At 66.3% G+C, this 55,829-nt stretch carries 55 protein-coding genes and 3 riboswitches (2 of these 58 cut by a window edge); of the genes, 40 read left to right on the forward strand and 15 right to left on the reverse strand.

Annotated features, from left to right (window positions below):
• From chvE to ACNJYB_RS13525, 20 genes are all read left to right on the forward strand, one after another.
• Positions 1-145: the 3' end of a multiple monosaccharide ABC transporter substrate-binding protein gene (gene chvE / locus ACNJYB_RS13430; protein WP_439374394.1), read on the forward strand. 929 nt of this gene lie to the left of the window's left edge; only the last 145 of its 1,074 coding nucleotides appear in the window; its start codon lies off the left edge, out of view; its stop codon occupies positions 143-145.
• 245 nt (positions 146-390) lie between these two features.
• Entirely contained in the window at positions 391-1,962 is a 1,572-nt protein-coding gene (gene mmsA, locus ACNJYB_RS13435) for a multiple monosaccharide ABC transporter ATP-binding protein (protein WP_439374395.1), read from the forward strand.
• Positions 1,959-3,149 carry a multiple monosaccharide ABC transporter permease gene (mmsB, locus tag ACNJYB_RS13440; protein WP_439374396.1) on the forward strand — a complete coding sequence of 397 codons (1,191 nt, stop codon included), beginning with the start codon at positions 1,959-1,961 and terminating at the stop codon, positions 3,147-3,149. Before mmsA ends, mmsB begins: the two co-directional genes overlap by 4 nt.
• A gap of 131 nt (positions 3,150-3,280) precedes the next feature.
• A complete protein-coding gene (locus tag ACNJYB_RS13445) occupies positions 3,281-3,943 on the forward strand; it encodes an HAD family hydrolase (RefSeq protein WP_439374397.1) in 663 nt (220 codons plus the stop codon).
• Between the two features lie 6 nt (positions 3,944-3,949).
• A complete protein-coding gene (locus ACNJYB_RS13450; RefSeq protein ID WP_439374398.1) occupies positions 3,950-4,900 on the forward strand; it encodes a sugar-binding transcriptional regulator in 951 nt (316 codons plus the stop codon).
• Positions 4,901-5,249: 349 nt separating this feature from the next.
• On the forward strand, positions 5,250-6,563 hold the full coding sequence (locus tag ACNJYB_RS13455) for an ABC transporter substrate-binding protein (RefSeq protein WP_439374399.1): 1,314 nt from the start codon (positions 5,250-5,252) through the stop codon (positions 6,561-6,563).
• A gap of 92 nt (positions 6,564-6,655) precedes the next feature.
• Positions 6,656-7,528: a carbohydrate ABC transporter permease gene (locus tag ACNJYB_RS13460; protein WP_439374400.1), complete on the forward strand. Its 873-nt coding sequence runs from the start codon at positions 6,656-6,658 to the stop codon at positions 7,526-7,528.
• A gap of 3 nt (positions 7,529-7,531) precedes the next feature.
• Positions 7,532-8,362 carry a carbohydrate ABC transporter permease gene (locus ACNJYB_RS13465; protein WP_439374401.1) on the forward strand — a complete coding sequence of 277 codons (831 nt, stop codon included), beginning with the start codon at positions 7,532-7,534 and terminating at the stop codon, positions 8,360-8,362.
• A gap of 11 nt (positions 8,363-8,373) precedes the next feature.
• A complete protein-coding gene (locus ACNJYB_RS13470) occupies positions 8,374-9,381 on the forward strand; it encodes an ABC transporter ATP-binding protein (RefSeq protein ID WP_439374402.1) in 1,008 nt (335 codons plus the stop codon).
• Positions 9,382-9,422: 41 nt separating this feature from the next.
• Positions 9,423-10,196 (forward strand): SDR family NAD(P)-dependent oxidoreductase, encoded by a 774-nt coding sequence (locus ACNJYB_RS13475; protein ID WP_439374403.1) that lies wholly within the window; start codon positions 9,423-9,425, stop codon positions 10,194-10,196.
• A gap of 40 nt (positions 10,197-10,236) precedes the next feature.
• Positions 10,237-11,883, forward strand: a complete 1,647-nt coding sequence (locus tag ACNJYB_RS13480) for an FGGY-family carbohydrate kinase (RefSeq protein WP_439374404.1) — start codon at positions 10,237-10,239, stop codon at positions 11,881-11,883.
• A 5-nt stretch (positions 11,884-11,888) separates the two neighbouring features.
• Positions 11,889-12,824: a carbohydrate kinase family protein gene (locus tag ACNJYB_RS13485; RefSeq protein ID WP_439374405.1), complete on the forward strand. Its 936-nt coding sequence runs from the start codon at positions 11,889-11,891 to the stop codon at positions 12,822-12,824.
• Positions 12,825-12,933: 109 nt separating this feature from the next.
• Positions 12,934-14,355, forward strand: a complete 1,422-nt coding sequence (locus ACNJYB_RS13490; protein ID WP_439374406.1) for an amidase — start codon at positions 12,934-12,936, stop codon at positions 14,353-14,355.
• 84 nt (positions 14,356-14,439) lie between these two features.
• The gene (locus ACNJYB_RS13495; RefSeq protein WP_439374407.1) at positions 14,440-15,390 is read left to right on the forward strand and encodes an ABC transporter permease; all 951 of its coding nucleotides are present in this window, start codon (positions 14,440-14,442) and stop codon (positions 15,388-15,390) included.
• The gene (locus ACNJYB_RS13500) at positions 15,387-16,280 is read left to right on the forward strand and encodes an ABC transporter permease (RefSeq protein WP_439374408.1); all 894 of its coding nucleotides are present in this window, start codon (positions 15,387-15,389) and stop codon (positions 16,278-16,280) included. Before ACNJYB_RS13495 ends, ACNJYB_RS13500 begins: the two co-directional genes overlap by 4 nt.
• Before the next feature lie 2 nt (positions 16,281-16,282).
• Positions 16,283-17,296: an ABC transporter ATP-binding protein gene (locus ACNJYB_RS13505; RefSeq protein WP_439374409.1), complete on the forward strand. Its 1,014-nt coding sequence runs from the start codon at positions 16,283-16,285 to the stop codon at positions 17,294-17,296.
• Positions 17,293-18,297 carry an ABC transporter ATP-binding protein gene (locus tag ACNJYB_RS13510; protein WP_439374410.1) on the forward strand — a complete coding sequence of 335 codons (1,005 nt, stop codon included), beginning with the start codon at positions 17,293-17,295 and terminating at the stop codon, positions 18,295-18,297. Before ACNJYB_RS13505 ends, ACNJYB_RS13510 begins: the two co-directional genes overlap by 4 nt.
• A 56-nt stretch (positions 18,298-18,353) precedes the next feature.
• On the forward strand, positions 18,354-19,847 hold the full coding sequence (locus ACNJYB_RS13515) for an ABC transporter substrate-binding protein (protein WP_439374411.1): 1,494 nt from the start codon (positions 18,354-18,356) through the stop codon (positions 19,845-19,847).
• A gap of 398 nt (positions 19,848-20,245) precedes the next feature.
• Positions 20,246-20,482, forward strand: coding sequence for a hypothetical protein (locus tag ACNJYB_RS13520; protein WP_439374412.1), 237 nt, complete (start codon positions 20,246-20,248; stop codon positions 20,480-20,482).
• Positions 20,483-20,517: 35 nt separating this feature from the next.
• Positions 20,518-20,748 (forward strand): hypothetical protein, encoded by a 231-nt coding sequence (locus ACNJYB_RS13525; RefSeq protein ID WP_439374413.1) that lies wholly within the window; start codon positions 20,518-20,520, stop codon positions 20,746-20,748.
• A 363-nt stretch (positions 20,749-21,111) separates the two neighbouring features.
• Here ACNJYB_RS13525 and ACNJYB_RS13530 read toward each other — a convergent pair whose 3' ends face one another.
• Complete coding sequence (locus ACNJYB_RS13530; RefSeq protein WP_439375544.1) at positions 21,112-21,546, reverse strand: hypothetical protein; 435 nt, start codon at positions 21,544-21,546, stop codon at positions 21,112-21,114.
• 333 nt (positions 21,547-21,879) lie between these two features.
• Between ACNJYB_RS13530 and ACNJYB_RS13535 the strand changes: the two genes are divergently transcribed.
• Entirely contained in the window at positions 21,880-22,110 is a 231-nt protein-coding gene (locus ACNJYB_RS13535; RefSeq protein ID WP_439374414.1) for a hypothetical protein, read from the forward strand.
• 789 nt (positions 22,111-22,899) lie between these two features.
• Here ACNJYB_RS13535 and ACNJYB_RS13540 read toward each other — a convergent pair.
• The 3 genes from ACNJYB_RS13540 to ACNJYB_RS13550 all read right to left on the reverse strand — a co-directional run bounded on the left by ACNJYB_RS13540 (position 22,900) and on the right by ACNJYB_RS13550 (position 24,894).
• On the reverse strand, positions 22,900-23,223 hold the full coding sequence (locus ACNJYB_RS13540; protein WP_439374415.1) for a hypothetical protein: 324 nt from the start codon (positions 23,221-23,223) through the stop codon (positions 22,900-22,902).
• 109 nt (positions 23,224-23,332) lie between these two features.
• A complete protein-coding gene (locus ACNJYB_RS13545; protein WP_439374416.1) occupies positions 23,333-23,959 on the reverse strand; it encodes an alpha/beta hydrolase in 627 nt (208 codons plus the stop codon).
• Positions 23,956-24,894, reverse strand: a complete 939-nt coding sequence (locus tag ACNJYB_RS13550) for a ring-cleaving dioxygenase (protein WP_439374417.1) — start codon at positions 24,892-24,894, stop codon at positions 23,956-23,958. The genes ACNJYB_RS13545 and ACNJYB_RS13550 overlap by 4 nt, the downstream gene beginning before the upstream one ends.
• 129 nt (positions 24,895-25,023) lie before the next feature.
• On the opposite strand from ACNJYB_RS13550, the gene ACNJYB_RS13555 reads away from it, so the two are divergent.
• The gene (locus ACNJYB_RS13555) at positions 25,024-25,932 is read left to right on the forward strand and encodes a LysR substrate-binding domain-containing protein (RefSeq protein WP_439374418.1); all 909 of its coding nucleotides are present in this window, start codon (positions 25,024-25,026) and stop codon (positions 25,930-25,932) included.
• 54 nt (positions 25,933-25,986) lie between these two features.
• Here ACNJYB_RS13555 and ACNJYB_RS13560 read toward each other — a convergent pair whose 3' ends face one another.
• The 7 genes from ACNJYB_RS13560 to cobU form a co-directional block, all read right to left on the reverse strand.
• Positions 25,987-26,847 carry a L,D-transpeptidase family protein gene (locus tag ACNJYB_RS13560; protein WP_439374419.1) on the reverse strand — a complete coding sequence of 287 codons (861 nt, stop codon included), beginning with the start codon at positions 26,845-26,847 and terminating at the stop codon, positions 25,987-25,989.
• A gap of 85 nt (positions 26,848-26,932) precedes the next feature.
• Complete coding sequence (locus ACNJYB_RS13565; protein WP_439374420.1) at positions 26,933-29,638, reverse strand: ATP-binding protein; 2,706 nt, start codon at positions 29,636-29,638, stop codon at positions 26,933-26,935.
• Positions 29,635-30,675 (reverse strand): ABC transporter substrate-binding protein, encoded by a 1,041-nt coding sequence (locus ACNJYB_RS13570; RefSeq protein WP_439374421.1) that lies wholly within the window; start codon positions 30,673-30,675, stop codon positions 29,635-29,637. Before ACNJYB_RS13570 ends, ACNJYB_RS13565 begins: the two co-directional genes overlap by 4 nt.
• Positions 30,668-30,850 carry a hypothetical protein gene (locus tag ACNJYB_RS13575; protein WP_439374422.1) on the reverse strand — a complete coding sequence of 61 codons (183 nt, stop codon included), beginning with the start codon at positions 30,848-30,850 and terminating at the stop codon, positions 30,668-30,670. The genes ACNJYB_RS13570 and ACNJYB_RS13575 overlap by 8 nt, the downstream gene beginning before the upstream one ends.
• Before the next feature lie 171 nt (positions 30,851-31,021).
• Positions 31,022-31,654 carry a 5,6-dimethylbenzimidazole synthase gene (gene bluB, locus ACNJYB_RS13580; protein WP_439374423.1) on the reverse strand — a complete coding sequence of 211 codons (633 nt, stop codon included), beginning with the start codon at positions 31,652-31,654 and terminating at the stop codon, positions 31,022-31,024.
• Positions 31,655-31,658: 4 nt separating this feature from the next.
• A complete protein-coding gene (gene cobS / locus ACNJYB_RS13585) occupies positions 31,659-32,441 on the reverse strand; it encodes an adenosylcobinamide-GDP ribazoletransferase (RefSeq protein WP_439374424.1) in 783 nt (260 codons plus the stop codon).
• The gene (gene cobU / locus ACNJYB_RS13590) at positions 32,438-32,941 is read right to left on the reverse strand and encodes a bifunctional adenosylcobinamide kinase/adenosylcobinamide-phosphate guanylyltransferase (protein WP_439374425.1); all 504 of its coding nucleotides are present in this window, start codon (positions 32,939-32,941) and stop codon (positions 32,438-32,440) included. The genes cobS and cobU overlap by 4 nt, the downstream gene beginning before the upstream one ends.
• A 121-nt stretch (positions 32,942-33,062) precedes the next feature.
• On the opposite strand from cobU, the gene cbiB reads away from it, so the two are divergent.
• Together cbiB and cobD are read left to right on the forward strand one after the other, a co-directional pair.
• Complete coding sequence (gene cbiB / locus ACNJYB_RS13595; RefSeq protein ID WP_439374426.1) at positions 33,063-34,004, forward strand: adenosylcobinamide-phosphate synthase CbiB; 942 nt, start codon at positions 33,063-33,065, stop codon at positions 34,002-34,004.
• 11 nt (positions 34,005-34,015) lie between these two features.
• Positions 34,016-34,981, forward strand: coding sequence for a threonine-phosphate decarboxylase CobD (gene cobD, locus ACNJYB_RS13600; protein ID WP_439374427.1), 966 nt, complete (start codon positions 34,016-34,018; stop codon positions 34,979-34,981).
• On the opposite strand, the gene ACNJYB_RS13605 is transcribed toward cobD, so the two are convergent.
• Positions 34,970-36,418, reverse strand: a complete 1,449-nt coding sequence (locus tag ACNJYB_RS13605) for a cobyric acid synthase (protein WP_439374428.1) — start codon at positions 36,416-36,418, stop codon at positions 34,970-34,972. The genes cobD and ACNJYB_RS13605 overlap by 12 nt on opposite strands.
• Positions 36,419-36,423: 5 nt before the next feature.
• On the reverse strand, positions 36,424-37,059 hold the full coding sequence (cobO, locus tag ACNJYB_RS13610; RefSeq protein WP_439374429.1) for a cob(I)yrinic acid a,c-diamide adenosyltransferase: 636 nt from the start codon (positions 37,057-37,059) through the stop codon (positions 36,424-36,426).
• A gap of 40 nt (positions 37,060-37,099) precedes the next feature.
• Positions 37,100-37,320: riboswitch (cobalamin riboswitch) on the forward strand.
• 96 nt (positions 37,321-37,416) lie between these two features.
• On the opposite strand from cobO, the gene ACNJYB_RS13615 reads away from it, so the two are divergent.
• The 7 genes from ACNJYB_RS13615 to cobJ are packed head-to-tail and all read left to right on the forward strand — an operon-like array spanning position 37,417 to position 45,324.
• The gene (locus ACNJYB_RS13615; protein ID WP_439374430.1) at positions 37,417-37,791 is read left to right on the forward strand and encodes a DUF1636 family protein; all 375 of its coding nucleotides are present in this window, start codon (positions 37,417-37,419) and stop codon (positions 37,789-37,791) included.
• Positions 37,788-38,822 carry a cobalamin biosynthesis protein CobW gene (gene cobW, locus ACNJYB_RS13620; RefSeq protein ID WP_439374431.1) on the forward strand — a complete coding sequence of 345 codons (1,035 nt, stop codon included), beginning with the start codon at positions 37,788-37,790 and terminating at the stop codon, positions 38,820-38,822. The genes ACNJYB_RS13615 and cobW overlap by 4 nt, the downstream gene beginning before the upstream one ends.
• Positions 38,822-42,070, forward strand: coding sequence for a cobaltochelatase subunit CobN (cobN, locus tag ACNJYB_RS13625; RefSeq protein WP_439374432.1), 3,249 nt, complete (start codon positions 38,822-38,824; stop codon positions 42,068-42,070). Before cobW ends, cobN begins: the two co-directional genes overlap by 1 nt.
• On the forward strand, positions 42,067-43,230 hold the full coding sequence (gene cobG / locus ACNJYB_RS13630; RefSeq protein ID WP_439374433.1) for a precorrin-3B synthase: 1,164 nt from the start codon (positions 42,067-42,069) through the stop codon (positions 43,228-43,230). Before cobN ends, cobG begins: the two co-directional genes overlap by 4 nt.
• Entirely contained in the window at positions 43,230-43,859 is a 630-nt protein-coding gene (locus ACNJYB_RS13635) for a precorrin-8X methylmutase (protein WP_439374434.1), read from the forward strand. The genes cobG and ACNJYB_RS13635 overlap by 1 nt, the downstream gene beginning before the upstream one ends.
• A gap of 2 nt (positions 43,860-43,861) precedes the next feature.
• Positions 43,862-44,593, forward strand: a complete 732-nt coding sequence (locus ACNJYB_RS13640; RefSeq protein ID WP_439374435.1) for a precorrin-2 C(20)-methyltransferase — start codon at positions 43,862-43,864, stop codon at positions 44,591-44,593.
• Positions 44,590-45,324 carry a precorrin-3B C(17)-methyltransferase gene (gene cobJ / locus ACNJYB_RS13645; protein ID WP_439374436.1) on the forward strand — a complete coding sequence of 245 codons (735 nt, stop codon included), beginning with the start codon at positions 44,590-44,592 and terminating at the stop codon, positions 45,322-45,324. Before ACNJYB_RS13640 ends, cobJ begins: the two co-directional genes overlap by 4 nt.
• On the opposite strand, the gene ACNJYB_RS13650 is transcribed toward cobJ, so the two are convergent.
• Positions 45,300-46,046 carry a cobalt-precorrin-6A reductase gene (locus ACNJYB_RS13650; RefSeq protein ID WP_439374437.1) on the reverse strand — a complete coding sequence of 249 codons (747 nt, stop codon included), beginning with the start codon at positions 46,044-46,046 and terminating at the stop codon, positions 45,300-45,302. The two genes, cobJ and ACNJYB_RS13650, sit on opposite strands and share 25 nt — an antisense overlap.
• A gap of 10 nt (positions 46,047-46,056) precedes the next feature.
• Here ACNJYB_RS13650 and cbiE point away from each other — a divergent pair, with 10 nt between their 5' ends.
• The 8 genes from cbiE (at position 46,057) to cobT (ending at position 53,252) form a co-directional block, all read left to right on the forward strand.
• Complete coding sequence (gene cbiE / locus ACNJYB_RS13655; protein ID WP_439375545.1) at positions 46,057-47,238, forward strand: precorrin-6y C5,15-methyltransferase (decarboxylating) subunit CbiE; 1,182 nt, start codon at positions 46,057-46,059, stop codon at positions 47,236-47,238.
• On the forward strand, positions 47,235-47,603 hold the full coding sequence (locus ACNJYB_RS13660; RefSeq protein WP_439374438.1) for a cobalamin biosynthesis protein: 369 nt from the start codon (positions 47,235-47,237) through the stop codon (positions 47,601-47,603). The genes cbiE and ACNJYB_RS13660 overlap by 4 nt, the downstream gene beginning before the upstream one ends.
• Entirely contained in the window at positions 47,600-48,382 is a 783-nt protein-coding gene (cobM, locus tag ACNJYB_RS13665; RefSeq protein WP_439374439.1) for a precorrin-4 C(11)-methyltransferase, read from the forward strand. Before ACNJYB_RS13660 ends, cobM begins: the two co-directional genes overlap by 4 nt.
• The gene (locus ACNJYB_RS13670; RefSeq protein ID WP_439374440.1) at positions 48,382-49,692 is read left to right on the forward strand and encodes a cobyrinate a,c-diamide synthase; all 1,311 of its coding nucleotides are present in this window, start codon (positions 48,382-48,384) and stop codon (positions 49,690-49,692) included. The genes cobM and ACNJYB_RS13670 overlap by 1 nt, the downstream gene beginning before the upstream one ends.
• Positions 49,689-50,420, forward strand: coding sequence for a uroporphyrinogen-III C-methyltransferase (cobA, locus tag ACNJYB_RS13675; RefSeq protein WP_439374441.1), 732 nt, complete (start codon positions 49,689-49,691; stop codon positions 50,418-50,420). Before ACNJYB_RS13670 ends, cobA begins: the two co-directional genes overlap by 4 nt.
• Positions 50,421-50,465: 45 nt before the next feature.
• A riboswitch (cobalamin riboswitch) is annotated at positions 50,466-50,685 on the forward strand.
• Positions 50,686-50,722: 37 nt separating this feature from the next.
• The gene (locus tag ACNJYB_RS13680) at positions 50,723-51,400 is read left to right on the forward strand and encodes an energy-coupling factor ABC transporter permease (RefSeq protein ID WP_439374442.1); all 678 of its coding nucleotides are present in this window, start codon (positions 50,723-50,725) and stop codon (positions 51,398-51,400) included.
• 39 nt (positions 51,401-51,439) lie between these two features.
• Positions 51,440-52,189 carry a precorrin-6A synthase (deacetylating) gene (cobF, locus tag ACNJYB_RS13685; RefSeq protein WP_439374443.1) on the forward strand — a complete coding sequence of 250 codons (750 nt, stop codon included), beginning with the start codon at positions 51,440-51,442 and terminating at the stop codon, positions 52,187-52,189.
• 10 nt (positions 52,190-52,199) lie between these two features.
• Positions 52,200-53,252, forward strand: a complete 1,053-nt coding sequence (gene cobT / locus ACNJYB_RS13690) for a nicotinate-nucleotide--dimethylbenzimidazole phosphoribosyltransferase (RefSeq protein ID WP_439374444.1) — start codon at positions 52,200-52,202, stop codon at positions 53,250-53,252.
• On the opposite strand, the gene ACNJYB_RS13695 is transcribed toward cobT, so the two are convergent.
• Complete coding sequence (locus tag ACNJYB_RS13695; RefSeq protein ID WP_439374445.1) at positions 53,245-53,817, reverse strand: histidine phosphatase family protein; 573 nt, start codon at positions 53,815-53,817, stop codon at positions 53,245-53,247. The two genes, cobT and ACNJYB_RS13695, sit on opposite strands and share 8 nt — an antisense overlap.
• A gap of 72 nt (positions 53,818-53,889) precedes the next feature.
• Positions 53,890-54,091, forward strand: a riboswitch (cobalamin riboswitch).
• Positions 54,092-54,206: 115 nt separating this feature from the next.
• Between ACNJYB_RS13695 and ACNJYB_RS13700 the strand changes: the two genes are divergently transcribed.
• Positions 54,207-55,829, forward strand: the 5' portion of a protein-coding gene (locus ACNJYB_RS13700; RefSeq protein ID WP_439374446.1) for a TonB-dependent receptor domain-containing protein. The gene runs 732 nt beyond the window's last position; only the first 1,623 of its 2,355 coding nucleotides appear in the window; its start codon is at positions 54,207-54,209; its stop codon lies off the right edge, out of view.

Here is a 55,829-nt window from a genome sequence, read left to right on the forward strand (position 1 = left end):
GGTGACGGTCAACGACACCAAGACCTACGAGAACGGCGTCAAGACCGTGCCGTCCTATCTGCTCAAGCCGGTGGTCGTCTACAAGGACAATTGGGAGAAGGTGCTGGTCGACAGCGGGTACTACAAGAAGTCGCAGTTCCAGTAAGCTTCTTTCTTCTCCCTCTCCCCGTTCTTACGGGGAGAGGGTCGGGGTGAGGGGCTCTCTTCACGCGGACAGTGGTTGCTATGCACTCCGTCATTGCGAGCGCAGCGAAGCAATCCAGTCTGCCGCCGCGGAAATAGTCTGGATTGCTTCGCTGCGCTCGCAATGACGATCTGGATGCAGCGATATCGCTCAATCTCTCCCCGCAGGCGGGGAGAGGCGAAGTAAAGCAGGGGACACCCAAGCCAATGACCGCCATGCTGGAGATGCGGGACGTCAGCAAGAGCTTTGCCGGTGTGCAGGCGCTGCGCGACGTCAATTTCTCGGTTCGCGCCGGGCAGATCCACGCCCTCGTCGGCGAGAACGGCGCCGGCAAGTCCACCCTGATGAAGGTGCTCAGCGGGGTCTATCCGCATGGCACCTACGAGGGCACCATCGTCTTCGAGGGCGAGGAGCGCCGCTTCCGCGACATCAACGATTCCGAGGCGCTCGGCATCATCATCATTCATCAGGAGCTGGCGCTGATCCCGCTGATGTCGATCGCCGAAAACATCTTCCTGTCGCATCCGCCGTCGAAGCTCGGCGTCATCGATCGCGACGAGGTGTACCGGCGCACGCGCGAGCTGCTGGCACAGGTCGGCCTGAGGGAATCGCCGGATACCCTGATCACCGATCTCGGCGTCGGCAAGCAGCAGCTCGTCGAGATCGCCAAGGCGCTCTCCAAGCGGGTGCGGATGCTGATCCTGGACGAGCCGACTGCGAGCCTCAACGAGGCCGACAGCGCCGCGCTGCTCGAACGACTGATGGCGTTCCGCGAGCAGGGCATCGGCTCGATCCTGATCTCGCACAAGCTCAACGAGGTTGCCAAGGTCGCCGACCACATCACCGTGCTGCGCGACGGCCGCACGGTCGACAGCATCGACTGCCATGCCGAGCCGATCCAGGAAGACCGCATCATCCGCAGCATGGTCAACCGCGACATGGCGCACCGTTTCCCCGAGCGCAGCGTGAGGATCGGCGAGCCCGTGCTCGACGTCGCGAACTGGTCGGTCTATCATCCGGTCCACCCCGAGCGGCAGGTGATCAAGAACGTCAATTTCGGCGTCAGGCGCGGCGAGGTCGTCGGCATTGCCGGCCTGATGGGAGCGGGGCGCACCGAATTCGCCATGAGCCTGTTCGGCCGCTCCTGGGGCACCAATATCAGCGGCAGCATCAAGCTCGAAGGCCGCGAGATCGCGCTGCCGAGCGTCGCCGCCGCGATCGATGCCGGGCTTGCCTATGTCACCGAGGATCGCAAGCAGCTCGGCCTGATCCTCGCCGACGACGTCCGCAAGAACATCACGCTCGCGAGCCTCGACCAGGTCGCGGCCGGGCGGGTGATCGACGACATCGCCGAGCTGAAGGTCGCCAGCGACTACCGCAACCGCATGCGCATCCGCTGCTCCGACGTCTACCAGGAGACTGGCCAGCTCTCCGGCGGCAACCAGCAGAAGGTGGTTCTGTCGAAATGGCTGATGACCGACCCCAAGGTCCTGATCCTGGACGAGCCGACGAGGGGCATCGACGTCGGTGCCAAATACGAGATTTACTGTATCATCAACGAGCTCGCGGAGGCTGGCCGCGGCGTCGTGGTGATCTCCTCGGAGATGCCCGAGCTGCTCGGCATCTGCGACCGCATCTGCGTCATGAACGACGGCGCCTTCGTCGGCGAGTTCAAGGGCGCGGAAGCAACGCAGGAAAAGATCATGCGCGCCATCATGCGCAACGAACGAAGCAACAGCGTGCCTGAGGCCGCGGAAATGGGAGGATCGCAGCCATGACCGACAAGACGGTGTCGCTGCCCGAGGAGCGCCGGCACGGCAGCTTCATCAAGAACAATTTGCGCAATTACGGCATGCTGATCTCCCTGATCGCGATCATGCTGTTCTTCCAGGTCGTGACCGGCGGCACGCTGCTGCAGCCGCTCAACCTCACCAACCTGGTGCTGCAGAACAGCTACATCGTGATCATGGCGCTGGGCATGCTGCTGGTGATCGTCACCGGCCATATCGACCTTTCGGTCGGCTCGGTCGCGGGCTTCATCGGCGCGGTGGCCGCGCTTCTCATGGTGACCTACAAGGTCGACTACACGCTCGCCTTCGTCGCCTGTCTCGCGCTCGGTGCCGCCATCGGCGCCGCGCAGGGCTATTGGGTGGCCTATTTCAAGATCCCGTCCTTCATCGTCACGCTGGCGGGCATGCTGGTGTTCAAGGGTCTTGCGCTCGCGGTGCTGCAGGGCCAGTCGCTCGGCCCGTTTCCGCCGACGTTTCAGAAGCTGTCGTCCGGCTTCATTCCGGAACTGCTGCCCGAGGCCGGCACGCTGCATCCGACATCCATGCTGATCGGCGCCGTGCTCGCGCTCGGCCTCGTCTATGCCGGCGCCAAGGGGAGGTCGCGCGAGCAGTCGCACGGCATCGAGGTCGAGCCCTACGCGTTCTTCCTCGGCAAGAGCATTCTGCTGGCCTGCGCGGTGCTCTATTTCACCTATCTGATCGCCTCGCATCGCGGCCTGCCCAACGTGCTGGTGATCATGACCGCGCTGATCGCGCTCTATGGCTTCGTCACCCGCCGCACCGTGATCGGCCGGCAGATCTACGCGGTCGGCGGCAACGCCAAGGCGGCGAGCCTGTCGGGCATCAAGACGGAGCGGCTGACCTTCCTCACCTTCGTCAACATGGGCGTGCTGGCCGCGCTTGCCGGACTCGTCTTCGCCGCGCGGCTGAACACCGCGACCCCGAAGGCGGGACTCGGCTTCGAGCTCGACGTCATCGCCGCCTGCTTCATCGGGGGCGCCTCGGCCTACGGCGGCGTCGGGCGCGTCGGCGGCGCCGTGGTCGGCGCCATGATCATGGGCGTGATGAACAACGGCATGTCCATCCTCGGCATCGGCATCGACTATCAGCAGGTCATCAAGGGCCTGGTGCTGCTGGGGGCGGTGTGCATCGACGTGTATAACCAGCGGCGGTAGCGGCACCGGCGGTGCCGTAGGGGGCGACGCGCAACGCGCCGCGCCCACCCGGGAGTCGCGGCAGCTTGTCCTTCAACCCCGGAGCAGACTGAGCTATTGCCCAGGTGTTGGGTATATGATCGAATGCCCGGATGGACCAGCGCCGGCCAGAGCCTGATCTGATCATCTTCGACTGCGACGGCGTGCTCGTCGACAGCGAGCTCCTGAGCTGCCGCTGCCTGTCCGAGGTGCTCGCCGAATTCGGTCTCGTGCTCAGCGAGGAACAGGCGCTCGAGCTGTTTCTCGGACGCAGCACCAAGGCGATCGAGCAGTACTACCGCGATCTCGGTCGGGTCGTGCCGGACAGCTTCCTGCCCCGATTGAAGTCCCGCGTGCTGGAGACGTTTGCCGCCTCGCTCGAGCCGATCCCGGGGGTGGAGGCGGTGATCTCGGGGCTCGCCGTACCGTTCTGCGTGGCGTCATCCAGCGACATCGACCGCGTCTCGCTCTCTCTCGACGTTACCGGCCTTCGGGCGCATTTCGGCGATCGGCTCTACACCGCGCAGATGGTCAGGCACGGCAAGCCGGCGCCGGATCTCTTTATCCACGCCGCCGAAAAGATGCGTGTCGATCCGTCGCGCACGCTGGTGATCGAGGACAGCGTCAGCGGCGTGCAGGCCGCCAAGGCGGCAGGCATGACAGTCTGGGGATTTGTCGGCGGCGGCCATTATCGCAGCCGCGACCGCCGGACTATATTGTCCGCCGCCGGAGCCGATCGGGTCTTCGCCCGCATGAGCGATTTCTGGGAGGTGTGAGCTCGCATGGCCGCCGAGAACGACAAGTCGAGACTCGACGACGCCGCGCGTGCCGGCTGGCTCTACTTCATTGCCGGTCACACCCAGGACGAGATCGCAAAGATGCTCCAGGTCTCGCGCGCCTCGGCGCAGCGGCTGGTCTCGCTGTGCCTCGCTGAGCGGCTCATCACCTTCCGGCTCGAACATCCCATCGCCGCCTGCATGGAGCTGGCCGCGCGCCTGAAGGACCGGTTCGACCTCGTCCACTGCGAGGTGGTGCCGGCCGATCCTGCTGCGCCGCAGGCGACTGCGGGCATTGCCGAGCGCTGCGCCAATCTGCTCGACTCCACGCTGCGCTCGGAGACGCCCGTCATCGTTGCGCTCGGCACGGGGAGGGCGGTGCGTGCCGCGGTCGAGCGCGTCACGCCGATCGAGCGGCCCAACCACCAGATCGTCTCGCTGGTCGGCAACATCTCCGCCGACGGCTCGGCGAGCTTCTACGACACCGTCGGCCGGCTCGCCGATCGCACCGGCGCGCGGCACTATCCAATGCCGCTGCCCTTCCTGATGTCGTCGGAGGACGAGCGCAACAGGATGGTGCGCATCGAGCCGATCGCCAAGGTCAAGGCGGTCGCCGCCAGGGCCGACTTGCGCCTCGTCGGCATCGGCCAGATGGACCAGAAGGCGCAGGTGCACATCGACGGTTTCGTCACCCGCGACGAGTTGTTCGAGATGATGCGCCTGGGAGCCATCGGCGAGATCACCGGCTGGGCCTATGACGCGAAGGGCCGCCTGCTCAAGGCCGGCACCAACAAGCGCCTCACGAGCATCCCGCCGGAAGTGCCGGCAAAGACTACGACCATCGGCGCTGCGGTTGGCGCAGCCAAGGTGGCGGCGATCTCTGCGGCGCTGAGCGGCGGCCTGATCAACGGCCTGATCACGGACGAGACGACGGCAAGGGCGATCCTGGAGCGGTAGAGACGGAGCAGCGCAGCAGCGGGACTCCGCTCCCTCTCTGCGGGAGAGGGCCGGGGAGAGGGTCTCTCCGCTGGCAAGACTCCCCAAGAGGAAAAAGCCTTCACCCGGATCGCATCTGTCGATGCGATCCGACCTCTCCCGCAAGCGGGAGAGGTGGAGCAAGCCGCGGGGCTCGTTCCGAACAACTGCCATCGCGTCCGCACCCGCGCGACCTTCCATTCTTCCCGCACCGCAGCACTCATAAGTTGCTGGAATGCCAGCGCGCCTGCTTGACAAGCAAGGTTCCTACGGTGAACATACGCCCAATGCGTGGGCATATGCTCAAAAGCGCGAATCAAGGGAGGTCACCGTGAAACATGTCCTGGGCGCCGTTTGCGGCGCGTCCGTTCTGCTGCTGGCCGTCCCCGCGATGGCCGAAACGACCCTGACGATCGCCACCGTCAACAATGGCGACATGATCCGCATGCAGGGGCTGACGGGTGAATTCACCAAGAAATATCCTGACATCGCCGTGAAATGGGTGACGCTGGAGGAGAATGTGCTGCGCCAGCGCGTCACCACCGACATCGCCACCAAGGGCGGCCAGTTCGACGTCCTCACTATCGGCACCTATGAGGTGCCGATCTGGGCCAAGAAGGGCTGGCTGGTGCCGCTTGCCAATCTCGGCGCCGACTACGACGTCGCCGACCTCTTGCCGAAGATCAAGGACGCCGTCTCCGTCGACGGAAAGCTCTACGCCGCGCCGTTCTACGGTGAGAGCTCGATGGTGATGTATCGCACCGACCTGTTCGAGAAAGCCGGCCTGAAGATGCCGGAGAAGCCCACCTGGGACTTCGTGATCGACGCCGCCAAGAAGCTGACCGACAAGAACGCCGGCACTTACGGCATTTGCCTGCGCGGCAAGGCCGGCTGGGGCGAGAACATGGCCTTTCTCTCGGCGATGGCCAATTCCTACGGCGCGCGCTGGTTCGACGAGAAGTGGGAGCCGCAGTTCAACACGCCGGAATGGAAGACGACGCTCACCACCTATGTGAACCTGATGAAGGAAGCCGGCCCGCCCGGGGCGAGCTCCAACGGCTTCAACGAGAACCTGGCGCTGTTCAACGCCGGCAAATGCGCGATGTGGATCGACGCCACGGTCGCGGCGTCCTTCGTCACCAACCCGAAGGACTCCAAGGTCGCCGACAAGGTCGGCTTCGCGCTCGCGCCCAACACCGGCCTCGGCAAGAACGCAAACTGGCTGTGGGCCTGGAATCTCGCAATCCCGGCCGGTTCCAAAAAGACGGAAGCGGCCGAGAAATTCATCGCCTGGGCGACGAGCAAGGACTACACCAAGCTGGTGGCGTCGAAGGAAGGCTGGGCCAACGTGCCGCCGGGCACGCGCACCTCGCTCTACCAGAACGATGAGTACCTGAAGGTCGCGCCGTTCGCCAAGCTGACGCTGGCGTCGATCGACGCCGCCGATCCCAACAAGCCGACGGTGAAGCCGGTGCCTTACGTCGGTGTGCAATACGCCGCAATCCCCGAATTCCAGGGCATCGGCACCCAGGTGGGCCAGCAATTCTCGGCGGCGCTGGCGGGATCGACCAGCGTCGAGGCGGCGCTCTCGGCCGCCCAATCCACAACCGAGCGCGAGATGAAGCGCGCCGGCTACATCAAGTGAACCCGAGCTCTCCCTCCTGAGCTCAAACTTGCGGCCATCCACCCATTCCCGGATGGATGGCCGCCTTCTTCTTCCCGGCAGAGGAGAAGCCAGTGGCAACCCGGCAGACGCAATTCCTTGCACGGTCGCTCCTGACCCCGGCCGTCGGGCTGCTGTTCATCTGGATGATCGTCCCGCTGGCGCTGACGATCTACTTTTCGACGCTGCATTACAGCCTGCTCGATCCCGGCTCGGAAGAATTCATCGGGCTGGAAAACTTCCGCTACTTCCTCACCGATCCCGCCTTTCTCGCCTCGCTCCAGAACACGCTGGTGCTGGTCGCCTCGGTGCTGGCGCTGACCATCCTGCTCGGCATTCCCCTGGCGCTGCTGCTCGACCAGCCCGTGATCGGTCGCAATGTCGTGCGACTGATGGTGATCGCCCCGTTCTTCGTCATGCCGACGGTGAGCGCGCTGGTCTGGAAGAACCTCTTGATGCACCCGGTGTCCGGCCTGTTCGCCTGGCTCGCCAAGCTGGTCGGGCTGACGCCGGTGGACTGGTTCAACGATGTGCCGCTGCTTTCGGTGATCCTGATCGTCGCCTGGCAGTGGCTGCCGTTCGCGACGCTGATCCTGCTGACCGCCCTGCAATCGCTCGACGAGGAGCAGAAGGAGGCCGCCGAGATGGACGGCGCCAGCGCGATCTCGACCTTCATCTACATCACGCTGCCGCATCTGGCGCGCCCGATCACCGTGGTGATCCTGATCGAGACCATCTTCCTGCTCACCGTGTTCGCCGAGATCTTCGTCACCACCGGCGGCGGGCCGGGCCTGCAGACCACCAACATCGCCTTCCTGATCTATGCGCAGGCGCTGATCCAGTTCGACGTCGGCAGTGCCTCCGCGGGCGGTCTCGTCGCGGTGGTGATTGCCAACATCGTCGCCTTCTTCCTCGTCCGCATCGTTGGCCGCAACCTGGAGGCTTGAAGCATGGCGCGGATGGCGACGAGACAGCGGGTGGTGATCTCGACGATCGGGGCGTGGTTGTTCGGCTTCCTGATCTTCTTCCCGATCCTTTGGATGGTGCTGGCGAGCTTCAAGACCGAGCTGGAAGCATTTGCCATCCCGCCGTCCTTCCTGTTCTTCCAATGGACCACCGAGAACTATGCCACGGTGCAGGAGCGCAGCGACTATTTCCACCACGCAATGAACTCGATCATCATCGCCGGCGGCTCGACGCTGATCGCGCTGCTGATTGCGATCCCGGCGGCCTGGTCGATGGCGTTCTCGCCGACCAAGCGCACCAAGGACATCCTGCTCTGGATGCTCTCGACCAAGATGATGCCGCCGGTCGGCGTCCTGGTGCCGATCTACCTGATCTACAAGACGTTCGGCTTGCTCGATTCCCGCGTGGGCCTCGTCTTCATCCTGTGCCTCGGGAACTTGCCGATCGTGATCTGGATGCTCTTCACCTATTTCAAGGAGATCCCGCGCGACATCCTGGAGGCCGCGCGCATGGACGGCGCCACCATCGGCCGCGAGCTCGTCTATGTGCTGACGCCGATGGCGATCCCGGGGCTCGCCTCGACTCTGCTGCTCAATTTGATCCTCGCCTGGAACGAGGCGTTCTGGACGCTGAACCTGACCACCTCGAACGCCGCGCCGCTGACCACGTTCATCGCGTCCTATTCGAGCCCGGAAGGGCTGTTCTGGGCCAAACTGTCGGCGGCGTCCACGCTGGCGATCGCGCCCATTCTCGTCCTCGGTTGGTTCAGCCAGAAGCAGCTCGTGCGCGGGCTCACCTTTGGCGCGGTGAAATGAGAGGGGCTGCCATGGGTCAGATCACACTTCAGGGCGTGCAGAAATCCTTCGGCCCGGTGCACATCATCAAGGGCGCCGACCTCGACATCGCCGACGGCTCCTTCGTGGTGTTCGTCGGTCCCTCCGGCTGTGGCAAGACCACGCTATTGCGCCTGATCGCGGGGCTGGAGGACGTCAGCGGCGGCAAGATCCTGATCGACGGCAAGAACGTCGTCGATACGCCCCCGGCCAAGCGTGGGCTGTCCATGGTGTTCCAGTCCTACGCGCTCTATCCGCATATGAGCGTGCGCGGCAATATCGGCTTCGGCCTGAAGATGGCCGGCCTGCCGAAGGATGAGATCAACCGCAAGGTCGAGGCCGCCGCCGCGACGCTGAACCTCACGCCCTATCTCGATCGCAAGCCGCGCGAGCTCTCCGGCGGCCAGCGCCAGCGCGTCGCGATCGGCCGCGCGATCGTCCGCGAGCCCAAGGCGTTCCTGTTCGACGAGCCGCTGTCCAACCTCGACGCCGCCCTGCGTGTGCAGATGCGCATCGAGGTGACGCGGCTGCAGAAGCAGCTCGGCACCACCGCGATCTACGTCACCCACGATCAGGTCGAGGCCATGACCATGGCCGACAAGATCGTCGTGCTCAATGGCGGCAAGATCGAGCAATACGGCTCGCCGCTGGAGCTCTACGAGCGGCCCGCCAATCTGTTCGTTGCCGGCTTCATCGGCTCGCCCAAGATGAATTTCGTCACCGGTGAGTCCGCCTTGCGACACGGAGCCGCTACGATCGGCGTGCGTCCCGAGCATCTGAAGATCGAGCGCGACGGCGCCGGCGGCTGGCAGGGCACGATTTCGGTCGCCGAGCATCTCGGCAGCGACACCTTCCTGTATGTCGATGCGGGTCCGCTCGGCATGCTGACCGCGCGCTACATCGGCGAATTGAGCCTTCACGCCGGCGACCGTGTTTCGCTGGTGCCGGACCCCCAGCGCATTCACCGCTTCGATGAGGGCGGCAACGCCCTTCGAGGCTAACAAGAAACGGCAAGACAACGGCAAGAAACGGAAAGACCACCATGTACCTGGAAAAATTCAGATTGAACGGCAAGACCGCGTTCATCACCGGGGGCGGGCAGGGCATCGGCCTTGGCTGCGCGGAGGCGCTGGCCGAAGCCGGCGCCCGGGTCATCATCGGCGACCGCGACAGCAAGGTCGCCGACAGCGCCGAAGCCAGCCTGAAGGCAAAGGGTTTTGACGTCGAGACCGCGATCATGGATGTCACCGATACCAAACGCGTGGCGGAGGTCGCGAATGCCCTGGTCGCCCGCCACGGCAAGGTCGACATCCTCGTCAACAATGCCGGCATTGCCCGCAGCGAGACGCCGGCCGAGACCGTCACCGACGAGCACTGGCTCAACGTCATCGACGTCAATCTCAACGGCACCTTCTGGTGCTGTCGCGAGTTCGGCAAGCACATGCTGAACGCCAAGAGCGGCGCCATCGTCAATGTCGGCTCGATGTCGGGCTTCATCGTCAACAAGCCGCAGGAGCAGTGCTTCTACAACGCCTCCAAGGCCGCCGTGCACCATTTGACCAAGTCGCTGGCTGCCGAATGGGGCGCGCGCGGCATCCGCGTCAATGCGGTGGCTCCGACCTATATCGAGACGCCGCTCAACGCCTTCGTGAAGAGCAATCCGAAGATGTACGACGCCTGGATCGGCGGAACCCCGATGGCGCGGATGGGGCAGGTCGAGGAGATCGCCTCCGTCGTGCTGTTCCTCTCCTCCGAGGCCGCGAGCCTGATGACCGGCAGCATCGTGCTGGTGGATGGCGGCTACACTTGCTGGTAGGCTTGTCGTCAAAACTGACGGAAAGCGACCGGGAGCGACAATGCCGCGAGCGTATATCGGCGTCGACGTGGGGACCACGAGCACGCGGGCAGGGGTGTTTGACGAGGCCGGCACCTTGCTCGCGACCGCCCGGCATCCGATCAGGATCTGGCACGAGGCCGGCGACATCGTCGAGCAGTCCTCGGAGGACATCTGGCAGGCCTGCGTCAAATCGGTGCGGGCGGCGATGGCGGAAGCCGCGATTGCGCCCGGCGGCGTCGGCGGCATCGGTTTTGACGCCACCTGTTCCCTTGTGGTGCTTGATTCACAGGGCCAGCCGCTCACCGTCAGCGCCTCCGGCGAGGCGCAGCGCAACGTCATCGTCTGGATGGACCATCGCGCCACGTGCGAGGCGCGGCTGATCAACGAGACCGGGGATCCCGTGCTGCGCTATGTCGGCGGCTCGATCTCGCCGGAGATGGAGATGCCGAAGCTGCTCTGGCTGAAGCGGCATCTGCGTGCAAGCTTTGACGCCGCAGGTCACTTCTTCGATCTGGCCGACTATCTGACCTGGCGCGCGACCGGTTCGCTGCAGCGCTCGACCTGCACCGTCACCTGCAAGTGGAACTATCTCGCGCATGAGGGCGGCGGCTGGAGCGCGCCGTTCTTCGAGCGCATCGGCCTGTCCGACTTCGTCAACGAAAAATACGCCCGCATCGGCACGAAGATCGTTGCGCCCGGCACGCGCCTCGGCGCAGGTCTGACGCCCGCAGCCGCAGCCGAGCTCGGCCTTACGCCGGGCACCCCGGTCGGCGCCTCCCTGATCGACGCCCATGCCGGCGGCATCGGGGCCATCGGCGGCCGCGACGGCTCGGGCGGTGCGAGCGATGTCAGCGACCGTCTCGCCTACATCATGGGAACGTCGGCCTGCATCATGGCGACGACCAAGGAGCCGTGCTTCGTGCCGGGCGTGTGGGGGCCTTATTATTCCGGCATGGTGCCGGAGTTCTGGCTCAATGAAGGCGGCCAGTCGGCCGCGGGCGCGGCGATCGACCACCTGCTCAAGTCGCACCCCGGCCACGGTGATGCGAACGCGGCAGCGCGCAGCGAGGGTCTCGACCTCATCGAGTTGCTCGAGCGCCGCGTGATCGCGCGCGCCGGCGATGCCAGCCGCGCCGCGCGGCTTGCGCGTGACGTCCATGTGCTGCCCGAATTCATCGGCAACCGCTCACCCTATGCCGACCCCGATACGCGCGCGGTGATCGCCGGTCTCGATCTCGACACCGACATCGCCTCGATGGAGCGGCTGTTCGTCGCGGGCCTCTGCGGTCTCGCCTATGGTCTCGCCGAGGTGATCGAGGCCTTTGCCGCGCGTGGCGTCCGTTCCAGCCTCATGATCATGGGCGGCGGCGCCAGCCGCAGCCCGCTGGTGCGGCAGATCATGGCCGACACCACCGGCCTCACCGTCGCACTGCCGCAAACAAAGGAGCCGGTGCTGCTGGGCGCCGCGATGCTCGGTGCCGTGGCCGGCGGCGCCTATTCCTCGATCGGCGAGACCATGGCCAAGATGTCGGCGCTGGGACGCAAGAGCGAGCCGACCGCGTCCGACATGGCCGCATTTCACACGCGCAAGCGCGAGGTCTACAAGCTGCTGCGCGAGGTCGATCGCGGCAGCCGTGCCGCGATGGCCGACATCGCCAGAGGTTGAAAGAGATGTTGTTATCCTGCGGCGATGCGCTGATCGATTTCGTGCCGACCGGAAACACGGAAGGACGCGAGGCGGTGATGCCCGCGGTCGGCGGCTCCTGCCTCAACGTTGCGATCGGCATGGCGCGTCTGGGCGCGCCGACCGGCTTCGTCGGCGGCGTCTCGACCGACCTGTTCGGGCGGATGATCGCGGACCACGCAACGGCCTCGCATGTCGCGCTCGATCTCGCCACCCGCAGCGATCACCAGACCACGCTCGCTTTCGTCCGCATCGTCGCGGGCGAGTCGCATTATGCCTTCTATGACGCCGAGACCGCGACGCGGAACTGGACGTACCGGCGCGGATCCATTGCCTTCGATACGGTCGAGGCCGTCCATGTCGGCTCGACCACGCTCGTCAATGACCAGGGCGCGGCCGAAACCAGGGCGCTAGTCGCGGACGCGCGCGCATCCTCCACAATCTCCTTCGATCCGAACTGCCGCCCCAACCTCGTCAAGGACAAGCCGGCCTATCTCGCGCGCATGGCCGAGTTCGCGAACCAAGCCGATCTCATCAAGATGTCGGACGTCGATTTCGCCTACCTCTTCGGCGACGAGCCCCATCAGCCGCGCGCGAGCGCATTGCTCGGGCAGGGCACGCGCCTCGTCGTCATCACCCGCGGCAACAACGGTGCGATCGCCTGGCACGCAGCCGCGGGGCAGATCGAAGTGCAAGCACCAAAGGTCGAGGTCGCCGATACCATCGGCGCGGGCGACAGCTTTCAGGCCGCCCTGCTGTTCGCCCTGCACAAGCAGGGCCGCCTCGCCCGCGAGCGGCTCAGGGACATCAGCACTGAGGAGCTCCGCCGCGCGCTGTCCTTTGCCGCCAATTGTGCCGGCCTGACCTGCACCCGCCCGGGCGCCGATCCGCCGTGGAGCCACGAGATGACCTGGAGCTGGTAGTTCGGGTCAGGTCTCGCGATGTCCTGACGGACCATGGGCATGCACCGACCCAATGGACAGGTGAGGTGCGCGCTGGCAAGGTCCGCGCATCCTGGTGCGAGCCTTCCGTATGAGCAACGACCTCTGTTTCCTATCCGCAACCGAGCTGCGCGATCTCGTCGCGACAAAGCAAATTTCCCCTGTCGAGATCGTCAGCGCCGTGCTCGCCCGCGCCGAGGCGTTACAGGGCGAGCTGAACTGCTTCATCACGATCTGTGGCGACGAGGCGATGGCGGCCGCGCGCGCGGCCGAGCGCAAGGTGATGGCGGGCAAACAGCTCGGCCTGCTCCACGGCATCCCCGTCACCGTCAAGGACATCGTCAACACCCGGGGCGTCAAGACCACCTTCGGCGCCATTCCCTACAGGGACAACGTGCCGACCGAGGATGCCGTCGCGGTGGCGCGGCTGCGAGCTGAGGGCGCAATCCTGATCGGCAAGACCACGACGCCGGAATTCGGCAGCAAGTGCCTGACGGATTCGCCGCTGTTCGGCCGCACCCGCAATGCATGGGACGCCTTCCGCTCCTCCGGCGGCTCCAGCGGCGGCGCCGCGGTGGCGGTGGCGAGCGGCATCGGGCCGCTGGCGATCGCGACCGACGGCGGCGGCTCGACGCGCATTCCCGCCGCCTGCAACGGCGTGGTCGGCCTGAAGCAGAGCAACGGCGTGATCCCGCACAGCCAGGCGCTGGATGTGTTCGGCAACCAGACCTATGTCACGCCGACCACCCGCACCGTCGCCGACACCGCGCTGATGATGCAGGCGATGGCGGGCGAGGATTCTTGCGATCCCTGGTCGATCGGCTTGCCCGTGCCTGACTTCGTCGGCACCGCCGTCCCGCGCGGCGATTTGCGCGGCCAGAGGATCTTGTACTGTCTCACGCCGCCGGGCCGGCCGGTCTCCGCCGAGGTCGCCGCCAATTTCAGGGCGAGTCTCGACCGGCTGGCCGGGCTAGGGGCCGAGCTCGAGGAATTCTCCGGCGAAGGCTTTGACATCGAGCCGATCTGGCGCGCCATCAACCACACCGTCTGGCGCACGCGCTTTGCAAAGCTCGCGGCCGAGCACGGCGACGAGCTGAGCGAGGCGTTCCTCAAGCAGCTCGCGCTCGCCACCGAGGTCAGCGGCGTCGACTATCAGGAGGCGATGTTCGCGCGCACCGCGCTGTTCCGCCGGGTGCAATCCTTGCTTGCGCATGGACACTTTCTGGCGATGCCGACGCTCACGCGCACCGCGTTGCCGATCAAGCAGGACCTGTTCGGCAGCATCGAGATCGACGGGGCGCATTACGACAGCGTCCGCCCGAACTGGTTCCCCTGGACCATGCCGTTCAACATGACGGGCCATCCCGCCGTCAGCCTGCCCGCAGGCTTTGCCCGCGACGGCCTGCCGATCGGGCTTCAGCTGGTCGGCCGCTTCCGGCATGACGCCGACCTGTTGCGCGTTGGCGCGCTGTTCGACGCCTCCGGTGACCTGCTCTCCCGCTGGCCGGAATGAGGTCGTACGTACCCAGCAAAGCCCTTGCATCGGTCGTCCGGACATGTTGATCGTGCCGCGGATGAGCCCTGAAACCGAGCGCACATGAGCGTCTTTGTCCTTCGACGTCTGTTGACCCTGCTGGCGACGCTGGTCGGCGCATCGCTGATCATTTTCCTGGTGCTGGACGCGCTGCCCGGCAATGCCGCGCAGATGCTGATGGGCGCCGACGCCTCGCCGGACGCGGTGCGCGCGCTCGCCGTCAAGCTCGGGCTCGACCAGCCGCTGCCCGTTCGCTACCTGCAATGGATCAAGGGCCTCCTCATTGCCGATCTCGGCAATTCCTACGTCTATGGCACGCCGGTCGCCGGCCTGATCGCGGAGCGGCTGGTGCTGACCATTCCGCTCGCGATCATGTCGATGGCGATCACGGTGACGCTGGCGCTCTCGGCCGGCGTCTACACCGCCGCCAACCACAACAAGCTCGGCGACGTCGGCGTGATGTCGCTGACGCAGGTGGGCATCGCGCTGCCGAATTTCTGGTTCGCGATCCTGCTGGTGCTCCTGTTCGCGGTGCGGCTGCAATGGCTTTCGGCGGGCGGCTTCGCCGGCTGGGAGGACGGCGTCTGGCCAGGCGTCAAGTCGCTGCTCCTCCCGGCAGTCTCTCTGGCGGTGGTCCAGGCTGCGATCCTCGCCCGCGTCACGCGGTCGGCCGTGCTCGAAGTGCTGCGCGAAGACTTCGTCCGCACCGCCCGCGCGAAAGGGCTCGGCAGGCGCGAGGTGCTGTGGAGCCACGTGCTGCGCAACGCCATGATCCCCGTGATGACGGTGATGGGGCTGCAATTCGCCAATCTGCTCGCCGGCACCATCGTGATCGAGAACGTGTTCTATTTGCCGGGCCTCGGCCGGCTGATCTTCCAGTCGATCGCCAACCGCGACCTGATCGTGGTGCGCAATTGCGTGATGCTGCTCGCGACCATGGTCGTCGTCGTCAATTTCGTGGTCGACGTGCTCTACGCCCTGATCGATCCCCGCATCAAGGTGCACGACCTGTGAGCGCGCCCGTGACCACTTCCATTGACGCACCCGTCGCGAGGCGACGTCTGCCGGCCAGGACCTTCTGGGGCCGCGCGCTGCGCCATCGCAGTTTTGTCCTCGGCGGCACGCTGAGCCTGCTCGTTCTCGTCTCGGCGCTGCTGTCGCTGGTGTGGACGCCGTGGTCGCCCTACGAGATCGACATCGCCTCGAAGCTCCGGCCGCCCTCGGCCGCGCACTGGCTCGGCACCGATTCCTTCGGGCGCGACATCGTCTCGCTGCTGCTCGCCGGGGCGCGCTCCACGATAGCAGTCGGCATCATCGCGGTCAGCATCGGTCTCACCTTCGGCGTCTGCCTCGGCCTGATCGCCTCGGCCAAGCGCGGCTGGACCGAAGAGATCATCATGCGCTTCTCCGACTTCACCTTCGCCTTTCCGGCCGTGCTCTCGGCGATCATGCTGGCCGCGGTCGTCGGCCCCGGCATGGTGACCTCGATCGTCGCCATCGGCATTTTCCAGATCCCGACCTTGACCCGGCTGACGCGCGGCTCGGCCAACGCCATCTGGGCCCGCGAATTCGTGCTGGCCGCGCGCGCTGCGGGGAAGGGCAAATTCCGCATCACCATCGAGCACGTGCTGCCGAATATCCTGTCGATCCTGATCGTGCAGGTGACCATCCAGTTCGCGCTCGCCATTCTGGCGGAGGCCGCGCTGTCCTATCTCGGTCTCGGCACCCAGCCGCCGCAGCCGTCCTGGGGGCGGATGCTGAACGATGCGCAGACGCTGCTGTTCCAGTCGCCGATGCTCGCGGTCTATCCGGGCGCGGCGATCGCGATCGCCGTGCTCGGCCTCAATCTCCTCGGCGACGGACTGCGCGACCTGCTGGATCCCCGCCTGGCGCGGGAGCGATGACGATGGCCGAGCGCTCCGCCATGCCGCTGATCGAGGTCGACAATCTCGGCGTCCGCCTCAATACCAGCCGCGGCCCCGCGCAGGCCGTGCGCGGCGTCAGCTTCTCTCTCAAGCGCGGCGAGACGCTCGGGCTCGTCGGCGAGTCCGGCTGCGGCAAGTCGGTCACCGCGATGTCCCTGATGGGCCTGTTGCCCGACAGCGCACGCGTCACCGGCAGCATCAAGCTCGACGGCAACGAGCTCGCCGGCTTACCGGATGCGGATTACTGCCGCCTGCGCGGCAACCGCATCAGCATGATCTTCCAGGAGCCGATGACCGCGCTCAACCCGATGCACACGATCGGCAACCAGGTCGCCGAGCCGCTGCGGCGTCACAGGAAATATTCGGCGGCGCAGGCGCGTAAAGAAGTGATCGCCTTGCTCGACCGCGTCGGGCTGCCCGACCCGGCGCGGCGCGTCGATGCCTATCCGCACCAGTTCTCCGGCGGCCAGCGCCAGCGCATCACCATCGCCATGGCGCTCGCCTGCGAGCCCGACCTATTGATCGCGGACGAGCCGACCACCGCGCTCGACGTCACCATCCAGGGCCAGATCCTCGACCTCATCGCCGATCTCGTCGAGGAGCGCGGCATGTCGATGATCCTGATCTCGCACGATCTCGGCGTCATCGCCGAGAACGTGCAGCGCATGATGGTGATGTATGGCGGCACCGTGGTCGAGAGCGGCCCGACCGACGAGGTGTTCCGCCGCATGGGCCATCCCTACACGCAAGGCCTGTTCCGCGCCCGGCCGAAGCTCGGCGCGCGCAAGGGGACGCGGCTGAAGACGATCTCGGGCACGGTGCCAGAGCTAGCGGACCTTCCGGCCGGCTGCACCTTCTCCGAGCGGTGTCCGCTGGTGATCGATGCGTGCCGCGCCGCGCTGCCGCCGATGGTGGAGGTCGGTCCCGGGCACGGGGTGCGCTGCATCCGCACGGACGTCTCCATGGCTGCGAATGTCGGAGCGCTGTCCGCATGAGCACCGCGCCTCTTCTCGATGTCAGGGATCTCGAGCAGCGCTACACGCTGCCGCGCGAGAGCCTGTTTCGTCAGCCCGGACAGGTGCGTGCGCTCAACGGCGTCAGCGTGCAGGTGCAGGCCGGCAGGAGCCTCGGCATCGTCGGCGAATCCGGCTCGGGCAAATCCACCTTTGCGCGGGTGGTGATGGCGCTGGAGCGGCCGACGGCAGGGCAGGTCGTCCTGCTCGGCCGCGATCTCAACCGTATCCCGCCCGACGAGCTGCGCCGCGCCCGGCGCGATTTCCAGATGGTGTTCCAGGACCCGTACGGCTCGCTCGATCCGCGCCAGACCATCTCGCGCATCGTGGCCGAGCCGCTGACCGTGCTTGAGGGCGCCGACCGCACCACCTTTCGCGACTGCGTCGCCGCGGTGCTGAAGCAAGTCGGCTTGCGCGAAGCCGACATGGACAAATATCCGCACGAGTTCTCCGGCGGCCAGCGCCAGCGTATCGCCATCGCGCGGGCGCTGATCACCCAGCCGAAGCTGATCGTCGCCGACGAGCCGGTCTCCGCCCTCGACGTCTCCGTGCAGGCCCAGGTGCTCAATCTGATGCAGGACCTCCAGGAGCAGTTCGGCCTCAGCTACATCCTGATCAGCCACGACCTCGCCGTCGTCGACTATCTCTGCGACGAGGTCGCGGTGATGTATCTCGGCCGCATCGTCGAGCAGGGGCGCCCCGAAGATCTGTTCGAGCAATGTGCCCATCCCTATACGCGGGCGCTGCTGGACGCCGTGCCGCGGGCGCGCGCCGGGGGCGGTCGGCGCCGGCGCGGCGCCCAGGCGATCGCTTCGCAATCGGCGGCTGCCAGCGGGTGTCCTTATGTCGCGCGCTGTGCACTCGCCGACCAGCATTGCCGCGAGGCCCTGCCTGAGCTACGCAAGTTGGGCGAGGGCCACCTTGCCGCCTGCCACAAGGCGCAGGCCGTGATGGCGTTGCCGCCAGCCGCCATGGAAGGCTAATGTCCGGAGCAGGATTGGCGTAGGCTTACGAAAACAGCAGGCCGGGGAGTTACGAGATGTTCAGGAAACTATCCATCGTCGCATTTGCCGCCGCGTTCGCCGCGGCGCCGCTGCCGGTGCTGGCGCAGAGCAAGAAGGACAGCGTCGTCATGGCAATGACGCTGGAGCCGCCGGGGCTCGATCCGACCAACGCGGCGGCGGCCGCAATCGCCGAGGTCACGCTCTACAACATCTACGAGACGCTCACCAAGATCAGCGAGGACGGCTCGGTCTCGCCGCTGCTGGCGGAGAGCTGGACCGCCTCGCCCGACCTGAAGACCTACACCTTCAAGCTGCGCAAGGGCGTCAAATTCCACAATGGTGAGCCGTTCGATTCCGCGGCGGTGAAGTTCTCGTTCGAGCGCAACGCGGCGGCGACCAGCACCAACAAGGACAAGAGCCTGTTCCAGGCGTTCGAGAAGGTCGAGACGCCCGATGCCGACACCGTCGTGATCACGGTGAAGTATTCCGAACCCAACCTGCCGTTCCTCCTCGGGCAGGCAAGCGGCTCGATCGTCGAGCCGAAGAGCGCGGCGACCAATGTCACGCAGCCGGTCGGGACCGGGCCTTACCAGCTGGGGGCCTGGGCCAAGGGCTCCTCGATCACGCTGAACAAATGGGCGGACTACCGTAACGCCGCGGCGATCAAGCTGTCGAAGGTGACGATCCGCTTCATCTCCGATCCGGCCGCCCAGGCCGCGGCGCTGCTCTCGAATGACGTGGACGCATTTCCGCGGATCGCGACCCGCGTTGTTGCTCAATTCAAGTCTGATCCGCGCTTCACGGTGCTGATCGGCGGTTCGAAGGCCAAGACCATCGTGGCGATCAACCACCGCAAGAAGCCGCTCGATGACGTCCGTGTTCGCCGCGCCATCCTCGCTGCGATCGACCGCAAGGCCTTGATCGACGGCGCGGTCGAGGGTTACGGCACGCCGATCGGCAGCTTCTACACGCCGGGATCGCTAGGTTACGTCGACACTACCGGCATCAATCCCTACGATCCTGAAAAAGCCAAGAAGCTGCTCACTGAAGCCGGCGTCACCACGCCGCTCGAGCTGTCGCTGAAGCTGCCGCCGCCGCCCTATGCGCGGCAGGGCGGCGAGATCGTCGCGGCCCAGCTCGCCAAGGTCGGCATCGTCGCCAAGATCGAGAATGTCGAATGGGCGCAATGGCTGTCGCAGGTGTTCGCGCCGAACAGCCCGCATAATTTCGATCTCACCATCGTCAGCCATGTCGAGCCGTTCGACCTCGTCAAGATCACCGAGCCGGACTACTATCTCGGCTACAACAACGAGGCGTTCAACACGCTCTACAAGCAGATCGTCTCGACGCCGGACGAGGCCGCCCGCGCCAAGCTGCTCGGCGACGCCCAGCGCATGCTGGCCACCGACGCCGTCTCCGCCTACCTGTTTCAGCCGCAATGGCCGACCGTCACCAACAAGAAGCTGAAGGGCGTCTGGAAGGAAGTCCCGCAGTTCGAGAACGATTTCTCGACCTGGTATTGGGAGTAGGGGCGGCGACAGCGCGGTGCCCAGTGTCCTTTCCCATCGGGGGGAAGGCTATCGCGTATGACTCGTTGCGGCGGCCTGCGCGCACGCCTCGTCCTTCGAGACGGCGCTTACGCGCCTCCTCAGGATGAGGCTAATCAGCGTCAGTGCCCGTTGAGACTGCTGCCGCGCGCTCCGCCCTGATCCTGAGGGCCCGCCAGGGCCGGGCGTCTCGAAGGATGTGTCGTGGACGAGCTATCCGCAACTCTACTTTTCATATGCGATAGCCCCGCGCGCCTGTATCCCAATTCCCACACCTGCGAGCAAAATAGATCCGTTTGTCGCTTTTCGAACAGACGGAAAAGGCCCGTTTCGTTCCAATTCCCCAACGATCGACAACAGTCATCGGTGGGGGAAGTGAAATGGAACGTTCCCTGTTAGTCGACATGCCGCGCGACAAATATGTCGAGCGTTGCAAGCAACGGGCCCTCGATCATCTGGACCGAGGCGATCTCAAGAACGCGGTCGCCTCGCTTGTCGGCAATATGAACGCGCGTCCCGATTGCGAACTGCCGTGCTATCTGGCAGCCCTTGGCGCTTTGCTGCTGACGGCGAACGATGCGTCCGGCTGGAAAACGCTGATTGAAGGATTGAGGTGATGATCCGATAGTGGCGGGCGTAGGGAGGTGTGGGGATGGCTCACTACCGGGCTTACCTTTTGGATCAGCACCATCACGTCATAAGCGTGGCGAAATTGCAGTGTGCCGACGAGCAGGAAGCACGTGAACGTGCTGCGCAGCTGGTTGATGTCAACGACGTCGAGCTATGGCAACTCGATCGCCGTATTGCGGTGTTCGAGGCCCCGGCACGCCGAACCTCGCAGGCGGCGAAAAGGGAGAAGCTGCAGCGCCCCAAGGACAAATGAAGCAGCGTTTCAGGCCCAAATCCCGCGAGGTGAATTCGCAAAGACAACCCCTGGTCTGACGACGCCGCGCCGTCCGCGAATTTTTCCGGCCAGTTGCTTCCGGTTCCTGTCGGGAGCTTGCGTGCTCGATCATCGCTGCGCGCTGGGTTGATCTAGATCAAGCACCAGACAACGAAACGTCAAATGCATGCGCTGGTGCCGTCGCCGTTGGCGCGGGCATCACGCGCGTAAGCCAGCGGATCGATGGCGCCTCACCGTCAGGAGGAAGCTCATGGTTCCGCCTCCTCTCAGCTTTCTCGCCGCCGATTGTTCCCGATAAGAGGCGAACGCTTGGGCCGGCGCCTCGAGCTGTTGTCCCGCGGCTCAGGATCGGCACGAGCGATACATCGCCTGCAGCGGGTTTCCGCGGAGGAATATGGTTCGTGGCGTCAAGCCGCCGCGATGGGCGATCCAGCGTCGCACCGGCGCGGGATACATGAGATACATCATACGCGTCGCGCCGGCGTTCGTGACAGCCCGTCCGCGAGGACCAATATCCCATGCGGCGTGGAACGCCAGTTCGGCCCGCGACGTCACGCAGATCCTTTCGGAAGGCAGGGTCGCCAGGACGATCGTGCAAGCCGACGCGCAGAATCCATCGATGACGACACGCTGGCCTGAAGCGCGCAGCCGCTCATACTTGTCTATGTACTTCCCGATCGATCCGCCTCGATCGTGCGTGATCCGCACGGCGGCATCGCTCGACCGCGATCCGGCGATCACGAGTGCTGCGATGACAAGCCCCGCCCAACGTCTCATCCCGGGCCCCTGCGCGTTGCCTGATCGATCCTCCTGAATCAGGTTTTGGTTGGCTTGATCCAGATCAACCAACGCGAAAATGCGCCGACATCGGCCCGAGGTGGCCGAGCTGGAATGGCGCGCCGTGGCCTCATGGTTGGCGCGTCGAACAGAACTCGCGCCTCCGGCGGCGATTGACGCCACTTCTGGTCGCACCTCCACGCCCGGGAGGCGATTTGTCAGAGAGATTGTCCCAATTGGCTCGCGGCCTCGACTTGGTGCCGTCCAACCCGAATCTAGATTAAATTCGGGTGGGTTGATTTGTCAGCTTTGCGGTCTCGCGGGGAGTAAGCAATGAAGGAAATGCAGACCCAGCTAGAGCTGCTCCGCGCGCAAATCGCCGAATGCGAGCGGCTTCAGAAGACTGCCAAGAACCAGGTCAAGCGCGACACATTCACGAGATTGCTGGCTCGCTACCGGGCGATCGCCCTGGAGTTGGAGCGAGCAATCGCGGGAATGCCGCCGGCTCGCGGTACTTTCCCGGGCCGCAAAGCCAAAGAACCCGTCCGCAAAGACGAGGGGTGACGCCTCCCAGCCGGCGGCCTCTTCCGTGCCTCGTCCAATGCCGCCTGTCAGTGGTGCAGGCGCCTCCGGAATCGTGCGTTCGTCGGGGTAGATCTGAAGGGTTGGCGGAGGTGGAACGACGTGATTGACGCGGAACGCGGACACCGTTTGCTTCGGTCGTTCGCCCGCATGGCAATAAGGAACTGAAGGATGGCCCAGCCCGTTTATTGCATTCAGCCAAGCGGAGGTCGCCGTGCGGACCGTTCTGATAACGACGATTTGCTGGGCCTTGTCGTGCGGATTTGCGACAGCGCAAGTCGAGCCGAAGCAAGACTTGAACACGCCAACCGGGCGCTCGGCGCCGGAAGAAAAAGGTCAACTCCAGCCGCAAGGTTGGACCGGACCTCTTGAAACAAGATCAGGTGGTGCGCAGCCGGAAAGCCCGCAAGGTCAAAGCCCACCAGGGATGCAGGCAGCGCCGGACGGATCAACAAAAACAGTCGTTGAGCCCCCGAAGTGAGCCACTCTTTGGTCGGCACGAACGGCTTCGCTCAGGGCGAGCCGGCTCGTAAGGACCGGCGCGGGTGCCCGATGCATCACGCGTTACGTTCTCCCACAAAAGGGGAGAAAGAAGGGCAGAGGTTTCGGAATAATAGCAATATACCGCCGTTTTGCCCGACGAGTCAAACCGCCTCTTGGGCTGCCCGTGCAAGCCGTTGATCTCGCTGTCCCCGGCTACTGTGCATGGGGTTGTTTTTCCATTTTGATGTTCAACTACGCCGCCGCGGGCAGATGCGAGCGGATCGCCGGTCAGTCGTCGCAGTTTCGCGGCCATCGCCGCGAGCTCACGGCGGACATTGGCGCGTTGGCGGCGGTGGTCGCCTGGACGGAATAGGAGACCGCGATGCCGATCATCTCGCCGGTCTCGCCGCTCTTGAGCGCAAAGCCTTGCGAGCCGACGCCCTCGATGGATTCATCGGCCGCCTCCGACACGCCGGTGCGGCGGATCTCGTCGAGGCGGGCGATCACCTGCTTGAAATTCTGCGGCGAGTTCCGCGGCAGCTTTGGATAGGTCGCGGGCACGCGTGCGCGGATGTCGTCGTCGGAGAGACGCGCCAGCATGGAAGTGGGCAAGCGGAAATTACCGGCAGAGTGGTGCCCGATTGCGCAGGCGCGAGGGAAGGTCGCTCGTGGGGATCGCGATCCGGCGCACCGCGACCAACGGTGCGCCGTTCGCAGAATGTCAGGCTGCTTCGGCGGCGACCCTGCCGATCCAGTCGCGAGCGAGCGTCACGTCGGCCTGCGACAATTGATGGCCGGCCGGCAGGACCTTGTGCGTCACGCTGGCGCCGGCTTGCGACAGCAGCGCGGCGAGCTGCGCCGAGTTCCTCGCTGGCACGATCGGATCAGCCTGCCCGGACAGGAGGAGGACAGGTTTAACATCGAGCTGCGCTTTGGGCGGATTCGACAGCGGTACCATTGCGCGCAGCAGGACCGCGCCTGCAAGCGCGTCCGGCTTCAGCAGCAACAGCGCGGCTGCGATGTTGGCGCCGTTGGAGAAGCCGACCGCGACAGGCGCGGCGATGCCGTAGCGTTGCCGCGCGTCCGCGACGAAGTCGCCGAGCTCGAGCGCGCGCCGGCGCACGTCCTCCTCGTCGAACACGCCTTCCGCGAGGCGGCGGAAGAAGCGCGGCATGCCGTGCTCGAGCACGCGGCCCCGCGGCGAGAGCAGGGCGGAGCCGGGCGAGATCATCTTGCCGAGTCCGAGCAGGTCGTTCTCGTCACCGCCTGTGCCGTGCAGCAGCAGGAGCGGGGGTGAGCCCGCGCTGGCCGCGGGCTCGAAGCGATGGATGAATGAAGTCTCGGTCATGACACGCTTTCTTCCAGGCTCGGCAGCACGTCCTCGATTTGCTTGCGATGCTGCTCGAGGAAGCTTGGCAGCTTCAGGTCACGTCCCAGCGTCGCGACCGGCTCGTCCACGGCGAAGCCAGGGATGTCGGTCGCGATCTCGAACAGCACGCCGCCGGGCTCACGGAAATAGATCGACCGGAAGTAGTTGCGGTCCCTCTGCTCGGTCGGGTGCAGTCCGTGATTGCTCACGAGCTTCTGCGCCATCTTGCCCTGCTCGGTATCGTCAGCCGCGCGGAAGGCGATGTGATGCACCGAGCCGCCGCCCTGGTGCCCGCGCAGAAAGCCCTTGGCCTCATAGATGTCGACGACGCTGCCTTCGACATCGCCGGAGGCCTTGAAGCGGATCACAGAACCTTCGCGTCCGGTCTCCTTGAAGCCGAACACGTCGGTGAGAACCGCCGCCGTCTTCGCGGCACTGTCGAGCAGCAGCGTCACGCCGTGGAAACCGCGGATCGCGTGCTCGGCCGGCACGTCGCCATTGCTCCAGCCGGGCTCGTTCTCGGCGCCGGGGACGCCGACGAGGGCGAGCGCCATGCCGTCAGGATCGGTGAAGGGCAGGACGGATTCGCCAAATCGCTTCTCCAATGCCTGGTACGCGATGCCCTTCTCGGTGAAGCGCTGCGTCCAGTATCCGAGCGAACGCTGCGGCACGCGGAAGGCGGTCTGATGGGTCTCGCCGACGCCGCGGCGTCCGGCGGGAACGCCGGCCCAGGGGAAGAAGGTGAGGATGGTGCCGGGGCGGCCGGTCTCGTCGCCATAATAGAAGTGATACGTGCCGGGATCGTCGAAGTTGACCGTCTTCTTGACGAAGCGCAGGCCGAGATCCCGGGTGTAAAAGCCGAAATTGCGGATGGGGTCGCCGGCGATCGCGGTCACGTGGTGCAGTCCAGACATTGTCGTCCTCCAAAGCTCGGGGAGCGGTCTTGCTCTGGCCGGAAATATTGTTCCGCTTTGGATTGGAGACAATCCATGCAATTATGACGGCTATGTCTACGATTTGGAAACAATCGCCGGAGCCAGGTCTTGGATAAGCTCGCCAGCCTCCGGGCCTTCGTCAAAGTGGTCGAAAGCGGCAGTTTTGCCGAGGCGGGCCGGCAGCTGCGGCTATCGCGCTCGGCGATCAGCAAATACATCGCCGACCTCGAGGAGAGCCTCGGCGTCCAGCTCCTGAACCGGACCACCCGCCATGCCAGCCCGACCGAGAGCGGCCAGCGCTATTTCGAGCGTGCGGTCGTGATCCTCTCGGAGATCGAGGCCGCCGATCAGGTGGTGACGCAGGCCCAATCAGCGCCGCGAGGGCTGCTCCGCGTCAATGCGCCGATGTCGTTCGGCACCATGCGGCTCGGGCCGGTGCTTGCCGATTTCATGACGCGCTATGGCGAGCTTCAGCTCCAGATCGTGCTCAGCGACGATCTGCTCGATCCTGTCCAGGACGGCTTTGACGTGACGTTGCGGATCGCGGAGCTGGAATCCTCCAGCCTGATCGCGCGCAGGATCGTGCCCGTGCCGCGGATGATCTGCGCCTCACCGGATTATCTCGCGCGTCGCGGCACGCCAAGACATCCGCAGGATCTGCGCGAGCATGCTTCGCTGACCTACGGCTTCCTGCTCACGGGCAATCAGTGGAAGCTCACAGGCCGCGACGGCGATCACTGGATCCAGCCGGCGTGGTCGCTCTGCGTCAACAATGCCGAAGTGCTGCGCGACGTCGCGATCAAGGGCAGGGGGCTGGCCCTGCTGCCCGAGTTCATCGCGGCGGACGCTTTAAGGAAAGGCGAGCTGCGGACGGTGCTGGACAATTATTCGGCGCCGCCGCTCGCGCTTTATGCGGTGTATCCGCCGACACGGCATTTGTCCGTGAAGGTGCGCCTGTTTATCGATTTTCTGGTCGAGCGTTTTGGTCGGGAGGATGGAGCCGTGGCCACGCGCTGACTTGAAAGCGGCGGCTTGAACCGCCTTGTCATCAGTTGCAGACCGAGGACCGAGTCACTGGGCCTCGGCGATCTTCGGTCCGGATGACGGCTTCAGCGCGTTCGTTGCGGAGGGCCGGTTCGACGGCGATGCCGGATCCGGCGATCGGGAAGCGGCGTCGGGCGCTCCCTGGGATGGTCGAGGGGCAGCGGTCGCCGGAAGCACGATCACTTTCGCTCCGACTTTCACCCGCTCATAAAGGTCCACGACATCCTCATTGATCAGCCGGATACAACCGGACGAAACCCGCTTCCCGATCGTATCGGGCTTGTTGGTGCCGTGAATTCTATATTCGGTCTCGCCCAGATACATCGCCCGTGCGCCGAGCGGATTGCCGGGGCCGCCTGCCATAAACCGCGGCAGATAGGGCTGACGCGAGACCATCTCCGCAGGCGGATGCCAATCCGGCCATTCTGCCTTACGGGCCACAGTCTGCTCACCGGACCATGTGAAACCCTCGCGGCCAACACCGATGCCGTAGCGCAGTGCTTGCGTGTCGTTCAGAACGAAATAAAGGAATGTGTTCTTGGTATCGATGATCACGGTGCCCGGTGTCTGGCGGCTGGCGTAGTCAACCACCTGCCGAACCAATGCTCCGGGAACGTCAGCGTCGGCTCTTGGCGGCTCGACCAGAGGCGCCGGGGCTGGAATCGGGGCCGGCGCCGGCGCGGATGCATGAACTGGAGGTGCCACGTAGACCGGGGTTGACGACGCCTGGGCTTCGGATGCGGACGGCTTCCGTGCCGGCTGCACGCTCGCCGGGCGCGCCAGCAAACCGTACCCCAATGCGGCGACGGCCACGACGCCAACCGCAACTCTCGCGGCCATTGGCAGTGCGAGCGTCTCCGCCTTTCCACGTTTGGCCCGCTTACTCATGTCTTTCCCCCGGTCACCATGCATGGAAGAGGTACCCAGCAAAACTTTAAGAAACTTCGAAGCGATGTCGCTCAGGCTGGAACCGTCAGCGATGGTTAACGCCGATCTCCGCGCGCCGCCTGGCCGGCGCAAGGAGATCGTCCAGCGCGCTGATCGAGGCCTTCCGAAGTGCGGCGAGCTCGCGCGCGACGCTTTGCCACTCCGGCGGGATCATCGAGGGCGCCGCCAGCTCGACCTCGCGGCAGCGTTCGAACAGGCGGACGAGGCCGAGCGCACTGGCGGCGCTGCCGAGCTGGTGCGTGGAGCGCGCGAGCTGCTTGCGATCGCCGGCAGCGGCGGCGCTGTTGATGTCCTCGATCAGCCTGACGCTAGTCTCCTGCAGCAGATGATGGAGCCTTGCGATCTGTGCCGCGCCCAGCAGCGCTTTCTGGTCGTCGAGGAAATGCCGGTCGATCAATGCGCCCGCGGCGAGTTGCGCGGCGGCCGGCTCGTCCTGAGTGTCTTCGATCGCCTCACGCAGCGCATTGATCAGGATCGGCTTGCTGATGACCTTGGCGATGCCAGCCCCGGCGAGTCGTTCGCGGGCGAGGGTGGAGACGTCGGCGGTCACGCCGATGATGCGTGGCACCTTCGGCAAGCCGAGCTTGCCGATCTTCAAGGCCGCCTCGACACCGTTCACGTCAGGCATGTGCAGGTCCATCAGGATGATATCGAACGCCTGCTCGCGGGCGAGTGCGACCGCGGAGGCGCCATTCCCGGCAAGGGTAGGGCGATGGCCGAGCCGGTTCAGAATGGCTTCGCCGACCTCGCGATTGACAGCATCGTCGTCGACCAGCAGCACGCTGAGCTGCCGTGATGGAGTCGGAAGCGCGCCTTGCGCGATGCCGCTCGCGGCGCGGCCGAGCGGCACGTCAAGCGTGAAGGTGCTGCCGGCGCCCGGCGTGCTCTCCACCGTCAACTCGCCCCGCATCAGGCGCGTGAGGCGGCGCGCGATCGCAAGTCCGAGACCGGTGCCGCCGAACCGCCGTGCAATGCTGTCGTCGGCCTGGACGAAGTCCTCGAAAATCCGCTCATGCATGTCGGGCGCGATGCCGATGCCGGTATCGCGAACGGTGATGTGCAGCAGGACGTGATCATCGAGCTGTTCGGCGGCCGCCGTCAAAACGATCCCACCGCGCGGGGTGAACTTGATTGCGTTGCCGATCAGGTTGAGCACGATGCGGTTGAGTCTGACGGGATCGGCGTGCACGGAGATGTTGACCGTCGCGTCGCTGGCGAGATCGAAGGTCAGTCCCTTGTCGAAGGCCTGCGGGCGCATCAGGTCGGCGGCGGCCTCAATCAGCTGGTCGAGGCGGAAGTCGCGCGTCTCCAGCGTCTCGGTGCTTGCCTCGAGGCGCGCATATTCCAGGATCGCATCGACCAGTGCGATCAGTGTTTCGCCCGATGCGGCGGCGGTGGCGAGGTGGCGCCGCTGCACTTCGCCAAGGCTGCCGTCGTCGAGCAGTTGCAGCACGCCCATCACGCCGTTCAGCGGCGTGCGCAGCTCGTGGCTGACGACGGCAAGGAAGCGCGATTTGGTCTCGTTGGCCTGCACGGCAATGCTGCGCGCGCGCTCGGCAGCATCGTGCTCGGCCAGGGCCTGATCACGCGCCCTCTCCAACTCGGAGGTCCGCTCGATCACCTTGCCCTCGAGCGTGGCATAGGAATCGCGCAAGTGAGCCGCCATCCGGTTGAACTGCTCACCGAGCGCCTCCAACTCGTCGCCGGTCCTGATCGCGAGCCGCAGGCCGAGATCGCCGCTTCCGATCCGCCGCGCGCCCTGCGTCAGGATCTGGATCGGCACCGTCATGCGCCTGCTGAGCCAGAGGGACACCAGCACCGCAATGGCAAGCAGGGCGACCAGAAGAAACGTGGAACGTCCGATCGACGCATAGATCGGGGCATAGGCCTCGCTGAGCGGAAGCTCGACGAACACCAGCCAGCCGAGCGAGGGCACCGTCGCGTAAGTCGAGAGAACGCGTTGGCCCGACGGATCCTCCTTGACCAAGCCGCTGGAGGGCGGGCCCACACCGTCGAGCGCGGCGCGCACGTCAGCGTGTCCCGAGAGATCGCTGCGGCGCAGTGCCGGCCACAGATCCGGATGCGCGATCAAGACCCCGGTGCGGTCGACCACATAGGCCTTGCCGGTGTTGCCGACCCTGATTCCGGCGACGAGGTCCCAGATGAAGCGCAGATTGACTTCGGCGACGACCACATTGGGCTGGCGGCCGGTCCCGCGTGTGGCGAGCGTCATGAACGGCTCGGTGTCGCCGAAGAAGTACACGGGCCCGTAATAGGCGCGACTTTCATTGGCGCCGCGGAAGGCCGGCGAGGTGGAGAGGTCGGCCTTGCTGCCGACCCTGTCCGCGACGCGGCGCGAGACCCGCACCTGCTCGCGGCCCTGCGCATCGAGCTCGGCAATTTCCGCGATCGCGGGCGAGAGGCGCAGCAGGCGGATGGCGTTCAGGCGATCGTCTTCGTTGGTCGACAGCTCCGGAGGCAGGCGCGAGAGCCATCTGATCTGGTTCTCGATCTGACCGATGAACTGGCCGATCTGGATGGCGGCGCTTGCGGCCTGCTCGCGCTGGGTCGCCGCGAGGAGTTGCTTCTGCTCGCGATAGGAGAACCAGACGTCGAAACCGGTGTTGATGGCGAGCGAGGCAAAGGCGAGCGCGACGATCGAGTAGAGATATTTCCGGAACAGCCGGCCGCGAGGCGTGGGCAAATGTCCCTGGCCGACCTGCTCGTTCACTCGCGGATCTCGTCGGCGCGCGCGAGCAGCGTGAATGGTATCGTCAATCCCAGCGTGAGGGCGACCGTGCGATTGATCAGGAGCTCGTATTTGCGCGGCGATTGCACTGGCAGGTCCCCCGCCATGGTGCCGCGCAGGATCAGGTCGACATAGTCGGCCGAGCGCACCTCCAGCGTCGGCCCGTAGCTCAACAGTCCGCCCGCATCCATGAAGTAGTGAAACGGATAGATCATCGGGACGCGGTACTTCGCCGTTGCCGCGACGATCGCCTGGCGGTTGACCACCAGGAAGCTGTCGACGAGCGAGATCATCGCGGCCTTTGGCGGCTCGGCAAAGCGGCTTATCGCCGCATCGATCTCCGCTGCCTTACCGACGGGGGCGAGGACCACGTCAATCCCTGTTGTCGCGGCCTCCTGCTCGAGGGAGTCGAGAAAGAAGCGCCCGGCGCGAGCCGTGCTCGCCGGATTGAACAGGACGCCGGCACGCGTCATGTCCGGCACGGCCTCCTTGATGAGCTGAAGCCATTTGCCGCCCATCTCGGCGGTGCTGCTGGTGAAGCCCGTGACGTTGCCGCCGGGATGGGCGAGGCTCTCGACGAAGCCGTTGCCGACGGGATCGTTGGAGGTCGCGAAAACGATCGGCATGGTCTTTGTGGCCGCCAGCACTGCCGCGGTTGCCCCGGTCGAGCCGGTCAGGATGACATCCGGCCCGAGATCGATGAGCTCCCGCACGGCGGTCTTCAACCTGTCCGGTCCGCCGAAGCTCGACCGGATCTCGAAACGGAAATTGACCCCTTCGACCCAGCCTCGTTGCCTGAGGCCCGCGATGAGCCCGCCAAGCCGCGTGGTCGCAGCTTCAGTCATGCTTCTTTTGGTCAGCTCGTCCTCGAGCGGCAATGCCGTCAGCGTTGCGACGATCCGCATGCGATCCCGCCTTGCGCCGAGCCCGAGCCATCCCGCAGCAGTTGCGCCCGCCAGGCGAAGGAGATCGCGGCGGCCGACCGCCGGCACGCGGGCAGGAGCGGGCCGCTCAGTCATGAAATGTTTCGCAGAAGTTGTCCCTGACGCTGTGCATATCCCGAAAGGCTAGCGACCACAATTGATGAAAAAGCGCTTGTGAATGCTCATTCGCAGCCATGCGCAGCCCGATACCGTATTCCCGCGCGCCGAAAGAGTCGCTGGTTGGATAACGGCCGACCACCAGCGCGGTCATCGCTCCAATTCGGCGTCCGGCGAGTGCCTCTCCACTGTCATTGCGAGGCGCCCTTGCGACGAAGCAATCCAGAATCCCTCTGTGGAAAGACTCTGGAATGCTTCGCTTCCGCCTTCGCTCTTCGAGCTTCGGCGGACAAGCCGGCTCGCAATGACGGAGGAGAGTGCGGTCTTAACGCCGCAGCGTAAATTCGTCCGCGCCGCGCCGGTGTTCCCACTTCGCCTGCTCCAGCTCGGGCTGGTCGCATTCGACTTCGGGATAGCCGATGCAGAGATAGGCGATGAACTTCCAGGCCTCAGGCACGTCGAGAATGGCGTGAATGCGATCCGGGTTCAGGATCGACACCCAGCCAAGGCCGATGGCTTCCGCGCGCGCGGCGAGCCACATTGCGGTGATCGCCGCGACCACGGAATATTCCGTCGTCTCCGGCATCGTGGCGCGGCCGAGGCCGTGGCCGATGTCGCTGGCCTTGTCCGCGAACACGGCGAGGTGGCCCGGCGCCTGTTCGAGACCCGACAGTTTCAGCGTAGCATAGCGTGCAGCGCGTTCTCCGGAATAGCAATTGAGTGCATCCGCGTTGCATGCCTTGAAATCGTCGATGATGTCGCGGCGCCGTGCGGGATCGTCGACGATGACGAAGCGCCAGGGCTGGCTCAGGCCGACCGAGGGCGAAAGGCAAGCGGTCTCGATCAGGTGATCGATGGCGCCCTCGGGCAGCGGATCGCCGCGAAAGCGGCGCACGTCGCGTCGCCACACGAACAACTCGCGCAGGTGCCGGCGGAAGGTGTCGTCGAACTCGACCATGAGATCAGCGTCCCGTCTGGAAGGCCGCGGCGACCAGCAGGATCAGGATCTCGCCAATCTGCTCGAATGCGCCGAGAATGTCGCCGGTCTGCCCGCCGATCTGGCGGATGGCGAGCCGCGCCAGCAGCAGCCCGGCGAGAGAGAGCAGGATCAGGCCGACCAGTGCCTTGCCCGGCCCCAACGCCAGGGCGAGCACGAGCGTTCCAATCGCGAAGGCAATGGCGACGCTGCGGCCCGGCGGTGATCCGGCGCTGGCGGAGAGGCCATCAGGTCGCGCCGGCGGCACCAGCGACATGAAAGCCGGGACGCCCGCGCGCGCCGCAGCATGCGCAGCGCACAGCGCCAGCGTGACGGCGAAGGGACCGGAGATCGCCGCGAGCGCGCTCCAGCGCAGGCTGAACGACAGGATGAGCGCGCAAATACCGTAAGTCCCGATCCGGCTGTCGCGCATGATCTCCAGCTTGCGCTCGCGCGTGCGGCCGCCACCGAGCCCGTCGGCGGTGTCAGCGAGGCCGTCCTCGTGCAGCGCGCCGGTGATGAGCGTGGTCGTGGCGAGCGCAAGCAGGGCGGCAAGGTTCGGTGTCAGCCCGAGGCGGATGGCGATCTCGTAGACCATAGCGCCGGAAAGGCCCACCATCAGTCCGGCCACGGGGAGCGCCCAGGTCGCGCGCGCGACGGTGCCGTCAGCGGCAGGCTTCGACGATGCCACGGGGAGGATCGTCACGAACGACGCCGCCATCCTGAGATCGGCAACGAGGTCTTTAAAAAGTTCGGCGCGCGGCATCATTTCAATTTCATCGGCAGGCCGGCGACGATGAACTCGACCTCGTCGGCGACGCCAGCGATGATCTGGTTCATGATCCCGGCGGCGTCGCGGAAGCTGCGCGCCAGCGCATTGTCGGGCACGATGCCGAGGCCGACTTCGTTGGTCACGAAGACAATGGGGCTGCTCAGGCGGGGCAGGGCGCCGGCAAGCTCTCTCACGTCGCGCTCCCAGTCGCGCGTCGCATGCATCAGGTTGGAAAGCCACAGTGTCAGGCAGTCCACGAGCCTTGCGCCGCCGCCATCGGTTGCGAGCAGAGCGGGCACGAGATCCAGCGGCACCTCGCGCTCGATCCAGTCGGTTCCGCGCCGCGCGCGGTGCCTGGCGATGCGCGCTTGCATTTCGCCATCGAGCGCCTCAGCCGTCGCGACATAGACGGGCTGTCCCGGAAAGGCGCGCGCACGCGCTTCCGCCCGCGTGCTCTTGCCCGATCGCGCTCCGCCGGTGATCAGAATGACGGCCATGAAAGTCTCCTGCCGGCAGCACTAATCACCAAACGAGGCCAAAGACAAAGCCGAAATCGGGCCGCCAGGGGCTTGCGCTCGCCCCTCGCTTTGCGCAACAGGGGCAGGACAGGAGGTCTATGTGGGTTTGGCGGGCGCGATGATGGTGGCGATGGCGGTGGATGCCCTTTTGGGCTGGCCGTCGTGGCTGTTCGCGCGGATCGGCCATCCCGTGTCCTGGCTAGGTAGCCTGATTGGCGCGATCGATACCGGCTGGAATCGCGCCTCCGATCCGCCGGCACTTCGACGCGCTGCGGGTGGTGTGGGAGCGCTTTTGGCGATTGCGCTCTCCATCGCACTTGGCTGGATGCTGCAGTTCTTGCTTGCTTCGGGCTGGATCCAGGTCGTGCTGGTGGGGGTGCTCGCTTGGCCACTGGTCGCGCTGCGCTCGCTGCATGATCACGTTGCCGCCGTCGCGAGACCCTTGCAGGCCGGCGACATCGCCGCTGCACGCGAGGCCGTGTCGCGCATCGTCGGCCGCGATCCCGCGGCGCTCGACGAAGCCGGCATCGCGCGCGCCGCGATCGAGAGTCTCGCCGAGAATGCCTCCGACGGTATCGTGGCGCCGGTGTTTTGGGGCGCGCTGTTTGGACTGCCCGGCATTCTCGGCTACAAGGCCATCAACACGCTGGACTCCATGATCGGCCATCGCAGCGAACGGCACGAGGCCTTCGGTTGGGCCGCGGCGCGTATCGACGACGTCGCCAACTTCATTCCGGCACGGCTGACCGGGTTTCTGTTCGTGCTGCTGGCACCAAGACCGTCCGAAGCATTGTCGTGCATGACGCGCGATGCGCGTCGCCATCGCTCGCCCAATGCCGGCTGGCCGGAAGCAGCGATGGCAGGCGCGCTTGGCGTCCGGCTCAGCGGCCCCCGCATCTATCATGGCAGCGTCACGAAGGAGCCCTGGCTCAACGAAGGCGCGCGCGATCCGAATCCCGCCGACATCGGCGGGGGGCTGGCGGTCTACCGCCGCGCCATGCTGCTGCTCGCCGGCGTCCTTGCGATCCTGGCCTTCGCGTGAAACAACGGGGCATGCGCGAGCACGGTGGAAATCTGGATCTGGCCCAGCAGCGGTTTGGCGGCCGCGCGGAGGCCTGGATCGACCTGTCGACCGGGATCAACCGGGTGCCCTATCCCGTCGGCGAGGTGAGCGCGCGGGCGTGGACTGCGCTGCCGTCGCGGGCTGAGATCGAGGCGTTGAATCAGGCGGCGCGGCACGCTTACCGCACGAGTGCACCGCTCGTTGCGATAGGCGGCGCGCAAGCCGCCATTCAATTGCTGCCGCAACTCGCGTCACCTGGCCGCGCGCGCATCCTCGCGCCGACCTACAATGAATATGCCGGAGTGCTCTCGGCAGCCGGCTGGGATGTGCAGGAGGTCAGCGAACTTGGCGCGCTGGTCAGCGCGGATCTCGCCATCGTCGTCAATCCCAACAATCCCGATGGCCGAAACTATGCGGCTAGGGATTTGCTGGCACTGCTGCCGCGCGTTGGCCGTCTCGTCATCGACGAGAGTTTTGCCGATGCCGTTCCGCAAGTGTCGCTCGCGTCAGACGCAGATCGGCCGGGACTGCTGATCTTGCGCTCCTTCGGCAAATTCTATGGTCTTGCCGGCCTCCGGCTTGGATTTGCGATCGGGAATGCCGCCGATGTCGCCAGGCTCGCGGCAGCATCGGGCCCGTGGCCGGTCTCGGGAGCGGCGATCGAAATCGGCTGCCGCGCATTGCGTGACGATCCCTGGGCCGAGACCACCTCGGCGCGGCTCGTGCGCGACAGCATAAGGCTCGACGCGATGGTGCAGTCGCAAGGCTGGGCGCTGATTGGCGGCACGCCGCTGTCTCGCCTTTACGAGACGTCTGACGCGCTGGCCGCGCAGGACAAGCTGGCGCGGGCTTACATCTGGTCGCGCGTGTTCGCGCAGAAGCCGACATGGTTGCGGCTCGGGCTTGCCGGTAGCGAATCGGAATGGACGCGCCTTGGCGAGGTTCTAGCGCGCTAGCCCGAGCAGGCCTTCGACGTCGAGATGCTTTTCGACGTGGTCGGCAAGGGCATCGAGCGCGCTCTCGACCCTGACGTGGTAGGGCTCTTCGCCCGCGGGGATGTCGAGCCTCGCCAGATACGCCTTGCGGAAAGCATCGGACGTGAAGAGACCGTGCAGATAGCTGCCCTGCACGCGGCCATCCCTGGAGATCGCGCCTTCCGGCTCGCCATTCAGCTTCGCGAAGGGCCGCACGCGATCGGGCCCGTCGGTGCGGCCGATGTGGATTTCGTAGGCCTCGATCGGCTGATCGGTCGCCGCGTGCACCGCGGAGACGCGCGTCAGCGTCTTCTGCGAGCTCATCACCGTCGCGACGTCGAGAAGCCCGAGGCCTGGGGTGTCTCCTGCGGGGCCTTCGATGCCTTCAGGGTCGGCGACGCCGCGCCCGAGCATCTGATAGCCGCCGCAGAGGCCAAGCACATGGCCGCCCCGGCGGTGATGCGCGAGCAGATCGATGTCCCAGCCCTGCGCGCGCAGGAAGGCGAGATCGCCGCGGGTGGATTTTGAGCCAGGGATGATGACGAGACGGACATCGCCGGGGATCGCGTCCCCCGGGCGCACCATCACGAGATCGACACCGGGCTCGAGCTTGAGCGGGTCGAGATCGTCGAAATTGGCGATCCGCGACAGCGCGAGGCAGGCGATCTTGCATTGGCCCGGCTTGCGCGCATCGCTCAGGCCCAGCGCGTCCTCGGCCGGAAGCTCGCCGGCACGCGCGAACCAGGGCAGCACGCCGAGGCCGCGCCAGGCGGTCTTCTGCGCGATCAGCTTGTAGCCGTCGTCGAACAGCGTGGGATCGCCGCGGAACTTGTTGATGACAAAACCCTGGATCATCGCGGCATCGTCGGGGTCGATCACCGTCCTGATGCCGACGAGCTGGGCGATGACGCCGCCACGGTCGATGTCGCCGACCAGCACGACGGGCACGTCGGCCTTGCGCGCAAAGCCCATATTGGCGATGTCGGCTTTGCGCAGGTTGACCTCGGCGGGGCTGCCGGCGCCTTCGACCAGCACGAGGTCGGCCCGCGCTTTCAGCCGCTCAAAGCTCTCCAGCACGGCGCCCATCAGCGAGGGCTTCATCGCCGCATATTCCCGCGCACGTGCAGTCGCAATGCGCGTGCCGTGGACAACGACCTGCGCACCGACATCCGTCTCGGGTTTGAGCAGCACCGGGTTCATGTCGGTGTGTGGCTCGACGCCGGCCGCGAGGGCCTGCAGCGCCTGGGCGCGACCGATTTCGCCGCCATCTACGGTGACGGCCGCGTTGTTCGACATGTTCTGCGGCTTGAACGGGAGCACACGCAGGCCGCGCCGCGCGAAGGCGCGCGCAAGGCCGGCGACGACGAGCGACTTGCCCACGTCCGAGCCGGCCCCCTGGATCATCAATGCGCGCGCCATCGAATTCAGAACTCGACGCCGGCCTGCGCCTTGATGCCGGAGCGGAACGGATGTTTCACCAGCGTCATCTCGGTGACGAGGTCGGCGATCTCGATCAGCTCGTCCTTGGCGTTGCGCCCGGTGAGCACGACATGCGTCATCGGAGGCTTCTGCGTCGTCAGGAATTCCACGACCTCCGCGATGTCGAGATAGTCGTAGCGCAGCGCGATGTTGATCTCGTCGAGCACCACCATGCGCAGGTTCGGATCGAGGATCAGCTCCTTGGCCTTGTCCCAGCCGGCGCGCGCGGCGGCAATGTCGCGGGCGCGATCCTGCGTCTCCCAGGTGAAACCTTCGCCCATGGCGTGGAACTGGCAGAGCTCGCCGAAATGGCCGGTGAGCAGGCGCCGCTCGCCGGTATCCCAGGCGCCCTTGATGAACTGCACGACCGCGCAGGGAAAGCCATGGGCGACGCAGCGGACGATCATGCCGAAGGCGGAGGAGGACTTGCCCTTGCCCGCGCCGGTGTGGACGATGATGAGGCCCTTTTCGCCGCTCTTGGTCGCCATGATCTTGTCGCGGGCGGCCTTCTTCTTCGCCATCTTCTGGGCGTGCCGGGCGTCGGTTTCATCGGCCGTCTGGGTATCCGGTTCAGGCGTCATCGGATCGGGTCCTTCGGCTTGACAAGAGGCGGCCGGGGGCAAATGGTGGCCCGGCGTTGGTTCCTGTCCTATGACAGGCGAAGAGGGAATGCGATAGGGTCCGAATCGGCAAGATTTGGGTCCAAAATGCAGCCGCCCCCGCGACCGTGATCGGAGAGATGCCCAAAGCCACTGATTCCCGCGGGGATCGGGAAGGCGGGGATCGAAGGGCCAAAACCCTGCTCCGCAAGCCGGGAGACCTGCCAGCGCGGACGAGTTTTGGACCGGCGGACGGGGTGTTCCGCGACGGGGAAGCGGGCCTTCAGGAGTATGGTCCGCGCGCCTCATCGCCTCCCGCTGATTATCCTGGAAGAGGCGATGACCGTCACACTTCACGTCTGCATCACCTGCCGCGCCGGCCAAACGCTTGGTGAGGGCGAGACCACGCCCGGCAAGCGCCTGCATGGTGCGATCCTCGAGGCGGGCGTGCCCGAGGGCGTCAACGTGGTTCCCGTCGAATGCCTGTCGGCCTGCAGCCAGGGCTGCTCTGTCGCGCTCAGCGCGCCCGGCCGTTGGTCCTATGTCTATGGCCGCCTGTCCGATGCGAACGCGCAGGACGTCGTCGCTGGCGCTGTGGCCTATGCGGCCGCGCCAGATGGCCTCGTGCCTTGGCGCAGCCGTCCCGAGATCTTCCGCAAGCAGTCGCTTGCCCGCATTCCCCCCATTCCCGTCGTGCCGGAGGCCGCCGAATGAACTCGCTCGCAAAAGTCCCTGTCACGGTGGTCACCGGTTTCCTCGGCTCCGGCAAGACGACACTGATCCAGCATCTGCTCAGCAATGCGGGCGGCAAGAAGCTCGCGGTGCTCGTCAACGAGTTCGGCAGCGCGGGAGTCGACGGTGAAATATTGAAGTCCTGCGCAGATGCCAATTGTCCGGAAGAGAACATCGTCGAGCTCGCCAATGGCTGCATCTGCTGCACCGTCGCCGACGATTTCATTCCGACCATGGAGCAACTGCTGGCGCGGCCGGTGCGGCCCGATCACATCCTGATCGAGACCTCGGGTCTGGCGCTGCCCAAGCCGCTGCTGAAGGCGTTCGACTGGCCGGAGATCCGCTCGCGGATCACGGTCGACGGCGTCATCGCGCTCGCCGATGCCGAGGCGGTGGCCGCGGGCCGCTTCGCGCCGGATCCGGATGCGGTAGAGGCGCAGCGCGCAGCAGACGAGAATCTCGATCACGAGACGCCGCTGTCGGAAGTGTTCGAGGACCAGATCGCCTGCGCCGACATCGTGCTGCTGACCAAGGCCGATCTCGCCGGTAGTGCCGGCATCGAAGCCGCCAAGGCGGCGATCACCGCCGAGATGCCGCGCCGCGTGCCGATGCTGCCCGTCACCGACGGCGCGATCGATGCCCGCGTCATCCTCGGTCTCGGCGCGGCTGCCGAGAACGATCTCGCCGCGCGTCCGTCGCATCACGATGGCGAGGAGGAGCACGAGCACGATGATTTCGCCTCGGTCGTGATCGATCTTCCGGAGGTTTCGGATGTCGATGCGCTGGTCGCTTCCGTCCAGCGTCTCGCGCGCGAGCAGAACGTGCTGCGCGCCAAGGGCTACATCGCCGTCGCCGGCAAGCCAATGCGCCTGCTGCTGCAGGCGGTCGGCGAGCGCGTGCGCCACCAGTTCGACCGACCCTGGGGCGCGGGTCTCAGGCAGTCAAAGCTCGTCGTGATCGGCGAGCATGGCGATATCGACGAGACCGCGATCAGGTCAGGACTAGGTATCTGATGCACGTCGTCTTCCGCGAGAGCCGCGGTCTCGAGGAGACCGCGACGCCAAGAGACATCGGCCAGGATCCGGCCGATCTCGTGGTGCTCTCGTATTCGGATTCCGACCTTGCCGCGTTTGCGGCCGGCTGGCGGCGTGGCCGTGACAGCCTGCCGTCGCTGCGGCTCGCCAATCTCGCCGAACTCCGTCATCCGCTCTCGGTCGATACCTATATCGAGCGCACGCTGTCGCAGGCCCGCGGCATCCTGGTGCGCCTGATCGGCGGCGAATCCTATTGGCCGTATGGCCTCGCGGCGCTCCAGCAACTGGCCAAAGATCGCGGCATCGTTCTGGCCGTGCTGCCCGCCGACGGCCGCGACGACTCCCGGCTCGATGTGTACTCGACCTTGCCGGTGTCGACGCTGCGGCGGCTCAAGGTGCTCTGCGACAACGGCGGGCCCGTCGCGGCGCAAGCGGCGATTGCACAGCTCGCGCTCGCCTCGGGGCTTTATGCGGGTCCGGTCGTCGGCGAGATGATCGTTCCTGAGATGGGCTTTTACGATCCCTCGCGCGGCGTCATCCCGGCGCCGGTCGCGGAGGAAGGAAAGCCGCACGCGCTGGTGACGTTCTATCGCTCCTATCTCACCGCAGCGGACACCGGACCCGTCGATGCCCTGATCGCGGCGTTGCGCGAAAAGGGCTTTGACGCGCATGGCGTGTTCGTCACCTCGCTGAAGGCCGCGGGCGTTGCCGATTGGCTGCGCGCGTATCTCGCGCAAAATCCGGCGGCTGCCATCGTCAATGCGACGGCGTTTTCTGCGGTTGGCGAGGATGGCACGACGCCGTTCGAGGCCGCAATCTGTCCGGTATTCCAGGTCGCGCTCTCGACGGCGCGGCGTGAGGACTGGGCGGAATCGCTCCGTGGCCTCTCGCCCGGCGATCTCGCGATGCATGTGGTGCTGCCGGAGGTCGACGGCCGCGTGTTCACCGGCGTGGTGAGCTTCAAATCAGCGGCGGAGCGCGATCCCGATCTGCAATTTTCGCATCTGGCCCACAGGGCCGATGAGGAGCGCGTGACGGCCGTTGCCGCGCGCGTCGCGGCCTCGCGGCGGCTGGCGGTGACACCGGCCGTCGAGAAGCGCATTGCGATCGTGCTCTCGAACTATCCGGGCCGTCCCCACCAGATCGCGCATGCGGTCGGTCTCGATGCGCTGGCGTCGGTCGAAGCCATGGTATTTGATCTCGCGGAAGCCGGATTCGACGTCGCGCCGGTCCATGCGCTCGGCGAGACGCTGCTCGAGCAGCAATTGACCTGGAGCCTCGCCGACTATCGCGACGCGGTCGCGCGCCTGCCGCAATCGCTGCAGGATGATCTCGCGCGAGCCTGGGGCGCGCCGGAAAGTGATCCGAGCTGCCGCGACGGCGCGTTTCACTTCGCTGGCATCGTGTGCGGAAAGTCGATCATCGCGGTTCAGCCGGAGCGCGGCGATACAACCACGCGCGATGCCGACTATCACGATCTCGCCCGCACGCCGCGCCATGCCTATGTCGCGTTCTATCTCTGGCTCCACGGACAGGGGATTGATGCCGTCGTGCACATGGGCGCGCATGGCACGCTGGAATGGCTGCCCGGAAAATCCGTTGCGCTGTCGTCGGGCTGCTGGCCGGAAGCCCTGATCGGCGATCTCCCCGTCATCTATCCCTTCATCGTCAACGACCCCGGCGAGGCCGCACAGGCCAAGCGGCGCATCGGCGCGGTGACGATCGGCCATCTGCCGCCGCCGCTCGCAGCATCCGCAGTGCCGGAAGGCCTGCGCCGGCTCGAACGGCTCCTCGACGAATATTCGACCGCCGACGGCCTCGATCCCGCCCGCCGCCAGCGCCTGATCGCGGCAATCCGTGACGAGGCGCGCGGAGCAGGACTGGAGAACGATCTCGGCATAGATGCATCGGCCGCACCGGCCGAAGCCATCCCGCGCATCGACCGCTTCGTCTGCGATCTCAAGGAAAGCCAGTTCGGCGACGGCCTGCACGTGTTCGGCCGCGGCGCCTGCGGCGGGGCGGAGCGGGATGCGCTGCGTGCTGCGGTTGCAGGGCATCGCGTTGCGCCGGGGCCGTCGGGCTCGCCCTATCGCGGCCGTCAGGACGTCTTGCCCACCGGGCGCAATCTCTTTGCCGTCGACCCGCGCGCGGTGCCGACGCCGTCGGCGCATGCGCAGGGGACAAGACTTGCCGAGGAGCTGCTGCGGCGCCATCTGCAGGATCACGGCGACTGGCCGAAGGGCCTCGTCGTCGATCTCTGGGGCTCGGCGACGATGCGCACAGCGGGCGAGGAATTTGCCATGGCGCTGCATCTGGCCGGTCTTGCGCCGCGCTGGGATCACGCCTCCGGCCGCGTCACGGGTTACGACATCATCGCGCCGGCCGAGCTCGGCCGCCCCCGCATCGACGTCACCCTGCGCGTGTCGGGCCTGTTCCGCGATGTCTTCGCAGGCCTTGCGCAATTGTTCGAAGCCGCCGCCGAGGCGCTCGCGGGGCGCGAGGACGAGGGCGATGAGAATCCGTATCGCCACCGCACCTCCCGCGTCTTCGCACCGCGCCCCGGCCAATATGGCGTCGGCCTGTCGGCGATCCCGGATGCCTTCACGTCCGAGACGCGCGAGGCCGCCGGCGAAGCCTGGCTCTCGGCATCGTGCTGGGCATTCTCCGCCGACGGCGAGATCAGGCCCGATCGTGCCGGTATCGAACAACGGCTCGCATCGGCCGATGCTTTCGTCCACGTCCAGGACTTGCCGGAAACCGATCTCCTGCTGGCCGCCGATTACGCCGCGCATGAAGCGGGGATCGCGGCCGCCGCAGCGCAGCTCGGCGGGACCGCGCCATCGCTCTATCATCTCGACGCAACGCGCCCCGACCAGCCGCATGCGCGCACACTGACCGAGGAGATTTCGCGCGTGGTCCGTGCGCGCGCGGCCAATCCGGCCTGGATCGCCGGCATGATGCGCCACGGTTTTCGTGGCGCCGCCGAGATCACCGCGACGCTGGAGCACATGGCCGCCTTCGCGCATCTGGCGGGCGCCGTGCCACCGCATCTGTTCGATCTCTACTACGACGCAACGCTCGGCAACGAGGACGTCAGCGCGTTCATGGCCCGCGAAAATCCGGCGGGGCTCGCGGCGATGGAGACCTGCTTCGCGCGCCTGCACGAGGCCTCACTCTGGCGGACCCGCCGCAATTCGATCGCGGCGGCGCTCAAGGAGGCCTCATGAGCGCGGCCATGGTCAAGGGCTGGTGCCCGGGGGCGCTGCGGCCGATGCAATCGGGCGACGGGCTCGTCGTCCGCGTGCGCCCGTTCGGCGGGCGGCTGGATACCGCGCAAATCTCCGGACTTGCCCATCTGGCCGAACGCCACGGCAACGGCCTGATCGACGTCACCAGCCGCGCCAATCTCCAGATCAGGGGCGTCAGCGAAAGCAGCCACCGGCTGCTGGTCGAGGGCCTCGCGCAACTTGCGCTGCTCGATCCGGACCCCGACGCCGAATCCCGGCGCAACATCCTGGTGACACCGTTCTGGCGCGCGGGCGACGAGACCCAGGCGCTTGTCGCCGAGCTCGAAGAGGCCCTCGAGGCGTGCTCGCTGGGGCTCCCGACCAAATTCGGCTTCGCCGTCGATGACGGTACCTCGCGCGTGCTCGCCGGCGATTCCGCTGACGTGCGGATCGAGCGCGATCGCACCGGCGGGCTGCTGGTGCGGGCCGATGGCGCCAAGCACGGCCGTTCTGTCGCACGCGGCGAGGCCGTAGCCGCTGCGCTCGCGCTCGCAAGCTGGTTCGTGACATCAGGCGGTGCCAGGGGTGGGCGAGGCCGCATGGCCGCGCATCTCGCAGCTGGTGCGGTATTGCCCGAGGCTTTGCGAGGCGAGGCTGAACCCGCACCGGTCGTGGCCGCGGCGCGTCCCGGCCTCTATCCGTATGGCGCGTTGGTCGGGGTCGCCTTCGGACAGATGCCGCATGCGATGCTCAACCAGTTCGCCGGTTGCGGACACGCGCTGCGCATGACGCCATGGCGGATGGTCTTGAGCGAAGGCAAGCGGACCATGCCGTCCGCCGCCGGCCTCATCACCGAGGCCCATGACCCGGCGCTGCGAGTCATTGCGTGCAGCGGTGCGCCGAGCTGCCGCGAGGCCCACGCCGATACCCGCGCGCTGGCAGCCGCGCTTGCGCCGAACATTGGCTCTGCCGCACGGCTTCATGTCTCCGGCTGCGCCAAGGGCTGCGCGCATTCCGGTGACGCTGCGATCACGCTGGTCGCGACCGGCGCGGGCTTCGATCTCGTGCGTGGCGGGTCGACGCGCGACGAGCCCGTCCTGCGTGGATTGAACCACGAGGACATCGTCGGCAATCCCTCCATCCTGATCGGAGGGCATTGATGCCGCACGTTTACGAGACCGATGGCGCGGCGATCTACCGGCAGTCCTTTGCGACCATCCGCGCGGAGGCCGATCTTGCCCGCTTCACACCCGATGAGGAGGAGGTCGTCGTGCGGATGATACATGCCGCCGGCATGGTAGGCCTCGAAGCGCATATTCGCTTTACGCCAGGCATGGCGACCGCCGCGCGCGCCGCCCTGCAGAAGGGCGCGCCGATCCTGTGCGATGCGCGCATGGTCTCGGAAGGAATCACGCGCGCGAGATTGCCGGCGGACAATGCCGTGATCTGCACGCTCGGCGATGAACGCGTCCCCGCACTCGCCCAGTCCATGCGCAACACCCGTTCGGCGGCGGCGCTGGAGCTGTGGCGGCCGCATCTCGACGGCGCGATCGTCGCGATCGGCAATGCGCCGACCGCGCTGTTCCATCTTCTCAACATGCTCGAGGATCGCAACTGCCCGCGGCCGGCGGCGATCATCGGCTGTCCGGTCGGCTTCGTCGGTGCCGCCGAGTCCAAGGCCGCGCTGATGGCCGATCCACCCGTACCGGCGCTGACGGTCGAGGGCCGCCTCGGCGGTTCCGCGATCAGCGTTGCCGCCGTCAACGCGCTGGCGAGCCGGAGCGAATAGCGATGGGACGCATCATCTGCTGCGGTCTCGGCCCTGGTGATCCCGATCTGATGAGCGTGCGCGCCGATCGCACCGTGCGCGCCGCGCAGCACGTCGCCTATTTCCGCAAGAAGGGGCGGCCCGGACAGGCGCGCCGCATTGTCGAGGGTATGCTCGCACGCAACGTCACCGAATACCCGATGGAATATCCGGTCACGACCGAGATCGCTTTCGACAGCCCGGACTATATCCAGCTGCTCGCCGGCTTTTACGATGAATGGGCGGAGCGCTTGGCGCGGCTTTCGCGTGCGGTCGATGTCGTCGTGCTCTGCGAGGGCGATCCCTATTTCTACGGCTCCTTCATGCATCTCCACCTGCGCTTGCAGGGGCGTGTCGAGATCGAGGTGATTGCCGGCATTCCGGGCATGGTCGGCTGCTGGAACGGCGTCGGCCAGCCGATCGCGCTCGGTGACGACGTGACGACGGTGCTGATGGGAACGCTTCCCGAAGACGAACTCGAACGCCGCATGCGCGATACCGATGCGCTGGTCGTCATGAAGACCGGCCGCAATCTCGCGAAAGTGCGCCGCGCGCTTGCGTCCGCTGGCCGGCTGAATGACGCCTGGCTGGTCGAGCGCGGCACCATGCCGGGTGAGCGGGTGGCAAGGCTTGCCGAGATCGATGCGGCCGACTGTCCCTATTTCGCGATCGTGCTGGTACACGGCAAGGGCCGCCATCTGGACGCGGCCGAATGACGGGCACGCTGACCATCGCGGGTCTCGGCCCCGGCAGCGATGCGCTGGTGACGCCCGAGGTCTCGGCCGCGCTCGCCTCCGCGACGGACATCTTAGGCTATGCACCTTACGTCTCGCGCGTGCCGCAGCGACCGGGGCTTAACCTGCATCCCTCGGACAATCGCGAAGAGCTGCAACGCGCCAGCGAAGCGTTGCGCCTGGCCGCGGAAGGCGCGCAGGTCGTCGTCGTCTCCTCAGGCGACCCCGGCGTCTTCGCGATGGCGTCCGCCGTGTTCGAAGCGCTCGAACAGGCGCCGCAATATCAGGGGCTGCCGATCTGCGTGATGCCCGGCATCACCGCGATGCTCGCGGCAGCCGCGCGCGCCGGTGCGCCGCTCGGTCACGACTTCTGCGCGATCAACCTCTCCGACAATCTCAAGCCCTGGGCGGTGATCGAGAAACGGCTGCAGCTCGCGGCGGAAGCCGATTTTGCGATTGCGATGTACAACCCCCGTTCGGCAAGCCGGCCGGAGGGCTTTGGCCGCGCGCTCGCGGTGTTGAAAGAGTCCGGTTGCGGCGAGCGCCTCGTGATCTTCGCGCGCGCGGTCAGCGCCGCCGACGAGACAATCGAGATCGTCTCGCTGAACGAGGCGCGCCCCGAGATGGCCGACATGCGGACGCTGGTGATCGTCGGCAATTCGCAGACGCGCCGCGTCGGCCGCTGGGTCTATGCGCCGAGGCGGGTGCGATGACCGAGCCACTGCATCACGTCGGCGACGCTCTCGACCCGAGGACGCTCGGGCAGGTTTGGTCGCGAGATCATGACCACGGGAAGGCCAATCACACGCGCTGCGTCGATCTTGGCGCGCGCGCCGTCGCCGCCGGAATTGCGGGCGACGATCCAGGCGATCCCGCGCGTGCGCATCATCTCGATCTCGGCGTCGAGCGTGAACGGCCCGCGCGACACGATCACGTCTGCCGCGAAGGGCAGCGACGTTTCGTGCGGATCGACGAACCGCAGCGTGTAGACGTGCTGCGGTCTGGTCGCGAATGGAGCGATATGCTGGCGGCCAATGGCAAGAAAGACGTGCGCGGGCGTCTCGGGCAGCGCGGCGACCGCGGCGCCGACATCGCGCACCTCGATCCAGTTGTCGCCGGTCGCCCGCGTCCAGGGCGTCCGCTCCAGCGCAATCAGCGGGGTGCCGGTTTCGGCGCACGCTGCAACGGCATTGCGGCTCATCTCGGCAGCGAAGGGATGCGTTGCGTCGATCACATGCGTGATGCCTTCACTGCGGATGTAGTCGGCGAGCCCGCTCACACCGCCAAAACCGCCGATGCGGGTCGGCAGTGGCTGGTCGGCGGGCGCGCGGGTGCGGCCGCCGTACGAATACACGGCGTCAATATCTGCACGCGCGATCTCCGCAGCGAGCAGGCTCGCATCGGCCGTTCCGCCCAGAATGAGGGCGCGCGTCATGGCTAATTCCTTGGCTGATCCCTGGCTGACCATCGTCGGTATCGGCGAAGATGGCCTTGCCGGGCTGTCGGACGCAAGTCGAAAGGCGCTTGCGAGGGCTGAAACCGTGTTCGGTGGTGAGCGCCATCTCGCGCTGGCGGACGTGGGTGGCCGCGGCCGTTCGTGGCCGGTGCCGTTCGATGCGGATGTCGTGCTGAGCTGCCGCGGCAGGCCGACGGTGGTGCTGGCCTCCGGCGATCCGTTCTGGCATGGCGCCGGCACGAGCCTTGCCGAGAAGCTGCAGGCCCGCGAGTGGATCGCGCACTCCGCGCCATCGACGTTCTCGCTCGCCGCGGCGCGCCTGGGCTGGCGTCTCGAATCCACGGTCTGCCTCGGGCTTCACGCCGCGCCGTTCGAGCGCCTCGTGCCGCACCTTGCGCGAGGCGCGCGCATCATCTGCCTCGTGCGCGATGGGAAAGCGGCAGGTGATTTCGCAAAATGGTTGAGCGAGCGCGGATGGGGGGCCTCGGCCTTCTGGATACTCGCTGCGCTAGGCGGGCCGCGCGAAAGCATCAGGGAATATCGCGCGGACAGTTTTGCCGGTGATCTTGCTGAAAACCTGGTTACAGTAGCCATCGAGGCGAAGGGCACACAAGGCATGCCCCGCAGCACCGGACTATCAGACGATCTCTTCGTCCATGACGGCCAGATCACCAAGCGTCCGGTGCGCGCGCTGGCACTCTCGGCGCTGGCGCCGCGTCGCGGCGAGCGGCTGTGGGACATCGGCGCCGGCTCGGGCTCTATTTCGGTTGAATGGGCGCTATGCGGTGGAACGGCGATCGCAGTCGAGGGTCGAGAGGATCGCGCCGCGAATATCCGCAAGAATGCGGCTGCGTTCGGGCTGACGCACCGGATCACCGTCGTTACGGAGACCGCGCCCGAAGCGCTCGCGGCGCTTGACGTGCCGGACGCCGTCTTCATCGGTGGCGGACTCGATAACGCGATGTTCGGCGCCATCTGGTCGCGGCTCGTGTCGGGGGCGCGGCTGGTCGCACATTCCGTGACGCTGGAGACGGAGGCGCTGCTCAGCGAATTGCATCAGCGCCATGGCGGCGAACTGATGCGGGCCGAGATCGCACATGCCGCGCCGCTTGGCCGCTATCGCTCCTGGGAAGCGGCGCGCCCGGTCGTGCAGTGGAGTGTCGTCCGATGAAGGTCGCCGGGCTCGGATTCAGAAAGGATGTCACACTGACTTCGCTCCGCGAGGCGCTGCTGGCCGCCGGCGGCCCCGAAGGGCTTACGGCGATGGCAACTGTCAGCGACAAGGCCGACGCAGAGGCGCTGAAGCAGCTCGCACGTGAGTGCGGTGTGCCGATCAGGGCCGTTCCGGCCGAGACGCTGGCAGGCATCGACACGCTCACGCAATCGAAGCTCATCGCAGAGAAGTTCGGGACGGGATCGGTTGCCGAAGCAGCGGCGCTCGCGGCTGGCGGCCCGCGCGCGCGACTGATTGCAACGCGCGTGGTCTCGCAGGATCGCACGGCCACCGCCGCAATCGCGCAAGGAGACGGTCCATGACCGTGCATTTCATCGGTGCCGGGCCGGGCGCTGCCGATCTTCTCACCTTGCGCGGCCGCGACCTGATTGCGGCCTGTCCGGTCTGTCTCTATGCCGGCTCGCTGGTGCCCGAAGGCGTCCTGGCGCATTGCCCGCCCGGTGCGCGCATCGTAAATACCGCGCCGCAGTCGCTCGATGAGATCATCACCGAGATCGCAGCCGCGCACGCCGAAGGGAAGGATGTCGCGCGCCTGCATTCCGGCGATCTCTCGATCTGGTCGGCGATGGGCGAGCAACTCCGCCGCCTGCGCGCGCTCGGCATTCCCTTCACTGTGACGCCTGGAGTGCCGTCCTTTTCTGCCGCTGCGGCGGCGCTGGAAGCCGAGCTGACGCTGCCCGGTCTTGCCCAGACCGTAGTACTGACGCGCACACCTGGCCGCGCCAGCGCGATGCCCGAGGGCGAGAAGCTTGCCGCCTTCGCTGCGACCGGTGCAGTGCTTGCGATTCATCTCTCGATCCATCTGCTCGACCACGTCGTCGCCGAGCTCACGCCGTATTACGGCGCGGATTGCCCGGTCGCGATCGTGTGGCGCGCGAGCTGGCCGGAGCAGCGCATCGTCCGTGCGACGTTGGCGACACTCGATTCTGCCGTGGGTGGCGAGATGGAGCGCTCCGCGCTGATCTTTGTCGGCAGGACGCTGGGTGCGGCGGATTTCGACGACAGCCGCCTCTATGCCGCCGATTACGATCGCCGCTATCGGCCTGTCGGTGCCGAACCGCGCTTTCCGGAGGTCTCCTGATGCCGGCTGCGCTCGTCATCTCGGCTCCGGCCTCCGGCGTCGGCAAGACCACGCTGACGCTGGCGCTCGCGCGCGCCTGGCGCAATCGTGGCCTCGAGGTGCAGTGCTTCAAGAGCGGGCCGGACTATATCGATCCCGCTTTCCACGCTGCCGCCACGGGCCGCGCCTCCGTCAACGTCGATAGCTGGGCGATGGACCGCGCGACCATCGACCATCTCGTCAGCCGCGGCACGGATGCCGACATTGTTCTCGCCGAAGGCTCGATGGGCCTGTTCGATGGCGTTGCAGCGCGCGGTGTTTCCGGCACCGGTGCTTCGGCCGACATCGCGGAGATGCTGGGCTGGCCGGTGGTCCTTGTGATCGATCCCTCCGGGCAGGCGCAGACGGCGGCGGCGATCGCTGCCGGCTTGCGCGACTATCGGCCCGGCGTGCGACTTGCCGGTGTGGTGCTCAATCGCGTCGCCAGCCCGCGCCACGAAGACCTGGTGCGGCGCGCGCTTGCGGACATCGGCATCGCCGTGTTCGGCGCGCTGCCGCGTCACGCCGAGGTCAGCCTGCCGAAACGACATCTCGGCCTCGTGCAGGCGGAGGAGCAGGCCGACATCGGCAAGCTGATCGACGAGGCCGCGCGCTTCGTCGCCGCGCATGTCGATCTTGATGCGGTGCTGTGCTTCGCTGCCAGCTGGTCGCCGCGACCTACGGCGAATGGGTGGAATGTGAGGCCGCCCGGGCAACGCATCGCGCTCGCCCGTGATGCGGCGTTCTCCTTCGTCTATCCGCATATGCTGGAGGCCTGGCGCGCGGCGGGCGCCGAGATCTCGACATTCTCGCCGCTCGCTGATGAGGTGCCCGACGCGAGCGCCGACGTCTGCTGGCTACCGGGCGGCTATCCCGAGCTTCACGCAGGAAAGATCGCAGCCAATGCGCGGTTTCGCAGCAGCCTGCGCGCCTTCGTCGAGACGCGGCCGGTGCACGGGGAGTGCGGAGGCTATATGGTGCTGGGCGCAGGCCTCAAAGATGCCGACGGGATCCGTCATGAGATGACGGGTCTGCTTGGCCTGGAGACCAGCTTTGCCAAGCGCCGCATGCATCTGGGCTATCGTCTCGCCACACTTGCAACGCCGATGCCGGGACATCGGGCGGGCGCGCGCCTGCGCGGCCACGAGTTCCACTATTCGACCATCCTTGCCCAGCCCGATACGCCGCTGGCGGTCGTGCATGATGCAACGGGCGCGGTCATCGCCGAGACCGGCTCGCAGCGCGGCCGCGCCACCGGCACGTTCTTCCATCTGATCGCGGAGGACCGGTGAGCGGTTTTGTCTCCTTCGTCTCCGCCGGCCCCGGTGATCCCGAGCTCCTCACCGTGAAGGGCGCCGCGCGGCTGCGCGAGGCCGATGTCGTGCTCTATGACGATCTTGCCTCCGGCGCGATCCTCGATCTCGCCCGGCCTGGTACCAATCTCGTCGCGGTGGGAAAGCGGGCCGGGCGGCCCTCCACGAAGCAGCACCATGTCAACCGCCTCCTGGTCGACTATGCGGCAACCGGCGCGCGCGTGGTGCGGTTGAAGTCCGGCGATGCCGGCATTTTCGGCCGGCTCGAAGAGGAGATCGAGACGCTGCGCGAAGCCGGCATCGGCTATGAGATCGTTCCCGGGGTCACCTCGGCCTGTGTCGCCGCGGCGCAGGCGGGAATCCCGCTGACCCGGCGGCACACCTCGCGCCGCGTGCAGTTCGTCACCGGGGCCGATGTCACTGGCGAGCTGCCGCCAAACCTGAACTGGGCGGCGCTGGCCGACCCTGAGGCGACCACCGTCGTCTATATGGGCCGGCGCACGTTTCCGGCGCTTACCGCAAAATTGATCGCCCACGGCCTCGCCGCTGATACCCCGGCGCTGTTCGCCGAATCCCTCGGGCGACCCGAGGAACGGCTGGTCCGCACCACGATTGCCGAGCTTGCCGAGCAGCTTGCACGAGGCGGGGCGGCTTCGACGGCCGCAGTCATCCTGTTCGGTGCGCTGGCAGGGGAATATCCGTCATGAGGGCCACTGCCGCCGTTCGCCCCTTGACGCCTGCGATGCGAAAGAGGCACACAAGAGGGGCATGGTGCTCGACGCGGCGCAAAGCGCCGGAGCATAATCGGGAATGGGGATGGGCGGACCCAGTTGCGGCGCCCAAAACCCCAGCCGCCCCCGCGACTGTAAGCGGTGAGGGGCTCCGATCAGCCACTGGACCGCAAGGTTCGGGAAGGCCGGAGAACCCCAGTGAACCGCGAGCCAGGAGACCGGCCGTGCATGTTTTGAGGCCAAGGCCGTCGGGTGTGACGGCAGGAAGGAACTGAGCCATGCATATCGAACCGGGCGTCGTGACGGGCGCCAAGCTCGTGTTGAGTTACGCAACCGGCATCGCCGCAGGCGGCGTTGCCCTGAAGCTCGCCGCTGAGACCGTACGCGAGCAGGGGATCACGTCATTCGCGGCGCGGACGCTCGCCACCACGGGCCTCGTCTTCACCTTCTTCGAGATCCTGCCGCACTTCCCCGTCGGCGTCTCCGAGGTGCACTTCATCCTCGGTTCGACCCTGTTCCTGCTGTTCGGCGCCGCGCCCGCAGCCTTCGGCCTCGCATTGGGCCTGCTGCTTCAAGGCGTGCTCTTCGAGCCGGCCGACCTGCCGCAATACGGCATGAACGTCACCACGCTGCTGGTGCCGCTGTTCGCGATCCAGGCGATTGCCGCGCGGCTCATTTCCCGCAACACCGCCTATGTCGACCTCAGGTATCGCCAGGCGCTGGCGCTCTCGACCACCTACCAAGCCGGCGTGATCGCCTGGGTGGCGTTCTGGGCGCTCTATGGCTCCGGCTTTGCCATGAGCAACCTCGCCAACATCGCGGCCTTCGCGGCCTCCTACGCGCTCGTCATCGTGATCGAGCCGCTGGCCGATCTCGCCGTGCTGGCGCTGGCGAAGTGGCTGCGCGGTGTTACGGCGCCGGGCCTCGTCACCCCGCGCCTGCACAACGCGGCTTAAGAGACAAGGGGCGGCCGTCATGGCCCCCCTGTACGCCCGATGCTCACGCTCTCCCTGATAGGCATCGGTTGCGGCGATCCCGAGCAGCTCACGCGCGCCGCGATCTGCGCCATCAACGCGGCCGATCTGGTCCTGATCCCGCGCAAGGGAAGCGCGAAATCCGATCTCGCCGATCTCAGGCGGACGATCTGCACTGACGTGCTTACCAGCAACACGACGCGCATCGCCGAGTTCGACCTGCCGGTGCGCGACGCGACGGAGGCCGATTACCGCAAGGGCGTGGACGATTGGCATGATGCGGTCGCCGCCGCATGGTCGCAGACAATCGCGAACCATCTGGGCGGCGACGGCAAGGTCGCACTGCTGATCTGGGGCGATCCTTCGCTTTACGATTCCTCGCTGCGGATTGCGCGCCGGCTCGATCCCTTGCCTGCACTCCAAGTCGTGCCCGGCATCACCTCGATCCAGGCGCTGTGCGCGGCGCACGCGCTGCCGCTCAACGACATCGGCGAACCGTTTCTGGTCACGACAGGCCGTCGCTTGCGAGAGGGCGGCTGGCCGCAGGGCGTCGACACGGTGGTGGTGATGCTCGACGGCGGCACGGCATTCCAGTCGCTCGATCCGGAAGGGCTCCATATCTGGTGGGGCGCTTATCTCGGCATGCCCGACCAGATCATCATGTCCGGCGCGCTCACTGACGCGGGCCCGCGCATCGTCGCGCTCCGGCAGGAGGCGCGCGAGCGCCACGGCTGGATCATGGACAGCTACATTCTCAAGCGCAGGCCGTAAGCGAGGCAGCATGCTCCCCGGCTGGGTCACCCAGAAATGTCCCGATGTCTCCGCGACCCATCGCGATGCGGCGATCGCACGTCAGGCGCAACTGACAAAACCGACCGGCGCGCTCGGCCGGCTCGAGCAGCTTGCGATCGAGCTTGCCGGCCTCCAAGCGACCGAGCAACCGCGTGCCGCGTGCGTACCCATCATCATCTTCGCCGGCGATCACGGCATCGTCGCGCAGGGGGTGTCGGCCTATCCGCAGGCGGTCACCATCGCGATGATGGCGAATTTTGCCTCAGGCGGCGCAGCGATCTCGGTGCTGGCGCGCGAGCTCGGCTCAAACCTGGAAGTCGTTGACGCCGGCACGCTGACGGAGGGGGCGATGCCTGGCATCGTCACCGACAAGCCGCGCAGTGGCACCCGTGATTTCAGTGTCGAGGCTGCGCTCACGCCAGCAGAGCTGGTCTTCGCCTTCGAAGCCGGCCAGCGCGCGGTCGCGCGTGCCGAGGCCAGCCAGCCTGATCTCCTGCTCTTCGGCGAGATGGGCATCGGCAACACCACGACATCAGCGGCGATCGCCGCGAGCCTGCTCGGCGTCAGCGCCGAGGAGATCGCGGGCAGCGGCACCGGCGTCGATGCGGCGGGCCGTGCGCACAAGGCGCGCGTGATCGATGCCGCGATTGCGCGTCATGGCGTTGCGGGCGCCTCGGCCGAAAAGATCCTGTGTGCTGTCGGCGGACTCGAGATCGCGGCGATCGCGGGCGCCATCATTGCGGCCGCGCAGCGCCGCATCCCTGTGCTGATCGACGGCTTCATCGTATCGGTCGCGGCGCTGGCGGCCGTGCGGCTCAACCCGTCGTGTCAGCCATTCCTGCTGCCTTCGCATCAATCGGCGGAGCAGGGACATCGGCTGGTGCTGCGCGCGCTGAACGTGCAGCCGCTGATCAGCCTCGATCTCAGGCTCGGCGAGGGATCGGGCGCCGCCATCGCGCTGCCGCTGGTGAGGTCGGCCTGCGCGCTCCACAATGACATGGCGACCTTTGCGGAGGCCAATGTGCCTGACAGGCCTAGCTGACCCGCTGATTGACCGAGACCACCCGCCAGCCGCTCGCGAGCCGGTCGATCCGGGTCAGCGACAGCGGGTCGATGACGAAGCGTAACGCCGCCTCCGGTAGGAGATCGAGCGCGGTGCACAGCGCGGCGCGGATCGTGCCGGAATGCACGACGAGCGTTGCTGATCCGGCTCCGATCCGCGACAGTCCCAGCCGGACACGCGCGACCTGATCCTCAAAGCTCTCGCCGCCCGGTGGTCTCAGGTGCGCCGGATCGCTCCAGAATTGTACGTAGGCATCGTCGCCGCCCGCTGCGAGCTCGTCATGTCGCCGGCCGGTCCAGTCACCGAAATCCTGCTCGCCGAATTCGTCCACCAGAATAGGTTCGAGCCCCAGCGCCCGCGCCGTCTCGATCGTGCGCCGCGCAGGGCTCGCATAGCTCGCAGCATCCTGCGGCAGGCGCAACCGCAGCGCCTCCAGCTGCGCGCGGTCGTCCAGGTCCGCCGGTGCATTGGCGGCATGGATCGTCCCCTTAACGCCGTCGACGGGCGCATGTCGGATCAGCCAGAGGAAGGTTGCGCCTTCCATGCAAATCTCCGCGGAAGTTGGTGGCTGTGGCACTATCGCCGCAGCTTGCACATTGACTCCGTCCTGATCGTAATCCTAGATGCTCGCGACGGTTTCCCCGCAAGGGGATGAAAAGGGAATGCGGTGCGGGGACGTTGTCCCCAATGCCGTGGCTGCCCCCGCAACTGTGAGTGGATAATCCTTCGTCAGAAGCCACTGGGTCCTCGGTCCCGGGAAGGCGACGAAGCGGTCGTGACCCGCGAGCCAGGAGACCTGCCGTCAGCCGTGGTCACACGCGAAGATGTCGGTCGGGGAGTACAGACATTCGGCTTCATCGGAGGGCTGACAGGCCCGGGGTGAGACCTCGTTCGCTGTGACGTGCCACTGACGTCATACCGAGGTCTAGACCCGTGTCTTCCATTCGTATCGTACGACGGCGCAGCGTCCTGCTCGCCTCCGCCGCGCTCACATCCGTTGCCGTTCTCGATGTGCCTGCTGCGCTCGCGCAACAGGCAAGCGAACCGCTGCCGCCCGTCGAGGTGTCGCCCGCCCAATCCCGCAAGCCGGCCAAGCCGGCTGCCCGGGAGCCTCAGAGCACGCACCGCGCGGCGCCGCGCAGACCTGCCGTATCCGCAGCACCAAAGCCCGTTGTGCCGGCTGGGGGGGCGCAGACGCCGCTCAACACCAATGCGGTCGCCGAAAGCGCCTCACGCCTTGGGCTGACCGTGCGCGAAATACCCGCGACCGTCGAGGTCATCTCGGCCAAGACCATGCGCGAGCAAGGCTATCGCACCGTGTCCGAGGTGGCGCAGGGCGCGGTCGGCGTGACCTCCGGCGATGCGCCGGCGGAGCCGGCGGGCTTCTCGATGCGCGGCTTCACCAACAGCCAGATCAATACGCTTTACAACGGCATCAAGATCGGCCCGCAGAACATGACCTCGCGGATCATGGACACGGCCAATCTGGAGGCCGTGGAATTCCTGAAAGGCCCGGCTTCGCTGATCTCGGGCGAGGGCGCCGCCGGCGGCGCGATCAACCTCGTCACCAAGCAGCCGCACACCGGAGCCGTCCGCAACGAGGCGGACTTCTCGTACGACTCCCTGAACTCGTTCCGCGCCCATTACGGCTCCGGCGGCAGCACCAACGTTCAAGGCCTCGATTACCGCTTCGACATCAGCCGGTCCTCGCTCAACGGTTTTGTCGACGACACCTATACCAGGACGTTCGATGTCTCCGGCCAGCTCAACTACCGCGTCTCCGACAGTCTGAAGGTTTGGGGCGCGATCGAATATCGCGAGGACCGCGGAAAGGCCTATTGGGGCGCGCCGCTGGTGCCGGTCGCCTTCAGCGGCCCACATGCGACGGCGGGGATAGTCTCGGGCAATTACGTCTCGAACTACAATAAAGCCAATCTCGGTGCGGTCACCATCGACGACCGCACCTTCAACACCAATTACAACGTCCTCGACAACCGCAACGTGGCGCAGGAAGTCTGGTTGCGCGGCGGTTTTGAACTGAAGCTCGCGCCGGACCTTACCTTGAAGAGCCAGGCCTATGGTTATGGCGCGGAGCGCAGCTGGTTCAACAACGAGGTCGAGGCATTCAACTCCGGTACGAACCTGGTCGATCGCGAACGCTTCTATGTCGCGCACAGCCAGCGGCTGGTCGGCAACATCACCGACCTGATCTGGGATACTGACATCGCCGGCTTCGACAACCGGCTGGTCACGACGCTGTCGTCGAGCTACCTCGATTTCGTTCGGCCGGGTGCCGCGAATTTCCCGGGCGACTCCGTGTCGCTGGTCAATCCAGACCGAGGCTTCTACGGCACGCTCACGACCAAGCAGCAGACCGCGCGCATCGACAACGAGGCGCTGTCGTTCGAGGACCGGCTGAAGCTGACGCGGACTTTCGCGCTGGTCGGCGGCCTGCGCGTCGAGCATATCGGCCTCGACCGCAACTCGACCGACGTCAACGGGCTGGTGAACGCGGGCTTCCCGTTCACCAACGACTGGGCGCCGGTCACGGGACGC

It is taken from the genome of Bradyrhizobium sp. SMVTL-02, from assembly GCF_051853005.1.
Taxonomy (GTDB): domain Bacteria; phylum Pseudomonadota; class Alphaproteobacteria; order Rhizobiales; family Xanthobacteraceae; genus Bradyrhizobium.

Excerpts from the sequence above, each read along its gene's own strand:
- mmsA (WP_439374395.1), top strand. The coding sequence starts at position 391 with ATGACCGCCATGCTGGAGATGCGGGACGTCAGCAAGAGCTTTGCCGGT.
- mmsB (WP_439374396.1), top strand. The coding sequence starts at position 1,959 with ATGACCGACAAGACGGTGTCGCTGCCCGAGGAGCGCCGGCACGGCAGC.
- ACNJYB_RS13445 (WP_439374397.1), top strand. The coding sequence starts at position 3,281 with ATGGACCAGCGCCGGCCAGAGCCTGATCTGATCATCTTCGACTGCGAC.
- ACNJYB_RS13450 (WP_439374398.1), top strand. The coding sequence starts at position 3,950 with ATGGCCGCCGAGAACGACAAGTCGAGACTCGACGACGCCGCGCGTGCC.
- ACNJYB_RS13465 (WP_439374401.1), top strand. The coding sequence starts at position 7,532 with ATGGCGCGGATGGCGACGAGACAGCGGGTGGTGATCTCGACGATCGGG.
- ACNJYB_RS13470 (WP_439374402.1), top strand. The coding sequence starts at position 8,374 with ATGGGTCAGATCACACTTCAGGGCGTGCAGAAATCCTTCGGCCCGGTG.
- ACNJYB_RS13475 (WP_439374403.1), top strand. The coding sequence starts at position 9,423 with ATGTACCTGGAAAAATTCAGATTGAACGGCAAGACCGCGTTCATCACC.
- ACNJYB_RS13480 (WP_439374404.1), top strand. The coding sequence starts at position 10,237 with ATGCCGCGAGCGTATATCGGCGTCGACGTGGGGACCACGAGCACGCGG.
- ACNJYB_RS13485 (WP_439374405.1), top strand. The coding sequence starts at position 11,889 with ATGTTGTTATCCTGCGGCGATGCGCTGATCGATTTCGTGCCGACCGGA.
- ACNJYB_RS13490 (WP_439374406.1), top strand. The coding sequence starts at position 12,934 with ATGAGCAACGACCTCTGTTTCCTATCCGCAACCGAGCTGCGCGATCTC.
- ACNJYB_RS13495 (WP_439374407.1), top strand. The coding sequence starts at position 14,440 with ATGAGCGTCTTTGTCCTTCGACGTCTGTTGACCCTGCTGGCGACGCTG.
- ACNJYB_RS13505 (WP_439374409.1), top strand. The coding sequence starts at position 16,283 with ATGGCCGAGCGCTCCGCCATGCCGCTGATCGAGGTCGACAATCTCGGC.
- ACNJYB_RS13510 (WP_439374410.1), top strand. The coding sequence starts at position 17,293 with ATGAGCACCGCGCCTCTTCTCGATGTCAGGGATCTCGAGCAGCGCTAC.
- ACNJYB_RS13515 (WP_439374411.1), top strand. The coding sequence starts at position 18,354 with ATGTTCAGGAAACTATCCATCGTCGCATTTGCCGCCGCGTTCGCCGCG.
- ACNJYB_RS13520 (WP_439374412.1), top strand. The coding sequence starts at position 20,246 with ATGGAACGTTCCCTGTTAGTCGACATGCCGCGCGACAAATATGTCGAG.
- ACNJYB_RS13525 (WP_439374413.1), top strand. The coding sequence starts at position 20,518 with ATGGCTCACTACCGGGCTTACCTTTTGGATCAGCACCATCACGTCATA.
- ACNJYB_RS13530 (WP_439375544.1), bottom strand. The coding sequence starts at position 21,546 with ATGAGACGTTGGGCGGGGCTTGTCATCGCAGCACTCGTGATCGCCGGA.
- ACNJYB_RS13535 (WP_439374414.1), top strand. The coding sequence starts at position 21,880 with ATGAAGGAAATGCAGACCCAGCTAGAGCTGCTCCGCGCGCAAATCGCC.
- ACNJYB_RS13545 (WP_439374416.1), bottom strand. The coding sequence starts at position 23,959 with ATGACCGAGACTTCATTCATCCATCGCTTCGAGCCCGCGGCCAGCGCG.
- ACNJYB_RS13550 (WP_439374417.1), bottom strand. The coding sequence starts at position 24,894 with ATGTCTGGACTGCACCACGTGACCGCGATCGCCGGCGACCCCATCCGC.
- ACNJYB_RS13560 (WP_439374419.1), bottom strand. The coding sequence starts at position 26,847 with ATGAGTAAGCGGGCCAAACGTGGAAAGGCGGAGACGCTCGCACTGCCA.
- ACNJYB_RS13570 (WP_439374421.1), bottom strand. The coding sequence starts at position 30,675 with ATGACTGAGCGGCCCGCTCCTGCCCGCGTGCCGGCGGTCGGCCGCCGC.
- ACNJYB_RS13575 (WP_439374422.1), bottom strand. The coding sequence starts at position 30,850 with ATGACCGCGCTGGTGGTCGGCCGTTATCCAACCAGCGACTCTTTCGGC.
- bluB (WP_439374423.1), bottom strand. The coding sequence starts at position 31,654 with ATGGTCGAGTTCGACGACACCTTCCGCCGGCACCTGCGCGAGTTGTTC.
- cobS (WP_439374424.1), bottom strand. The coding sequence starts at position 32,441 with ATGATGCCGCGCGCCGAACTTTTTAAAGACCTCGTTGCCGATCTCAGG.
- cobU (WP_439374425.1), bottom strand. The coding sequence starts at position 32,941 with ATGGCCGTCATTCTGATCACCGGCGGAGCGCGATCGGGCAAGAGCACG.
- cobD (WP_439374427.1), top strand. The coding sequence starts at position 34,016 with ATGCGCGAGCACGGTGGAAATCTGGATCTGGCCCAGCAGCGGTTTGGC.
- ACNJYB_RS13605 (WP_439374428.1), bottom strand. The coding sequence starts at position 36,418 with ATGGCGCGCGCATTGATGATCCAGGGGGCCGGCTCGGACGTGGGCAAG.
- cobO (WP_439374429.1), bottom strand. The coding sequence starts at position 37,059 with ATGACGCCTGAACCGGATACCCAGACGGCCGATGAAACCGACGCCCGG.
- ACNJYB_RS13615 (WP_439374430.1), top strand. The coding sequence starts at position 37,417 with ATGACCGTCACACTTCACGTCTGCATCACCTGCCGCGCCGGCCAAACG.
- cobW (WP_439374431.1), top strand. The coding sequence starts at position 37,788 with ATGAACTCGCTCGCAAAAGTCCCTGTCACGGTGGTCACCGGTTTCCTC.
- cobN (WP_439374432.1), top strand. The coding sequence starts at position 38,822 with ATGCACGTCGTCTTCCGCGAGAGCCGCGGTCTCGAGGAGACCGCGACG.
- cobG (WP_439374433.1), top strand. The coding sequence starts at position 42,067 with ATGAGCGCGGCCATGGTCAAGGGCTGGTGCCCGGGGGCGCTGCGGCCG.
- ACNJYB_RS13635 (WP_439374434.1), top strand. The coding sequence starts at position 43,230 with ATGCCGCACGTTTACGAGACCGATGGCGCGGCGATCTACCGGCAGTCC.
- ACNJYB_RS13640 (WP_439374435.1), top strand. The coding sequence starts at position 43,862 with ATGGGACGCATCATCTGCTGCGGTCTCGGCCCTGGTGATCCCGATCTG.
- cobJ (WP_439374436.1), top strand. The coding sequence starts at position 44,590 with ATGACGGGCACGCTGACCATCGCGGGTCTCGGCCCCGGCAGCGATGCG.
- ACNJYB_RS13650 (WP_439374437.1), bottom strand. The coding sequence starts at position 46,046 with ATGACGCGCGCCCTCATTCTGGGCGGAACGGCCGATGCGAGCCTGCTC.
- ACNJYB_RS13660 (WP_439374438.1), top strand. The coding sequence starts at position 47,235 with ATGAAGGTCGCCGGGCTCGGATTCAGAAAGGATGTCACACTGACTTCG.
- cobM (WP_439374439.1), top strand. The coding sequence starts at position 47,600 with ATGACCGTGCATTTCATCGGTGCCGGGCCGGGCGCTGCCGATCTTCTC.
- ACNJYB_RS13670 (WP_439374440.1), top strand. The coding sequence starts at position 48,382 with ATGCCGGCTGCGCTCGTCATCTCGGCTCCGGCCTCCGGCGTCGGCAAG.
- ACNJYB_RS13680 (WP_439374442.1), top strand. The coding sequence starts at position 50,723 with ATGCATATCGAACCGGGCGTCGTGACGGGCGCCAAGCTCGTGTTGAGT.
- cobF (WP_439374443.1), top strand. The coding sequence starts at position 51,440 with ATGCTCACGCTCTCCCTGATAGGCATCGGTTGCGGCGATCCCGAGCAG.
- cobT (WP_439374444.1), top strand. The coding sequence starts at position 52,200 with ATGCTCCCCGGCTGGGTCACCCAGAAATGTCCCGATGTCTCCGCGACC.
- ACNJYB_RS13695 (WP_439374445.1), bottom strand. The coding sequence starts at position 53,817 with ATGGAAGGCGCAACCTTCCTCTGGCTGATCCGACATGCGCCCGTCGAC.